The 57,671-nt window shown below is 36.6% G+C and carries 57 protein-coding genes (1 of these 57 running past the window's edge); 21 read left to right on the forward strand and 36 right to left on the reverse strand.

The annotated features are described in order from the left end of the window. Positions 1-167 precede the first annotated feature (167 nt). A complete protein-coding gene (locus C9E89_RS05565; RefSeq protein ID WP_107007279.1) occupies positions 168-605 on the reverse strand; it encodes a hypothetical protein in 438 nt (145 codons plus the stop codon). Positions 606-1,051: 446 nt separating this feature from the next. Between C9E89_RS05565 and C9E89_RS05570 the strand changes: the two genes are divergently transcribed. Continuing rightward, positions 1,052-1,294: a hypothetical protein gene (locus C9E89_RS05570; RefSeq protein ID WP_107007280.1), complete on the forward strand. Its 243-nt coding sequence runs from the start codon at positions 1,052-1,054 to the stop codon at positions 1,292-1,294. 152 nt (positions 1,295-1,446) lie between these two features. Here the strand turns inward: C9E89_RS05570 and C9E89_RS05575 are convergent, their stop codons facing one another. Together C9E89_RS05575 and yaaA are read right to left on the reverse strand one after the other, a co-directional pair. Next, the gene (locus C9E89_RS05575) at positions 1,447-2,079 is read right to left on the reverse strand and encodes an HD domain-containing protein (protein ID WP_107007281.1); all 633 of its coding nucleotides are present in this window, start codon (positions 2,077-2,079) and stop codon (positions 1,447-1,449) included. A 38-nt stretch (positions 2,080-2,117) separates the two neighbouring features. Beyond that, on the reverse strand, positions 2,118-2,897 hold the full coding sequence (gene yaaA, locus C9E89_RS05580; RefSeq protein WP_107007282.1) for a peroxide stress protein YaaA: 780 nt from the start codon (positions 2,895-2,897) through the stop codon (positions 2,118-2,120). Positions 2,898-3,016: 119 nt separating this feature from the next. On the opposite strand from yaaA, the gene C9E89_RS05585 reads away from it, so the two are divergent. Together C9E89_RS05585 and C9E89_RS05590 are read left to right on the forward strand one after the other, a co-directional pair. After that, positions 3,017-3,649, forward strand: a complete 633-nt coding sequence (locus C9E89_RS05585; RefSeq protein ID WP_107007283.1) for an alpha/beta hydrolase — start codon at positions 3,017-3,019, stop codon at positions 3,647-3,649. A gap of 206 nt (positions 3,650-3,855) precedes the next feature. After that, positions 3,856-5,097, forward strand: coding sequence for a TerD family protein (locus tag C9E89_RS05590; protein WP_228198986.1), 1,242 nt, complete (start codon positions 3,856-3,858; stop codon positions 5,095-5,097). A gap of 48 nt (positions 5,098-5,145) precedes the next feature. Here C9E89_RS05590 and C9E89_RS05595 read toward each other — a convergent pair whose 3' ends face one another. The 4 genes from C9E89_RS05595 to C9E89_RS05610 all read right to left on the reverse strand — a co-directional run bounded on the left by C9E89_RS05595 (position 5,146) and on the right by C9E89_RS05610 (position 9,376). Then, positions 5,146-5,691, reverse strand: coding sequence for a hemerythrin domain-containing protein (locus C9E89_RS05595; RefSeq protein WP_107007284.1), 546 nt, complete (start codon positions 5,689-5,691; stop codon positions 5,146-5,148). Between the two features lie 184 nt (positions 5,692-5,875). After that, positions 5,876-7,477: an RNA repair transcriptional activator RtcR gene (gene rtcR, locus C9E89_RS05600; protein ID WP_107007285.1), complete on the reverse strand. Its 1,602-nt coding sequence runs from the start codon at positions 7,475-7,477 to the stop codon at positions 5,876-5,878. Between the two features lie 39 nt (positions 7,478-7,516). Continuing rightward, positions 7,517-7,807: a hypothetical protein gene (locus tag C9E89_RS05605; RefSeq protein WP_107007286.1), complete on the reverse strand. Its 291-nt coding sequence runs from the start codon at positions 7,805-7,807 to the stop codon at positions 7,517-7,519. A gap of 33 nt (positions 7,808-7,840) precedes the next feature. Further along, positions 7,841-9,376, reverse strand: a complete 1,536-nt coding sequence (locus C9E89_RS05610) for a hypothetical protein (protein ID WP_107007287.1) — start codon at positions 9,374-9,376, stop codon at positions 7,841-7,843. Positions 9,377-9,578: 202 nt separating this feature from the next. Between C9E89_RS05610 and C9E89_RS05615 the strand changes: the two genes are divergently transcribed. Beyond that, positions 9,579-10,532 carry a ribonuclease Z gene (locus C9E89_RS05615; RefSeq protein ID WP_107007288.1) on the forward strand — a complete coding sequence of 318 codons (954 nt, stop codon included), beginning with the start codon at positions 9,579-9,581 and terminating at the stop codon, positions 10,530-10,532. A 256-nt stretch (positions 10,533-10,788) separates the two neighbouring features. Next, positions 10,789-12,417, forward strand: coding sequence for a TROVE domain-containing protein (locus tag C9E89_RS05620; RefSeq protein ID WP_107007289.1), 1,629 nt, complete (start codon positions 10,789-10,791; stop codon positions 12,415-12,417). Between the two features lie 39 nt (positions 12,418-12,456). Here C9E89_RS05620 and C9E89_RS23250 read toward each other — a convergent pair whose 3' ends face one another. Then, positions 12,457-12,615: a hypothetical protein gene (locus C9E89_RS23250; protein WP_171405080.1), complete on the reverse strand. Its 159-nt coding sequence runs from the start codon at positions 12,613-12,615 to the stop codon at positions 12,457-12,459. A 794-nt stretch (positions 12,616-13,409) separates the two neighbouring features. On the opposite strand from C9E89_RS23250, the gene C9E89_RS05625 reads away from it, so the two are divergent. The 9 genes from C9E89_RS05625 (at position 13,410) to C9E89_RS05665 (ending at position 20,371) form a co-directional block, all read left to right on the forward strand. After that, positions 13,410-13,700, forward strand: coding sequence for a hypothetical protein (locus C9E89_RS05625; protein WP_107007290.1), 291 nt, complete (start codon positions 13,410-13,412; stop codon positions 13,698-13,700). Between the two features lie 63 nt (positions 13,701-13,763). Next, positions 13,764-14,024, forward strand: coding sequence for a hypothetical protein (locus C9E89_RS05630; RefSeq protein WP_107007291.1), 261 nt, complete (start codon positions 13,764-13,766; stop codon positions 14,022-14,024). A gap of 323 nt (positions 14,025-14,347) precedes the next feature. Further along, a complete protein-coding gene (locus C9E89_RS05635; RefSeq protein WP_107007422.1) occupies positions 14,348-15,607 on the forward strand; it encodes an RtcB family protein in 1,260 nt (419 codons plus the stop codon). A 4-nt stretch (positions 15,608-15,611) separates the two neighbouring features. Further along, positions 15,612-16,007, forward strand: a complete 396-nt coding sequence (locus C9E89_RS05640; RefSeq protein ID WP_107007423.1) for a DUF7684 family protein — start codon at positions 15,612-15,614, stop codon at positions 16,005-16,007. A 13-nt stretch (positions 16,008-16,020) separates the two neighbouring features. After that, the gene (locus C9E89_RS05645; RefSeq protein ID WP_107007292.1) at positions 16,021-16,755 is read left to right on the forward strand and encodes a hypothetical protein; all 735 of its coding nucleotides are present in this window, start codon (positions 16,021-16,023) and stop codon (positions 16,753-16,755) included. A gap of 12 nt (positions 16,756-16,767) precedes the next feature. Continuing rightward, on the forward strand, positions 16,768-17,229 hold the full coding sequence (locus C9E89_RS05650; RefSeq protein WP_107007293.1) for a DIP1984 family protein: 462 nt from the start codon (positions 16,768-16,770) through the stop codon (positions 17,227-17,229). A gap of 781 nt (positions 17,230-18,010) precedes the next feature. After that, positions 18,011-18,517 (forward strand): DIP1984 family protein, encoded by a 507-nt coding sequence (locus tag C9E89_RS05655; RefSeq protein ID WP_107007294.1) that lies wholly within the window; start codon positions 18,011-18,013, stop codon positions 18,515-18,517. A gap of 232 nt (positions 18,518-18,749) precedes the next feature. Next, positions 18,750-19,781 (forward strand): RNA 3'-terminal phosphate cyclase, encoded by a 1,032-nt coding sequence (gene rtcA / locus C9E89_RS05660; protein ID WP_107007295.1) that lies wholly within the window; start codon positions 18,750-18,752, stop codon positions 19,779-19,781. A gap of 29 nt (positions 19,782-19,810) precedes the next feature. Beyond that, the gene (locus tag C9E89_RS05665; protein ID WP_107007296.1) at positions 19,811-20,371 is read left to right on the forward strand and encodes an ankyrin repeat domain-containing protein; all 561 of its coding nucleotides are present in this window, start codon (positions 19,811-19,813) and stop codon (positions 20,369-20,371) included. Between the two features lie 23 nt (positions 20,372-20,394). Here the strand turns inward: C9E89_RS05665 and C9E89_RS05670 are convergent, their stop codons facing one another. The 3 genes from C9E89_RS05670 to pheA all read right to left on the reverse strand — a co-directional run bounded on the left by C9E89_RS05670 (position 20,395) and on the right by pheA (position 24,313). Then, on the reverse strand, positions 20,395-20,775 hold the full coding sequence (locus C9E89_RS05670) for a hypothetical protein (protein WP_107007297.1): 381 nt from the start codon (positions 20,773-20,775) through the stop codon (positions 20,395-20,397). A gap of 157 nt (positions 20,776-20,932) precedes the next feature. Then, a complete protein-coding gene (locus C9E89_RS05675) occupies positions 20,933-23,179 on the reverse strand; it encodes a bifunctional prephenate dehydrogenase/3-phosphoshikimate 1-carboxyvinyltransferase (protein WP_107007298.1) in 2,247 nt (748 codons plus the stop codon). 27 nt (positions 23,180-23,206) lie between these two features. Next, positions 23,207-24,313: a prephenate dehydratase gene (pheA, locus tag C9E89_RS05680; RefSeq protein ID WP_107007424.1), complete on the reverse strand. Its 1,107-nt coding sequence runs from the start codon at positions 24,311-24,313 to the stop codon at positions 23,207-23,209. A gap of 242 nt (positions 24,314-24,555) precedes the next feature. Between pheA and C9E89_RS05685 the strand changes: the two genes are divergently transcribed. Beyond that, a complete protein-coding gene (locus tag C9E89_RS05685) occupies positions 24,556-25,074 on the forward strand; it encodes a DJ-1/PfpI/YhbO family deglycase/protease (RefSeq protein ID WP_107007299.1) in 519 nt (172 codons plus the stop codon). A gap of 424 nt (positions 25,075-25,498) precedes the next feature. Here the strand turns inward: C9E89_RS05685 and C9E89_RS05690 are convergent, their stop codons facing one another. Then, the gene (locus C9E89_RS05690) at positions 25,499-26,641 is read right to left on the reverse strand and encodes an acyl-CoA dehydrogenase family protein (RefSeq protein WP_107007300.1); all 1,143 of its coding nucleotides are present in this window, start codon (positions 26,639-26,641) and stop codon (positions 25,499-25,501) included. A 492-nt stretch (positions 26,642-27,133) separates the two neighbouring features. Next, positions 27,134-28,480 carry a dicarboxylate/amino acid:cation symporter gene (locus C9E89_RS05695; RefSeq protein WP_107007301.1) on the reverse strand — a complete coding sequence of 449 codons (1,347 nt, stop codon included), beginning with the start codon at positions 28,478-28,480 and terminating at the stop codon, positions 27,134-27,136. 421 nt (positions 28,481-28,901) lie between these two features. Here C9E89_RS05695 and C9E89_RS05700 point away from each other — a divergent pair, with 421 nt between their 5' ends. Beyond that, positions 28,902-29,894 (forward strand): glycosyl transferase family protein, encoded by a 993-nt coding sequence (locus C9E89_RS05700; protein WP_107007302.1) that lies wholly within the window; start codon positions 28,902-28,904, stop codon positions 29,892-29,894. Between the two features lie 82 nt (positions 29,895-29,976). On the opposite strand, the gene C9E89_RS05705 is transcribed toward C9E89_RS05700, so the two are convergent. The 3 genes from C9E89_RS05705 to C9E89_RS05715 all read right to left on the reverse strand — a co-directional run bounded on the left by C9E89_RS05705 (position 29,977) and on the right by C9E89_RS05715 (position 34,863). Beyond that, positions 29,977-31,479, reverse strand: a complete 1,503-nt coding sequence (locus C9E89_RS05705; RefSeq protein WP_107007303.1) for a succinate CoA transferase — start codon at positions 31,477-31,479, stop codon at positions 29,977-29,979. Positions 31,480-31,592: 113 nt separating this feature from the next. After that, positions 31,593-32,768, reverse strand: coding sequence for a thiolase family protein (locus C9E89_RS05710; protein WP_171405081.1), 1,176 nt, complete (start codon positions 32,766-32,768; stop codon positions 31,593-31,595). A 313-nt stretch (positions 32,769-33,081) separates the two neighbouring features. Further along, positions 33,082-34,863 carry an acyl-CoA dehydrogenase C-terminal domain-containing protein gene (locus C9E89_RS05715; RefSeq protein ID WP_107007305.1) on the reverse strand — a complete coding sequence of 594 codons (1,782 nt, stop codon included), beginning with the start codon at positions 34,861-34,863 and terminating at the stop codon, positions 33,082-33,084. A 350-nt stretch (positions 34,864-35,213) separates the two neighbouring features. On the opposite strand from C9E89_RS05715, the gene C9E89_RS05720 reads away from it, so the two are divergent. Beyond that, positions 35,214-35,834 (forward strand): TetR/AcrR family transcriptional regulator, encoded by a 621-nt coding sequence (locus tag C9E89_RS05720; protein ID WP_107007306.1) that lies wholly within the window; start codon positions 35,214-35,216, stop codon positions 35,832-35,834. Positions 35,835-35,838: 4 nt separating this feature from the next. Here C9E89_RS05720 and C9E89_RS05725 read toward each other — a convergent pair whose 3' ends face one another. The 4 genes from C9E89_RS05725 to cgtA form a co-directional block, all read right to left on the reverse strand. Then, positions 35,839-36,783: a LysR substrate-binding domain-containing protein gene (locus C9E89_RS05725; RefSeq protein WP_107007307.1), complete on the reverse strand. Its 945-nt coding sequence runs from the start codon at positions 36,781-36,783 to the stop codon at positions 35,839-35,841. Between the two features lie 231 nt (positions 36,784-37,014). Next, the gene (locus C9E89_RS05730; protein ID WP_107007308.1) at positions 37,015-37,842 is read right to left on the reverse strand and encodes an SDR family oxidoreductase; all 828 of its coding nucleotides are present in this window, start codon (positions 37,840-37,842) and stop codon (positions 37,015-37,017) included. A 578-nt stretch (positions 37,843-38,420) separates the two neighbouring features. Further along, positions 38,421-39,554, reverse strand: coding sequence for a glutamate 5-kinase (proB, locus tag C9E89_RS05735; RefSeq protein ID WP_107007309.1), 1,134 nt, complete (start codon positions 39,552-39,554; stop codon positions 38,421-38,423). Positions 39,555-39,611: 57 nt separating this feature from the next. Further along, a complete protein-coding gene (gene cgtA / locus C9E89_RS05740; RefSeq protein WP_107007310.1) occupies positions 39,612-40,829 on the reverse strand; it encodes an Obg family GTPase CgtA in 1,218 nt (405 codons plus the stop codon). Positions 40,830-41,130: 301 nt separating this feature from the next. Between cgtA and prfH the strand changes: the two genes are divergently transcribed. Then, entirely contained in the window at positions 41,131-41,721 is a 591-nt protein-coding gene (gene prfH / locus C9E89_RS05745) for a peptide chain release factor H (RefSeq protein WP_107007311.1), read from the forward strand. A 20-nt stretch (positions 41,722-41,741) separates the two neighbouring features. Next, on the forward strand, positions 41,742-41,927 hold the full coding sequence (locus C9E89_RS05750) for a hypothetical protein (protein WP_107007312.1): 186 nt from the start codon (positions 41,742-41,744) through the stop codon (positions 41,925-41,927). Positions 41,928-42,163: 236 nt separating this feature from the next. Here C9E89_RS05750 and C9E89_RS05755 read toward each other — a convergent pair whose 3' ends face one another. From C9E89_RS05755 to tsaD, 4 genes are all read right to left on the reverse strand, one after another. Beyond that, positions 42,164-42,541 (reverse strand): winged helix-turn-helix transcriptional regulator, encoded by a 378-nt coding sequence (locus C9E89_RS05755; RefSeq protein WP_107007313.1) that lies wholly within the window; start codon positions 42,539-42,541, stop codon positions 42,164-42,166. 200 nt (positions 42,542-42,741) lie between these two features. After that, positions 42,742-43,416 (reverse strand): hypothetical protein, encoded by a 675-nt coding sequence (locus tag C9E89_RS05760; RefSeq protein ID WP_171405082.1) that lies wholly within the window; start codon positions 43,414-43,416, stop codon positions 42,742-42,744. A gap of 6 nt (positions 43,417-43,422) precedes the next feature. Further along, positions 43,423-44,166 carry an MFS transporter gene (locus C9E89_RS05765; RefSeq protein WP_107007315.1) on the reverse strand — a complete coding sequence of 248 codons (744 nt, stop codon included), beginning with the start codon at positions 44,164-44,166 and terminating at the stop codon, positions 43,423-43,425. Between the two features lie 206 nt (positions 44,167-44,372). After that, the gene (tsaD, locus tag C9E89_RS05770; protein ID WP_107007316.1) at positions 44,373-45,398 is read right to left on the reverse strand and encodes a tRNA (adenosine(37)-N6)-threonylcarbamoyltransferase complex transferase subunit TsaD; all 1,026 of its coding nucleotides are present in this window, start codon (positions 45,396-45,398) and stop codon (positions 44,373-44,375) included. Positions 45,399-45,544: 146 nt separating this feature from the next. On the opposite strand from tsaD, the gene rpsU reads away from it, so the two are divergent. Continuing rightward, positions 45,545-45,760, forward strand: coding sequence for a 30S ribosomal protein S21 (gene rpsU / locus C9E89_RS05775; protein WP_001136722.1), 216 nt, complete (start codon positions 45,545-45,547; stop codon positions 45,758-45,760). Between the two features lie 38 nt (positions 45,761-45,798). Then, entirely contained in the window at positions 45,799-46,245 is a 447-nt protein-coding gene (locus tag C9E89_RS05780) for a GatB/YqeY domain-containing protein (RefSeq protein ID WP_107007317.1), read from the forward strand. A 121-nt stretch (positions 46,246-46,366) separates the two neighbouring features. On the opposite strand, the gene C9E89_RS05785 is transcribed toward C9E89_RS05780, so the two are convergent. The 12 genes from C9E89_RS05785 to C9E89_RS05840 all read right to left on the reverse strand — a co-directional run. Next, a complete protein-coding gene (locus tag C9E89_RS05785) occupies positions 46,367-46,726 on the reverse strand; it encodes a hypothetical protein (RefSeq protein WP_107007318.1) in 360 nt (119 codons plus the stop codon). 111 nt (positions 46,727-46,837) lie between these two features. Further along, on the reverse strand, positions 46,838-48,277 hold the full coding sequence (locus C9E89_RS05790) for a M48 family metalloprotease (protein ID WP_228198988.1): 1,440 nt from the start codon (positions 48,275-48,277) through the stop codon (positions 46,838-46,840). An 88-nt stretch (positions 48,278-48,365) separates the two neighbouring features. Further along, positions 48,366-49,337: a 2-hydroxyacid dehydrogenase gene (locus C9E89_RS05795; protein ID WP_107007320.1), complete on the reverse strand. Its 972-nt coding sequence runs from the start codon at positions 49,335-49,337 to the stop codon at positions 48,366-48,368. 15 nt (positions 49,338-49,352) lie between these two features. Beyond that, positions 49,353-50,036, reverse strand: coding sequence for a hypothetical protein (locus C9E89_RS05800; protein WP_107007321.1), 684 nt, complete (start codon positions 50,034-50,036; stop codon positions 49,353-49,355). 169 nt (positions 50,037-50,205) lie between these two features. After that, the gene (locus C9E89_RS05805) at positions 50,206-52,095 is read right to left on the reverse strand and encodes a M48 family metalloprotease (RefSeq protein ID WP_107007425.1); all 1,890 of its coding nucleotides are present in this window, start codon (positions 52,093-52,095) and stop codon (positions 50,206-50,208) included. Between the two features lie 130 nt (positions 52,096-52,225). Beyond that, on the reverse strand, positions 52,226-53,770 hold the full coding sequence (gene purF, locus C9E89_RS05810) for an amidophosphoribosyltransferase (protein WP_107007322.1): 1,545 nt from the start codon (positions 53,768-53,770) through the stop codon (positions 52,226-52,228). 24 nt (positions 53,771-53,794) lie between these two features. Next, entirely contained in the window at positions 53,795-54,385 is a 591-nt protein-coding gene (locus tag C9E89_RS05815; RefSeq protein ID WP_107007323.1) for a CvpA family protein, read from the reverse strand. A 1-nt stretch (position 54,386) separates the two neighbouring features. Further along, positions 54,387-55,391: a quinone-dependent dihydroorotate dehydrogenase gene (locus C9E89_RS05820; protein ID WP_107007324.1), complete on the reverse strand. Its 1,005-nt coding sequence runs from the start codon at positions 55,389-55,391 to the stop codon at positions 54,387-54,389. Between the two features lie 90 nt (positions 55,392-55,481). Further along, complete coding sequence (gene gspM / locus C9E89_RS05825) at positions 55,482-55,961, reverse strand: type II secretion system protein GspM (RefSeq protein WP_107007325.1); 480 nt, start codon at positions 55,959-55,961, stop codon at positions 55,482-55,484. After that, positions 55,961-57,103 (reverse strand): type II secretion system protein GspL, encoded by a 1,143-nt coding sequence (gspL, locus tag C9E89_RS05830; protein WP_107007326.1) that lies wholly within the window; start codon positions 57,101-57,103, stop codon positions 55,961-55,963. Before gspL ends, gspM begins: the two co-directional genes overlap by 1 nt. Positions 57,104-57,141: 38 nt before the next feature. Further along, positions 57,142-57,597: a SixA phosphatase family protein gene (locus C9E89_RS05835; protein ID WP_107007327.1), complete on the reverse strand. Its 456-nt coding sequence runs from the start codon at positions 57,595-57,597 to the stop codon at positions 57,142-57,144. Between the two features lie 72 nt (positions 57,598-57,669). Beyond that, on the reverse strand, positions 57,670-57,671 hold a 2-nt sliver of the coding sequence (locus tag C9E89_RS05840; protein ID WP_107007328.1) for an NAD(P)H-dependent glycerol-3-phosphate dehydrogenase. 1,072 nt of this gene lie beyond the right edge of the window; a 2-nt sliver of its 1,074-nt coding sequence is all that appears in the window; its start codon lies off the right edge, out of view; its stop codon straddles the right edge of the window (only 2 of its three bases are visible, at positions 57,670-57,671).

A 57,671-nucleotide genomic window follows, 5' to 3' on the forward strand; every position in this document is an offset into this window, starting at 1 on the left:
TGAGCAAGTCAAAGTATACTTTAACGAAGCGCAAGACGCAGTGGCTAATCCCAAATTTAAACTTTAGATGTAAGACCCCGCCATGTAAATTTAGCTTTTGCTTTTTTCAGCTATTTAATTTAAATCCAATGTGTAACATCAGTAATTAACATCATTTGAATATGAAACTAGTGCGTATCACGACTGACATAAATCGTTATTTTGTCAGGCGTGGTGACTTTGACAAAATTATTTTGTGCACTGGTTCCATATTCAATCATTTTTGCCTTATTTGGCAATAATGGTCGTTTATCAGCTTGATGTTGATAAGCGTCTGTTTCTTTTTTCTGTTGTTCATGATCACTGAGTACAACATAAGTTAAATGATCCTTTTTAATTTCATCAGCTTGTTTGCCTGCCAACTGATTGTTTTTTTGATTTTGCTGTTCAATTGACTCTTGCACATCCCTCTTCACAGCAGTAATTACAACGGGTGTTATTGTGCCAACATAATTTACATTTTCAGATAAAAGATCATCCTTTATAGGGGAAATAGCAAATATTGTTGTAGAAAAACAACTAACGACTATCATCCAAAAAGCTTTTTGACATTTTTGACCATTCATTTTCATTCCTGTCCCTAAATTTTTTATTATCTTATTCAAGTTAACAATTTTTGTTGCAAGCAACAACCTAAAAGCAAAAATTCCCGACAACCAACAGATGTTTTTTATTTTTTAATATTTATTTCAAACACTTAAAAAACAAATCCTGAGCTATCTTATATTCATACCTCTATGTACACCTTCTGCATTATTTTATATTTACTAACAGCTTAATTTTTAAATGAATATTCAAGTATATTTTCAATATATTAAAAGTATATAAACATTCTTTTTTGTCGGTTATTGTTATCTAGGTCTATAAAATATTTCGGATAAGATCAAACTTCTCTTGAAAAATAATGACAAAATTATCATTTTTATTTCATATTTAGACACATTTAACAATTGATAAGTTTTGAGTTTGATTTTAAAGTAGTCCTTGATTTTTAAATCAATCTGGGGAAATCATGCGTTTTAAAATTATTGATGTTTATCGTCATCACAATACACAACACTATATTGCAAAGTGTCTAAAAGAAAACTCACCTCAATTTATTACATTAGCAACTGACCGTACTTTATGCAAAGAACTTGATATTATTGATGTTGACTTACAAACAGGAAAAGCCACTTGGGCAACAGGAGAAAAAATTTCACTTCAAATATTAAATCAATTTGACTATTTAGAAAAAGTTTATGAATTAAGCTAGAGGCTTTAAATTCAAACTTTATAATTCAACTCACCATAACACAACTTAAAAATAATAAATCAACAAATATCAATGAGGCAAAAAATAATATTAACTGAATTTAGAGTTGATTTAATATTCTTATGAATGAGAACTCAATTCTATCTTCAAAATCATAGACCAATATCATTTTTTATACTATTCATCAGATTATTTTTTGCAGATAACTCTAATTTTTCTTGAAAATATGCCGTCTGATATAAGGGCGTCATATGATAAAAATGCGTTAATACTTCCTTTCGTTTCATTTGATATTGTTGTGTTTCAACCCAATCATACTCTTTTTGGATTTGTTGTTCATATTCGGCAAAACGTTGTGTTGAACTTCCCAAAATTGCCAAATCAATATCCAATAAATATTTTAAATCATGCTCTTTTGTAGGTAGATGCTTTTTGGTTGCAATAATCCACCTTGCAACTTTTTCAAGTTCAGTTTTCTTTAAAATGCCCACACAATGTTTTTGCATTAATTTAGCACTTTGTTCTTCATTATCTGATGCTTGTGGATCATAAATAATATCATGAAACCAAATTGCTAACTCAACCGCGACTGGATCTTCAAGTTGATGCTTGATTTCATTAAATAATTCTAAGCATTCTATAATATGTTGGTGCGTATGATAATAATTACCAACATAGAAGTGAAAAAGAATCGAAAATAATGATTCTGATTGCATAGATCTTAAATTTATAGAATCAGAAAACTGTGCCCAATACTGTTGAAATTTATCATAATAATTTAGCATTAGACACATTCCTCTTATAACATCAGACAGACTATTAATTAAGCCGCCTGTTCATCTCTTTTAAAGACAAGCTCTCCTGCTAAACTACTTTCAGCATCAAAATAATAACCATCTACATTAAATCCTTTTAAATCTTCAATCTTTTCAATTTTATTTTGAATAATATATCGAGCCATTAAACCACGGGCTTTTTTAGCGTAAAAACTAATCACTTTATATTGACCATTTTTTTGATCCAGAAAAACAGGTTTAATAATTTCTGCATTAATCTGACTTTCTTTAACCGATTTATAATATTCGTCAGAAGCTAAATTAACTAAAATTTTTGAGCCTGCTTGCTCTAAATCTTGCTGAATTAAACTTGTAATCTTATTTCCCCAGAATGTATATAAATTCTGACCTACTGGATTTTTTAGCTTTGTTCCCATTTCTAAACGATAAGGCATCATTAAATCTAAAGGACGCAATAAACCATATAGACCTGACAACATACGTAATTTTTCTTGTGAATATTCAATATCTTCTACAGATAAATTATAAGCATCTAAACCTGTATAAACATCTCCTTTAAATGCAAAAATAGCTTGTCGAGCATTTGCAAAGTTAAAGTCTGGTGTCCAATCACGGAAACGCTCTACATTTAGTGTTGCAATTTTCTCGCTTACACTCATTAAGCTCGCAACTTCAGAGGCAGATAACTCACGACAAACTTGGATCAATTCTTCTGAATGATTTAACACTCTTGGCATTGTATACTGATCTATAGGTAAATCTGTTTCATAATCCAATGTTTTTGCAGGAGAAATTAAAAAAAGCATATCTATTCCGCATTAATAATTCATCACAGCAATATAACAGTTACACTGCTTTTTTGCGAATCATGTTTTTCCTCTACAATAATCGTTAAAATAAATCATTTAAATAATATTCACGTTTTATGTCTGATACTATACACATACAAGGTCTGGTAGGTAACATCGAAATTTTAGTCGATTATCCAGAGAATGAAGCTAAAGCTTTTGCTGTAGTATGCCATCCTCATCCACTACAAGGGGGTACGCCCCAACATAAAGTCCCAACCTTATTAACAAAAATTTTCACTCAAAATGATTGTATTGTTTATCGTCCTTATTTTCGTGGTTTAGGTCAAACTGCTGGCTTACATGATGATGGTTTTGGTGAAACAGATGATATCTTAACGCTTATTTCTCATCTGCAAACATTACACCCTCAACTCCCTTTTTATGCGGCTGGTTTTAGTTTTGGTGCACATGTTTTGGCTAAGTGTTTTGTTCAGCTTGATGAAAAAAATAAACCTAAACAAATGATTTTATGTGGTTTACCAACAGCAAAAGTACGTGGTATCCGAGAGTATCAAACACCTTTTCTACAAGGAGATTTATTATTTATTCATGGAGAAAATGATGAAATTACACAGCTTTCTGATGTATTAAATTGGGCTAGACCGCAAAAACATCTCATCACTGTATTACCTGGCGCAAATCATTTTTTTACAGGCTATTTAAAACAATTACATCATGCGATTGAGCGGTTTTTATCTATAAAATAGTTTTTTATTCATATTCCTAGTATTGTTTTATGTTTGAATAACAACAAATTTGAGCATAAAACAACTTTCAAAATCATAATAAATATTCTATTGTTCAGTCATAAAATTGAACATTGATTTAATTTATCTCTATCAATTTAAAAATATTAAGCTTTATAGAATCTATTTTTCTCACAGATTTTTACACAAATAAATGGATATTTTTTATGATGCAATTACAACAAGGTCAGAAATTACAACTACAACAGTTAAACATTCAACAAGAGTTTAGTATTGATATTCAAATTCAAGCTTCATTTGCAATAGATCTCTCTTGTTTTGGTTTAGATGCTCACCAAAAGCTCAATGACGAAGCATTTATGGTTTTTTATAATCAGCCCACTACACCTGATGGTGCTGTAAATTGGCAAGCGCAACCCCAACAAAATTTTAAGTTTAAACTGAATTTAGTGAATTTAACTCAAATTCAACGTTTTAGTATTTGTGCTGCTATTGATGACCCACAGGCAACTATGCAACAGATCCAAGGCGGTACTATTACAATCAAAAATCCTCAAGGTCAAGCTGTTGCAAACTTTGTACTTGAACCGCAGCGCTTTAACCAAGAAAAAGCCATTATGTTAATAGACATTTACTTTAAAGATGTTTGGCGTTTAGGTGTTGTTGCACAAGGTTTTAATGGTGGCTTGGCTGCTTTAGTTGAACACTTTGGTGGTGAAGTTGCAAAAGATGAAGTTGCTCAGCCCACTTCTTCAACACCTCAGCTTCCAGTCTCAACACCACCCAATAATACAAAAAGCACTCTAAATTTGAATAAGATTCAACTTGATAAAACAGGTCAATCACATCGCATTAATCTCAACAAAAACAGTCACGAATATCTGAAAATTGAAGCAATTTGGGTGGATAATGGTGATGGTCGTAGTGATAATGATGACTTAGATTTACGTGTTGGCTTTATGCTACAACAAAATAATAAAATGGAATATGTCTGGTGCCCATCACAACAAGGTGCTATCGAGAGCTATCCATACATCCATCATCAAGGTGATATTACAGGAGCATCAAGTGCCCAACCTGGCAAAGAGACTGTTTTAGTACATCCTGATATTGCAAAAAAACTGGGTGGAAAAGTTGCCTTAGTTTTTTCGGTTTATTCTGCTGTGAGTAATGGCGTTGTTTCTATTGCTTCATTACAACCCAAAATGCGTATGCAATACGCTGATCAACTCGTTGAGTGTGTTTTTAATGCCAATGTTTCAGCAAAAGCAAAAAGTCGTTTTGTTTATACTTATGTGATCGGTATTGCTATTATTGATGAACAAGGAATCACTTTACAACATTCAGGTATGACCAGCGGACGTTTTAGTGAAGATACGCCACGAATTATTTGGAAAAAAGACGATACTGTTGAGATTAAAGTAGATGGTCAACCTATGTTTAAATAAGTCAGTTAAATGATAAAATTGCCCTAAATTCACAAGGGCAATTTACATCTAAGTGAAAGAAAGTGGATGATATAAAGTATATAAATGCTGCTCTTCATCTGTAATTCTTTGCACTAAGGCAGCACCAATACTTTCATATTCTTGCAAAAAATCATCAGCAGTCACTGGGTTTAATGATGATTGAGCTGTCCATTTTTTTAAAAATTTTACAACAACATGTGCGATTTGATTCATATCTTTACGATAAGTTTTAATCGTTTGTAATTGCACACTTTCTGGCTCTAAATTACTTTCTAGATAAGCATAAAACTTTACATTCTCTTCTATTAAGTGCAATGAAAATTCTTCTTTAAAATACAGTAATTGCTCAACAACTTGTTGATATTTTTTACTTTCAAATAAACTCTGAATTCCCACATAAATTTCAACCAGTTTTTTATGTTCACTTTTAAGTTGTGGAATCAATGCCATAGAATAAGTATGAGTGGCTTGTTCTAATGGTTGCTTTTCAATATTTTTAAGCGATATTTTTTTATCTTGTTTCCCCAAAAAACTAAACCATTGTTGCAATACTATGAGTATTTTTTTAAACATATTAATCCTGAATAAACACCAAAAGTTATAACAAATTTTAAAACTTACTCGATATAACTTTATTTATTAATTAAGATTTGTACACACATTATCAATGTGTACTTAAAAAATATGCAAAACAATATACATTAATTAAAAATATTGTGAATAACAATTTTAATATGACTACATTTTAACCAACAAATTAATTGACTACATCGCCCCAATTCAAGCCAAACTTGGCTAAATACTTTTTCACTCGATCACTGTCATTGGTACTTTGTCTTTGCTCACGAGACACTGAAAATAAACGTCGCCCTGCATCAGCCATGGACTTGGATTTACGACAAATTTCAATCACACCTTCAAGTTGAATCCGATCAAACTCATCAATTTGAGCAAGCTGTTCAGCCGTTAAAATATCCCTCAAAGATGAGGGCTGTATTGAATCTGCATGTTCTTTGATAGACCAAATTTTTTGTAAACGTTGAATTTCTGCTTCAACTTCTTTTAAACCAATGCGTGAGCCTTCCGCCAATGTTGCCATACGGGTTACACTTGCAGTTAAATCACGGAAATTTCCCTGCCACGTTGCTTCATAAGACTGTGCAAATTTTAAATATTTTTCCAAAGCATCACTATGAAAACGTAACTGAGACTGGTGTTGAGTGGCAAAACGTTGTAATTCAAACTCGATATTCGGTGCAATATCTTCCACTCGATCTTTTAAGCTCGGTAAAAAGAAAGTCCATGTATTTAAACGCGCCCACAAATCTTCCCGAAAACGCCCTGCCTGCACTTCTTCACGTAAATCTTTATTTGTTCCTGCAATCAGTTGAAAATCTGCTGAAACTTCCTTATCACTCCCCACAGGGAAAAATGATTTATCTTCCAAAGCTTTGAGCAACATAGCTTGTTCATCAAGCCCAAGTTCACCAATTTCATCTAAAAATAAAATACCACCATCGGCACTTTTTAAATAACCTGTGCGGGCATTGGCTGCACCTGTAAATGAACCTTTGATATGTCCAAAGAGTGTCGACATTGCCCCATCACCACATAAAGTGGCACAGTTAACATCTATAAATCGTCCATCCAAGTGAAATTTTTCTTTTTTAAGTTGATAAATCTGTTTGGCTAAATGTGATTTTCCGACACCTGTTGCCCCCATAATTAAAATTGGTGCTTTGGAACGGGTCGCCACCAACTCTACTTCTTGAATCAATTGGTTAAAATCTTGGTTTTTAGTGGCGATATTGGCTTTAAGTTGTTGCCAATTTTCAGTTTTTTCATTTTCAAAGCGTTGGTTTAGCGCGGCATAACGTGACAAATCCAAATCAATGATGCGATATTCGCCTTCAGGTTGTTGCTTACCTGTGGGCGAACTTTGGATCAATTTTGCAGGTAAATAATGTGCATCAACCAATAAATACCAACAAATTTGAGCAACGTGCGTTCCTGTGGTGATATGTAGCAGATAATGATTATTTTCAGTATCAAAAGGATAGGATTTTACAAAGTCATACAAAGCCCCATACATATCGGAAAAATCCCACGGATCTCGGATATTGACCTGATGACCTGAAATATGGGTATTTGGGGAGATTTGTTGTGCATCTTGTTGTAAATGTTCAATTAAGCCTTTATTTCGTCGGTCATGCAATAAGACCAATTCATCAATCAATAAGTCTTCATGCATGAGTAAGCTCATGGTCGGACGCCAACGTTGCCAACGCTCTTCTTTTTTTCCCTGATCAAGTGTTGAACCCACAAAACCAATCACGACTGTTTTTTTAGATTTTTGCATTTTCTATAAAATTTTATAGTTTCAATCAAAAGACTATAATTAACCTTGCGTTTTAAAGCTATCCATATATTTTGTATCTACGACATTTTCTAAAAAATTGATGATGTTTGCCCGATTCACCACGTTTAAGATCACTATATTTTCGTCAAAAAAGTACTGTGAATGTGCAAGTGTATCTAAGATCTCTTGATTTAATCTCACCTGATCATAAAAGTTAAATCGGTAGGTCTTTTGATTGATGTATATCTCTATTTCCAAACAGCCTTTTGCTTCAATCAACCATTCTTCATCATCAAAATATGCCATAAAATTAATTTGATATCTCATCATTCAATGCTCCATGATTTAGCAAGCTATTACTTTTTAGCTCTCTTCATCGATATTGTCTGCTTGATTTTCTTTATCTTTTTCAACACACCATTGCTGTACAGCCTGAATCTGTATGTTATCAAGTGCAAATTCCTGAGCTAATAATTGAAAATATGGCGCTCTGTCCTCAGGACTTAAATATTCAAGTAACGCATGTAAAACCACTTCCATGCTGTGCCATTGCTGCGGATTTGGTTGCCATTTTAAGCTTTTGCAAAGCTTGGCAAAAGTCTGAAAAATCCGTCCTTCAATCCAACATTCATCCTGAGATTTTTGGCTTAAATCCTCAATCCAATGCCAAAGCAAAGGCTGAAAATGCACTGCCAATGATGGATCAGCATCCGTATATACAATTAGACTCATGATGCTGTCCTGATCATTTTCCTGAATCGCCTGCTTTAACAGTTGAATGACCTTGTCTGTGGCATATAAACCTTCCTTCCCCCAACTTGTTAATATTTCGATACTTGTGCCTTGTGGCGTTTCACCATCACAGCCATAGCCCTGCTCCAACACTGTGAGCAAATGTTGTTTAAACCATAAATCCCGAATACCCAAAGCATTCAATGTCCGCATAGCCACCATGGGCAGATCCCATATTTCATCTTCATGTAAAAAAGACCGTACTTTATCCATGACCGTGTGCGGAATTTGAATCTGCTGACATTTTGCCAAAGCATGTAATGCAGCATCGATCAGTGTTTGCTTATTTTGTTGTACCGACTGCATAAACTGCTGCAAAATAAACTGTTGTAATATTTCACTTAAATCAGCTTTACGATCAGCCAAACACAGCAATAATTTTGCTTTTAATGGCAAGACATTGCTTTGCAGATAGCGTTGTGGAATTTGTTGTAATAATTCAGGAAATTGATCATAAAAATACTGAATAAAATGAGTCGGGCGTTGCCCATCATGGGCAAAGTCTAATGCCTGCTGTGCAAATAAATCATAAAATATTTCAATATCTTGTGCTTTTAGTGCTGTGACAGGAATATTCAACACCAATGGAAAAAACTCAAAAGGATAGGCTTGGAAAGCTTTCCAAAGTAAGGGAATATCATCAGCCGCCAAAGGTGTAAAAGCCTGTAGCCAATAGTTCAGATAGAGCAATTCCTGTTGAGTGCTTAGCTCAGGTTGTGCATCATTTTGTTGTAAAAGGTCATCCAAATCCTGCCAATGTTCGGACAGATTTTCTGATGTAATCTCGATTTCCTTTAAATGTTGTTGATAAAATTGCTCGACAACGTGCAGTTGTTTTTGCATTTGCTGATCCATTTTTTTCTGAATTTCTGGATAATTTTGCAAATAAAAATTTAAAAAATCTGAAAAATAACAACGCTGATGATGGATTGATTTTAATAATTGCTGCCATGTCTCAAGTTCAAAATAATGGATGTGACCCACTACAAGCATTTGGATTTCATTCATTTTCTGCTCATTTAAATAAGCATGTTCAGCCAATACATCTGAGAGTAACTGCTGTGCATGTTGAATATGCTGCGTTTGGATCGGCTTGAGTTGTTGCATATGACCTACCTTATTTTTATTGATCTGAATTTTTATTTTGCACTCAAATTAACACTCCATGATCTGCAATGCTATACTTAGATGGCAAAACCGCCCTCCTCCTTACACCATCAGCGTCTGACTCGACCTTTTTTTGATGGAATCACTTTGGTTTTCGCTTAAAACAATCAAATTTTTAAAATAGTTTCAGGTTTTATTTCCCATGTTACAGTTTACATTTTTAGGCACATCTTCAGGTGCTCCTTCGCTGACCCGCAATGTGTCAGGTTTAGCCGTGCGCCACAGTAAAAGCAAAGATTGGATTTTGATTGATGCAGGTGAAGGTACACAGCATCAAATTCAACGTGCAAAATTATCCTTACAACATTTACAAGCCATTTGCATTACTCATGTGCATGGTGATCATTGTTATGGTCTGATGGGTTTGCTTGCGAGCGCAGGCATGAATGGGCGTAAAGAACAGCTCACCATCATTGCGCCAAAAAATATTCAGCTTTGGTTTGAAGCTACCCAACAATTGACCGATTTACACCTGCCCTATCCGCTTGAATTTATAGATGTTAATACGCTTCAGCAAGCCATACAGATCAATGAATCAATTCAACTTTCAGCCATTGCATTGCATCATCGGGTGGAAAGTTATGCCTTTGCCATTGAAGTGATTCAACAACAGAAAAAACTCAATGTTGATGCTTTAAATGCATTATCCATCCCCAAAGGTAAATTGTGGGGCGATTTACAACAAGGTAAAGATGTTGAATATGATGGAAAATTATTGATGTCCAATCAATATGTTGAGATTCAACAACATCGGGTCAAAGCTATTATTGGCGGTGATAATGATCAACCTGAATTACTCAGCTCAGCTTGTCAGGATGCCGATGTCTTGATTCATGAAAGTACCTATACCCAAGCAACATTGGACAAAGTCGGCACTGCACCAATGCACAGTTCTGCAAAAATGGTGGCTGAATTTGCTGAACAAGTACAATTACCTAACTTGGTTTTGACACACTTTAGCGCACGTTATCATGATCATGAAGGCTTAAATATGTTGAAGAATGAAGCGCAACAGTTTTATTCAGGGCAATTATTTCTGGCTGAAGACTTGGCAAGTTATGAATTCAACGCAGATCATGTTCTTGTCAAAATTTAATCGCTTTAAATCGTCATCTTTAATCGATGACGATTTAACCCTAAATAAAACTATCTTTTTTTATATTTCAATATTTATTTTTATAGATAAAATCGAGTATTTTTAATTCATATTTTTATAAAATGATTCACATTAAAATATTTAATTATTTATTTTCATATACTTAAAAAAATAAAATCATGCTAAAAATAAAAGTTGGCACGCTCTTCGCAATATATCTTTCAAGAAATTAAAAATTAAACTTGAGGATGCTGTCATGGCGAACAAGACAATTTTTGCCTCTCGCACTGCGAAGGCAAAACCACCATTAGGACTAAATGAAGCAGGCGGTCATGCTTATCCATTAAAATCACGTGCAGCTTTGGCACAGTTGGCGGCAACAGGAACCCTGAACCATACTTTTTATCAGGATGCCCAAGTCCAATTGGATCAAATTCTCACTTTGGCATTGGAAGTTGAACCTGAATTTGTTGCCAAAACAGCGATTTATGCACGTCAACATGCACATATGAAAGATACGCCTGTGGTGTTATTGGCATTGCTTTCAGAACTCGATGCCGATTTATTTAAACAACTTTTCCCGATCATTATTGATAACGGAAAACAATTGCGTAACTTTGTACAGATTATGCGTGCAGGAATGATCGGACGTAAGTCTTTGGGTTCATTGCCAAAACGTATGGTCAATGATTGGATTTTAACAGCAAATGATCAACAACTGATGGCGGCGAATATTGGAAACAGCCCATCCCTTGCAGATGTGTTGAAAATAACCCATCCAAAACCAAAGACTGAGCAACATGATGCCTTCTTTGCCTACGTATTAGGAAAAGATTATGCCATTGAACAATTGCCATCTCAGATTCAGGCATTGGAACAATTTCGTTTAGGTCAGACAACTGAAGTGCCAAAAGTACCAATGCAGTTGTTAACCAATCTGAATTTAACAGCGGCACAATGGGCGGAAATTGCTAAAAATGGTTCTTGGCAAATGCTCAGAATGAATCTGAATACTTTTTTGCGTCACGGTGTATTTGAGATTAAAGGCATGACCAAAATCATTGCGGATAAATTGATGGATGAAACGGCGATTGCCAAAAGTCGGGTTTTGCCTTATCAGCTCATGATGGCATGGTCTGCGCTTGCCGATGGAATGCCGCATGAAATTGCCAATGCATTAAAATTTGCCATGCAGCGTGCCATTGCTCATGTACCAAAATTATCAGGTAATGTGGTGATTGCGATTGATGTTTCAGGTTCAATGGGAAGCCCTGTAACGGGTTATCGTAAAGGGGCAACTTCACAGTTACGTTGTGTTGATGCGGCGGCTTTATTTGCAAGTGCATTTAAATATGTCAATCCAAACATACGTTTAATGCCCTTTGATACCCAAGTACGTGAATTGTCTAACCTGACCAAAGTACAGCAATATTTACGTAAAAAGGCATTAGGAGATCGACAGGAAGAAATTGATATTTTCGCCTTAGCCAAAAAATTTGCCAATATGTGTGGTGGTGGAACAGCTTGTTCTAAACCATTAGAACTGTTGGTAAAAGAAAATGCCGAGGTCGATTTGGTGATTTATTTTTCGGATAATGAGTCATGGCTTGATCAAATACGAGGACTAAAACACTCAACAGGAATGATGATTTATTGGAATAAGTTAAAACAGCAAAATCCAAATGCAAAACTTGTCTGTGTCGATTTACAGCCTTATGCGACTGCGCAAATGCCTGAGCAAAAAGATGTGATGAATATTGGTGGATTTTCCGATACCGTGTTTAAACTGATTGAAAGTTTTGCCAACAATGAAATGCATGCAGATCATTGGGTTGGCGAAATTGAAAAAATAGAAATTCCACAGTCTCAGCTTCACGCAAGCTGATTCTGTGAAACAAATTTGACATTGTCATTGTGAGATATTTCATCTAAAAAATGTGATATCCATATTGACCATGTTAGATAAACGCACAAATGCGCTAGGAACTACATTTTTCCAATGAGACGTTTCTAAAATAATTTGTTGTGCGCGTTGTAACAGATTGCCAAATGCCGATAGAACTACATTCTTTCCAAATGACATGTTTTATCAACACTTTGTTGGCGATCAAAAATAGTAAAAATGCATAAAATGCGTTGAGGACTACATCTTTAATGCGTAGGTCGGTGGTTCGAGTCCATCCTGTATGACAGACATACAGTAGCTCAGCTGGATAGAGCAACGAAACGTCTTCAATATTTTGTTTATGCAAATGTGGTAAAAGTAAATCAAATGCTTCAAGGACTACATCTTCAATTGACGTAATCGGTGGTTCGAATCCACCCCATTATTTCGGTAATGGTAGCCAAGTGGCAAGGCGCGAACGTCTTTGATATTTTGTTGATTTATGCGTAAGACAGTGTATGAAAATATACTGAGGTCTTTGATTCATCAAATGCCGATAGGACTACATAGGGACTTAGAGATCAGCGGTTAGACTCCGCTGCGGTATGTACATACTGTCGCTTAAAGCAAAAGCGCTAAGATAAATGTCTTATCATTCAACTTGTTGATGGATGATTGATCTGTTGTAAAAATAACAGGATATAAAATGCCTTGAGGACTACATTATCCGTTTGTCGGTGGTTCGATTCCACCCTGTTTCACTTTTAAATAAATGAAACAGTAGCTCAGTAGGTAGAGCCACGATTGTCTTCGCAACTTTGTTTATATCCTGTTGTTTATCTTCGCAATTAAAAATAATAATTTTAAAATATCAAATAAAATGATCATAAAAGCAATTTCAAAAATTAAACCTTGTTAAAAAATAAACAATTTGTTAACTTAATATCTCAAATCAAAAACAAAGACAGGTGTCAGTCTTTAAAACGCAAATCATGTCTATACAAGTTATTGTTGAAGATAACAATATTGAACTCGCGCTACATCAGTTACAGCAAAAACAATATCTCTTACAAGCCACCCGTCGGTATAAAAAGCGCCAAGGCTTTTATGAGCAAGCTGCCATTTTAAAGCGCAAAAAACGTAAAATGAAACGCCTGATCAGTCAGGCACAAAGCCATTTTGCACTATGTACACCGCCTATAACTCATCCTAATTTTTGGTATAAAATTGATTTAAAGCAACAACATCAACGCACAGGCAATACTTTTGCCGTAGGTCGATAAACCTATTCTTTTCTTTTTTTATTTCATCACAAGAGACAGGTGTCAGTCTGTAAAACACGATTTATGAGCATCAAAGTCCACGTTAAAGATGACGATCTCGATCTTGCTTTAGAGCAACTTCGCATCAAAAGTTATTATTTAACCACGCATCATTGGTATAAAAAATGCCATGCCTATCATGAAAAACCACCAAGTAAAAAGCGCAAAACAACCGATATGAAATTGCTGATTGGGCATTGTCAGGTTTTAGAGGATGACCCTTTGGCAGAGCGTTTGGATATTCATCTTGAACAGCACTATCTCAAGATAAATCAAAAACCTTAGCGACAATATTTTCCTATCACTTAAATCCATGCCAAATTTGGCATGGATTTTTTATGCAGTGGTTAATTTTTAAATATCCATTTTTATATTTAACTATATATTTTTATATATTACAAAAGAAAATAAAAGCACAATAAAAACTCTAAAAATAAAATAAATATTTTAAATTATTAAATATCAATTATTTAAAAATTAAATCTCAAATAAAATCAAACTTGGCACACTCTTCGCAATATATACAGCACATCATCATGATGTATGAAATTTTCACCTGCCTGCAACCGCTTGGCAGGCAGGTTTAGAGAAGGAATAAAGCAATGACTATGTCAGTAATTGAACAAATCGAAAAACAAGCCTCAAATGAGCGTGCCTATAACATTATTCAGGACGCAAAAGGCGTTCCAATTAAAATGTGGACTAAAGGTGTCCCTGTTGATGAGAAATCTAAAGATCAATTGTTAAAAACCGCGCAAATGCCGTTTATTTATAAATGGATGGCGGTAATGCCTGATGTCCATGTCGGGATCGGTGCGACGATTGGTAGCGTGATTCCAACCAAAGGTGCGATTATCCCTGCTGCGGTGGGTGTGGATATTGGTTGTGGAATGATGGCAGCGCGTACTTCACTGACTGCATCTGATCTGCCTGATAATTTACATACCTTACGTACCGAGCTTGAACGTTTAATTCCGCACGGAATGACCAAAACTCGTGGTCATCGTGACCGAGGTTCTTGGAATACACCACCTGAACGTGTAGATCAAGTTTGGGCTGAATTGGTGACTGATTTTGAATATATTTGTGCCAAACATCCACGTTTAAAGAATACCAATAACCGCACTCAACTTGGAACTTTGGGAACGGGAAATCACTTTGTTGAAATCTGTTTAGATGAGCATCAACAGGTTTGGATTATGTTGCATTCGGGTTCTCGTGGGGTTGGAAATGCGATAGGAAACCACTTTATCGAGCTTGCTCGTAAAGATATGCAGAAGCATTTCATTAACCTGCCTGATAAAGACTTAGCTTATTTGGTTGAAGGAACTGAACATTTTGATGATTATTGGTTTGCTGTGGGTTGGGCGCAACGTTTTGCCATGAAAAACCGTGAGTTAATGATGGAAGCCGCAGTTCAGGCTTTACGAATTATTATTAACAAACCATTTAATGCCAAAGTTGAAGCGGTGAATTGTCATCATAATTATGTGGATAAGGAAGAACATTTCGGACAGGAAGTTCTTGTTACTCGTAAAGGTGCAGTTCGTGCGCGTTTGGGTGAGTATGGAATTATTCCAGGTTCGATGGGTGCGAAGTCTTTTATTGTGAAAGGTAAGGGAAATCAGGAATCTTTCTGTTATTGTTCGCATGGTGCAGGTCGTGTGCATAGCCGTACTGCTGCGAAGAAGTTGTTTACTGTGCAAGATCAGATTGAGCAAACTCAAGGTGTAGAATGCCGTAAGGATGAAGCCGTGATTGATGAGATTCCGTCTGCTTATAAGCCGATTGAAGATGTGATGAAAGCGCAAAGTGATTTGGTGGAAGTGGTTTATACACTGAATCAGGTTGTTTGTGTGAAGGGATAATATGATGAATGCTACAATTGTGATGACTAATATAGAACTACTAGCAAATCAAAAGATTTCATATGATTTGCCAAAACATCCTTATATTGCAATTTTAGCAATCTACAGCCAATCAGTAACATCTGAATGGCAAAGTATATGTTCTGATTGGATTGTAAAATCAGAGCAATGTTATTGGGCTTTAGCTTGGGGTCATGAATGTTCAATTTGGGATGATGCACTAGATTATGCTTATTTAGAATTTTGTAATTACGATCTACCTGAAGATGATGATTATAACTTCATGACCACTTGGCATGAAGACCAAACTTTGGATGAGGTTATAGAGTTTGCTAAAACTTATATAGCATCTCCTTTAGAAGACTCAACTCTAGAAATCATTTTAATTAATATTCAATAATAAGGAAAATCTAATGAATTATGAAACTGAATTAAAAGCCTTAGTTGAGGAAGCGTATTCATTATTTTCCTCTTATTCGATTGGTGAAAAAATCGAAGCGTGCTGTGGACATTGCATGACAATGGAAGATTGTGAATTACTACTTACTTTACCATTAGCACAGCTTGATCAGCGTTTAATTTCGCAATATTTATTTGCAGCAGAATCGACTGATGTATATGCAATCTCACAACAAATGAAATATTTATTGCCTCGAATTTTAGAGTCGTTGATAAATAATGAATATATCCATCATTGTCACGAAGACACGTTAACTAAATGTCATTTTTATTTAGATATTTGGACAGATATTGAATTTGAATTTATGCAACGTTTCGCACTTTGCTATTTTCAAATGCAATTAATGAAGTTTACAAAAACTACATCAGTCACTCAACACGTTCTCATGTTCCATTTGGCTGGTTTAAATATTCGACCTTTATTAATAATTTGGGAAGAAAATTTGAATGTCCCAACACCCATGTTGAATTTGATTCAAACATTACATTATGATTTTGAAGAATATAGTTATAATTCAGCATTTTCTGATAAAAAAATGATTAAAATCATGAATAAATGGCTCGAAAAGTTACGAACAAATGAATTGTTAATAAATGCCTTAGTCGAAGTTGTGGGACGAAATAATGTTCCACCTGAATATCAATATATGTACGACTCGGCATTTGACCAATTACAGATTACAAATTAAAAGGAAAACAATATGAAACTCGCAGAAGCATTACTCTTACGAAGCGATCAACAAAAGAAACTCGCTTCACTGAAACAACGTATCCATGCAAATGTATTGGTACAAGATGGTGATGAACCATCTGAAGATCCAAACGAACTGTTAAAGCAAGTCTTTGCTTTAACGCAGGAATCACAAAAATTGGTATTCGCTATTCATCAAACCAATGCTTTGGCAAAATTAACTGATGGTCGTTCGCTATTGGCTTTATTGACACAGCGTGATGAACTTGTGGAACGTCATAAAATCTTAACCTCTGCAATCAGCAACACGCATCGTGAGCCTGATCGTTACAGCACACGTGAGATTAAATGGCATAAAGTAATTCCTGTATCTTCCTTGCAAAAACAAGCCGATGATATCAGTGCCAAACTCCGTGATTTAAATGTGTTGATTCAAGCAACCAATTGGCAAGTGGATTTGCTTGAATCTTAGACTACATTTTAAAAGTTTTGTTGTGATTCGTCATGACAAAATCCGAAATATATTGGGCGAGTACAAGATCCTCTACTTTCACAACATAGGATTGAAAATAATGTGTAGTGGCTCAGAAAAGCGAACGGGTTAGCTTACAACTTTATGTACACTTCAACCCATTACTTTTCATACGTCAACCCAATACATACCAAGTATGGTGACAACTGACTTTGCATCACCATGTACTGACAATATATTTCACCTATTTCTAAAGCAATTGATTGTTTTAGAATAAACCCGAACATACTGGGCGAGTGCAGGATCCGATAACAACTTTACTCCCTCAGCGCAGGATTGAAAAGAAGTTGCGTAGAGGCTGCCAAGCGAATGAGCTAGCTTACCTTTTTATAAATCAGCTCATCACTTAGCACACATTAACACTTTGCTCACAAGGCATTGTTACAACTGACTTAGCATAACCATGTACTGACAGTATGTTCACCTAATCTATCAACTTAGAGGAATGTGTATGAATTTTTAGCAAAATAATTTGAAAATTAACTACTTGGTAAAATATGAACCAATTCTCCCATTTATCCGATAGAACAACTTACAACTCAATTGGAATTAAAATATAATGCAAATTTGCTGAATCAATACCAAAAAGTAAGTATTGCAAAAACACCTAAATATTAAGTATTTTTACACAATATAAATACTTAAACTTAAAAATAATGTATTTAGGAATATTTTAATTCAATCATCTCATTGATGAGTTTGCTAGTTCTGGGGAAATAATATGAAAGTTGCTGAGGCTTTATTAATAAAAAGTGATCATCAAAAAAAACTCACTTCATTAAAACAACGGATTAATATCAATGTTTTAGTCAAAGATGGTGAAGAACCAAGTGAAGATCCAAATGAGTTAATTAAACAAGCATTTTCTATTTCTCAAGACTTACAAGGCATTATCAGTAATATTTATCTGACCTATGCTCGTACCAAACTATCGGATGGACGTTCATTTATTAATGTAATCAATCAACGTGATGATTTAATTGAGAAACAAACTATTTTAATGCAAGCTATTGAAAATAGTGAACAATTTAACCGTTGCAATATCAGTGAAGTAAAGTGGAAAAAAATTATTTCTGTTGCTCGTTTACAAAAACAAGCAGATGAAATCAGTATGAAAATTCGTGAATTAAATATGAAAATTCAGGAAGCAAATTGGCAAATTGAAATGTATGATCCACAAAAAAGTCTTGTGACCATTGTGCCACCTTGTATTGAAAAAGTAGGATAATGATTTATTCTGTTCTTTTTTCCACATACTTTACTATTTTTAAACGATACAGTTAAACATCAGATCATTAAAATTTGATGTTTTAGAATCACCTTTTATACTTTATATATGCTGAACGATTTATTTTGATCGCTCAATAAAATCAGTACTAGATTCATTATTTTTTATCTCTTACTTGAATCATACAACGATTTAAATCAGCATATTTAATCAAAAAAAAGTTTAGGAAAAAATGAACATAGCGATTAAAAACCAAACGATCCAAATTGATGGTTCTCAAGGCGAGGGCGGCGGACAAATTTTGCGTACCGCCCTTTCGCTTTCTATGCTAACAGGCATTCCATTTGAACTGTTCAATATCCGAGCAGGGCGTAAAAAACCGGGCTTAATGCGTCAACATCTAGTTTGCGTACAGGCTTCACAGCGCATCAGTAATGCCACCGTTGAAGGTGCAGAATTACATTCACAAAAGCTTTATTTTCAGCCACAACAAGTCCAAGCTGGACATTACGATTTTCAAATTGGTTCAGCAGGCAGCACTATTTTAGTTTTACAAACTTTACTTCCTGCCCTGATGATGCAAGATCGAGTCAGTCAAATCAGCATACACGGTGGAACCCATAACCCAATGGCACCTACAGCGGATTTTATTGAGCATTGTTTTTTACCAACAATTCATAAAATGGGCATTACAGTGGATTTTTTCTGTGAACACGCAGGTTTTTTTCCGATTGGTGCAGGTCAGATCAATGCCACTATTCACCCGTGGACAAAACAAACTAAATATACTGCTCAGGACAAAGGTAAGCTTTTGGACATGGTTGCATATGCATCAACCTTAAATATTCCTACGAGTATTGCAGATCGTGAACTTGAAGTTTTGAATAACAAATTAGATTTAACACAACGCAAACGACTCAACTTTCGAGGTATTAGTCAGGGAAATACTGCTTTTGTGGTATTAAATTATGAGTATCATCAACAAGTTTTTTCTGCTTTAGGTGAAATGAAAAAAAGTGCAGAAAAAGTTGCCAATGATTTAGCCAAAGAAGTAAAAGCTTATTTGCATGCCGATGCCATTGCCGATGAATATCTGGCAGATCAGTTGCTCTTGCCTTTAGCTTTAGGCAAAGGTGGAGAATTTACAGCGCAAGTGATTAGTGAACACACCAAAACCCAAGCTGCAATGATCCAAAAGTTTTTAGATTGTGAAATCAGTTTTGAAAATATTGGAAATATCTATAAAGTGAGTGTGAAAGTTTAGCACTCACAAAATCAAAAGGATGCTGTAAAATGAAACCTACATTTGATGATATTATCAATGCAACCTTTTTAGGTAATTCAGAACAACTTATTCAATATAAACAAAAAAATGCAGATTTCCTTGAAATCAATCATCATGGTGATAGCTTACTCGATTCAATCGTTGGGGAATTAGTGATGAATAAAAAACCTTATCGCTATCAAATTATAAAACTTCTGATTGAATTAGGAGCAAACCCCAATCAAGTGAGTAATGATGGCTTTCATGCAATATTAGCGCCTATTTTTCAAGAAGATCATGAAATGATAAAAGTCTTTTTAGAAGGTGGGTTTAATCCCAATATCCTTATCGAGGATGAATATGACACTCCACTAGGTATTGCTATAGCTGAATATTGCTACAACACTTTTTATTGGATTGAGAAATTAGTACCACCTATTTCAGAACTCGAACACAACAATACAGATTCACTGATAGCTTATTTAGATTATCATGCAAATCAAAATAATATCGCACGACCTAAACATATTATCCTTCTTAGAGAATATGGCGCTAAGACATTGAAAGATTTAAATAAAACTTCATCTTAACCTATTTAACTCTTCTTAATATTCTACCCTTTCCACTCAAAACCACTAAAGGCAGCATCTTTTTTTAAGGTGTTTTCCACCGCGTTTGCTAACTGTTTAATCATGCTTTGTGTTTCTATTTTTTTAAACCACACTTGTTCTTCATCTGCATGCGCTGAGATTTGACAAGTTAATAACCCTGCTTCATTTAAACGACAATGCACACCTAAACCAATCGGGTGATTTTCCACACTCACCGCTAAATTTTCTTCGCAATGTGTTGTTTCTGCTTTAAAGCCATATTGAGAAAGCTGTGTTGCCAATAAATCTGTTACATATTCCTGAGTCACAACGCATGCATTCCCGTCCTGTGCATTACTTTGAGCATGTTTTTCGCAGTTCGCTGTAAATTGTAGTGTTCTCATTGCTTCATCCCAAAGGCTTTATAGTTCTATGCTTTGAGCATAAGCAATAAATACAAAACAGCCAAGCTTTTGCTTGGCTGTTGTCGAACAAATATACAAATTTTAGACTATTGATTTAACATTTAAATTTCGCTTGACCGAACTTAGCCAAGAAAAATTATTCAGTAACTTGAATCTCAAGCCCTGCTTGTGTAGTCAATTGGGTAAAAGTCGGGAAACTGGTTGCTACAGTTTCAGTGCCCATAATCTTAATTTTACCTGAAGTCCGTAGTCCCGCCATTGAGAAACTCATGGCAATACGGTGGTCATGATGCGATTCAATTTCACCACCTGTGAAAATTGCACCCCACTCACCAGATTTACCTTTTCCTTCAATGATAATGCCATCATCTGTTGGTGTGCAGTCAATGCCCATGGTTTGCAAGCCATCTGCCATTACCTGAATACGGTCAGATTCTTTGACACGCAGTTCAGCCGCACCCGTTAAAATGGTTTGCCCTTCTGCACATGCAGCAGCAATAAACAATGCAGGGAATTCATCAATTGCCAAAGGTACCTGATCTTCAGGCATATGAATGCCTTTTAAAGTACGAGTACCACGAATGCGTACATCTGCAATCGGTTCACCGCCTGCAATGCGTTCATTTTCAACGCTAATGTCCGCACCCATTTGTTTTAAAATTTCAATCACACCTGTACGGGTCGGGTTAATGCCTACCGCTTCAAGGGTCACATCCGAACCTTCGGTAATTGCCGCACCGACCATAAAGAATGCCGCAGAAGAAATATCTGAAGGCACCTGAATTTCAGTACCGACCAGCTTTCCACCACCTTGCAGGGAAATACGATTGCCCTCAGTTTTCACTTCATAACCAAATGCACGCAACATACGCTCAGTATGGTCACGGGTTGGTTCAGGTTCAGTCACCGATGTTTCGCCTTCTGCCCACAAACCTGCTAAAAGAATGCCTGATTTCACCTGTGCAGATGCCATTGGCAAATCATAATGAATGCCTTTTAACGCTTGCGCACCGGTAATTGAAATCGGTGGCGTACCACGTTCACCTGTAGATTGAATCTGTGCACCCATTTCACGTAAAGGCTTGGCAATACGTTCCATTGGACGTTTCGACAATGATGCATCGCCTGTCATCACAGAGTCAAAAGCTTGCGCAGACAACATGCCTGAAAGCAAACGCATAGATGTACCTGAGTTACCCATGTACAACGCTGTTTTTGGTGCTTTCAGACCATTGATTCCGACACCATGAATGGTCACTTCACCATTTTTTGGTCCTTCAATACTGACGCCCATATCTCGGAAGGCTTGCAAGGTTGCAAGTGCATCTTCACCCTCAAGGAAACCTGTTACATGAGTCGTGCCTTCTGCAATCGCCCCAAACATGATGGAGCGATGTGACACAGATTTGTCACCTGGCACGGTAAATTTACCTTTAAATGTCTTCTCACCTGGCAAAATGGTAAATTGTTGTGTCACCTTATTTTTCTCCATCAAAGGTTTATTGGCGAGCATATGATTGAAATGCTGGCGTGCAGCTTGTGCATGTCCAAGCAATCCCATCAAGGCTTGTGAATCTTCATTTTCAATCAGTTGGCGTAATGTTTTCAGTTGTGCTTCAAAACCATCCACTGCATTCAAAATTGCTTTTTTATTGGCAAAGAAAATATCATGCCACATCTGCGGATCACTTGCCGCAATACGTGAAAAATCACGAAAACCTCCCGCTGCATAGCGGAAAATATCGAGATTATCTTCACGGTTGGCAAGTTGTTCCACAAGATTGAATGCCATCAGATGCGGTAAATGACTGGTATGTGCAAGCACTTCATCATGCTTATCGACATCCATACAAATGACTTCAGCTTTGGCTGCCTGCCAAAGTGTAATCAGCTTTTCGACAGCCCAATCTGCACTGCTTGGTAAAGGCGTCAAAATCACTTTATGATTGGCAAATAAATCAACCTTACCTGCATGTACACCTGTATGTTCAGCCCCTGCAATCGGATGCCCAGGTACAAAACCAACAGGCAGGCTTTCACCATAAACGGCTTTGGCTGCATCGACCACATTGCCTTTGGTACTGCCGACATCGGTAATAATGGCATTTTCCGCCAAATACGGTTTGATACTTTCCAATGCTTTTTGCGTTGCCCGTACAGGCAAAGCCAATACCACCAGATCTGCATCTTTCACCGCTTCGGCAGGATCACTGAATCCCTCTGCAATAATGCCCAATGCCTTGGCATCTTGCAGTGTTTTTTTAGAACGTGTAGAAGCGACAATGGTTTCAGCAAGTTGTTCAGCAACCATCACCCGTGCCAGACTTGAACCAATCAGTCCAAGTCCAATAAATGCAACTTTTTTAAACATAGGTTGAGTCATGACGATATTTTAAAGACCTTCAACCCATTAAATAACAGCTGCTGGGTATGAACCCAAAACACGGACTTCTTTGACCAATGGACGAATATCTTCAATGGCTGCTTTTACATTGTCTTGTTCTACATGACCTTCAAGATCAATAAAGAACACATAGGCCCATTTTTCAGGCAATGCAGGACGGGTTTCAATACTGGTCAAGCTGATATTGTGTTTGGCAAATGGTGCAAGAATTTCCAATAATGCCCCTGCACGGTCATGTGCAGAAATGAGTAAAGAGGTTTTATCATTACCACTTTGTGGCACTTTTTCACGCCCAATCACAAGGAAACGTGTGGTATTTTCAGGATTATCTTCAATGTTGCCATGTAGAATTTCAAGTTCATAAATACTTGCTGCAACGTCAGAAGCAATCGCAGCCGAATGCCATTCATTACGAATACGACGCGCTGCTTCTGCATTTGAGCTCAGTGCCACACGCTCTACACCCGGATAATGTACATCGAGCCATTTACGGCACTGCGCCAAAGTCTGCTGATGTGCATAAATCTGTTTGATACTGTCTTTACGGGTATTTGCAGAAATCAGGAATTGATGATGAATACGCAATTCAACTTCACCAATCACATTTAAATGCGAAGCTTTGAAACAGTCTAAAGTATGGTTCACCACCCCTTCAGATGAGTTTTCAACAGGCACTAAACCATAGTGTGCGCTGCCTGCTTCCACTTCACGGAACACTTCGTCAATGGTTGGCAATGGGCGCACCACGGCATCCTGACCAAAATGCTTAAGCACAGCCGAATGAGTATAAGTCCCGACTGGACCTAAAAACGCAATACTTTGCGGTGCTTCAAGTGCCAAACACGCTGACATGATTTCACGGAACAAACGTGCCATGGTGGTATCTGACAATGGACCTTCATTACGTTCCATGACATTACGTAACACCTGTGCTTCACGCTCAGGACGATAAAACAACGGATTCTCTTCTGCTGCAAATTTTGCTTTGGCAACTGCTTCCGCCAGTCTTGCACGACGGTTAATGAGTTGCTGAATTTGCTGATCTACAGAATCAATATCTTCACGGATTTGTGCAAGATCGAGAGAAGTCGTGTTTTGATCATCGTTGATCATTGTTATATCGCCCTTTTGAAAGTCTAGAATTACAGGAGGCTTAAATTTTAAACCGCTGACAGTATAACAATAGTTCAGTTGATTTTGTTGCACAATACCGCTTTTATCTATGTTTTAGACCTAGATTGTTATGCGCAAAATGGTTTGAAATAAAATACACGACATTATTTACAAAGCATCTATAGAATTTTGCACGTCGAGATTTATGATAAATAAGCTAAGCGCAACTCGAGTAATAGAATATGAATAAGAAAATTGCTGTTCTGATTACCCATGATTTCGAAGATACTGAATATCATCATCCCGTCGAAGCTTTTCGTGCTGCAAGTCACTCTGTACGAAATATTGAAAAAGTTGCAGGAAATATCGTTTATAGTCAACAGCGTAAATCTTCTGTCAGTATAGATTTAGGTATTGATGAAATTTCAGTTCAAGACTTTGATGCGCTTATGATCCCCGGTGGAAACTCTCCGTATCTACTCAAACAAGATGCTCGATTTGTGGACTACCTGCGTGCCTTTGCCAATGCACAAAAGCCTATTTTTTTATGTTGTTATAGTCCACACTTGTTGATTGATGCACAGCTTGCTATCGGTCGTCGCCTGACTTCGATTGAGGCAATGATTCAGGAACTTAAAGCGGCTGGCGCAGTTATTTTTGATCGAGAAGTGGTGAATGACAATAATCTATATATTTCCTCACGTTCAACTGAGGAATTGCCTGTTTTTATTCATGAATGTTTAAATGTATTAAGGGCTTAAAACTATAGTTTTTAACAGTACCTTGAACTATTCTTAAATATGAACAGATTGACAAATTTACTAAATTTTCCTATTCATTATATTTTTTCGGTACAAAATACTTTTAAATTATGAGAAAGAGAATATGAATATTATGAAACTGACTTTATTGTCTTTTATTGCAATTACTAGCTCACTTCTGTCACCTTGCTCAACGTGGACTGGTGTTTTTGGTGTTTAGTTAAGATTGAAAATTCGCAAAAGAGTGAACTTATTTAAAAATTTTATACCTCTCCCTAACCCTCTCCTTGAAAAGGAGAGGGAATTTCCTTTGTGAATTAATTTTTATTACAAATCGACTTACCCATGAAGTCTAATATTGAAAGTCCCTTCTCCCTTTGGAATAAGGAGTATATTCCGCAAGAGGATGAGGGGATTTAAAAAATCAACGACCAATAATGCCACGTGCCACAATTTCTTTCATGATTTCATTGGTTCCGCCGTAAATACGTTGAATACGTGCATCGACAAAGAAACGTGAAATTGGGTATTCAGTCATATAACCATAACCACCAAACAGTTGCAGTAAACTGTCGATCACTTTCATTTGCATGTCTGAACTGAAGCTCTTTAAGGCTGCTGCTGTTTCTACATCCAGTTTCTTTTCTTTATATAATGCTAAGTTTTGGTTATAGAAAGCCGCTGTAGCAAGTTCATCAATTTTTGCCTGTGCCAAAACAAAACGTGTATTTTGGAAACTGCCAATTTTTTGACCAAATGCCTGACGCTCTTGCACATATTGGGTGGTTACATCAAGTGCACCACGAATTGCACCCAAAGCAGTCGCTGCAATTGCTGTACGCTCACGTGGAAGTTCTTGCATTAAATATGCAAAACCTTGACCTGCATTACCCAATAATTGGTTCGCAGGCACTTTGACATTGTCAAAGAAAAGCTCTGAAGTATCTTGTGAATGCAAACCAATTTTGTCGAGGTTAGTCCCTTTCTTAAAACCTTCCAAATGCGTATCAACCAAAAGTAATGACACACCTTTAGCACGTGCCTGCGGATCAGTTTTCGCAGCCAATACCACCAAGTCAGCATGTTGACCATTGGAAATAAAGGTTTTAGAACCATTTAATAGATAATGGTCACCATTTAAAATGGCTGATGAACGCATACCTTGTAAGTCCGATCCTGCACCCGGCTCAGTCATCCCAATCGCGCCAACAACCTCACCTGCCACCATTTTTGGCAACCAGTATTGTTTTTGTTCTTCATTGGCAATATTTAAAATATAAGGTGCGGCAATTTCTGAATGGCATGAAATCGCAGTCGATAATGCACCATAACCTGCACGTGCAGACTCTTCCACCAACATTAAAGAATACTCTGTCGGTACGCCATAACCACCGTATTCTTCAGGTACGTCTACGCAAAGGAAACCATTTTCGCCAAGTTGTGACCACACTGAACGTGGCATTAAGCCTTCTTTTTCCCATTGTTCATAATGAGGCGCAACATGTTCAGTCATAAAGCGTTTGAAGTTATCTCTGAATAGTTCTAAATCTGCATCGTACGCTAACATTTGGTTCTTCCTTTTGGGCTTATTATTGGGGATTATTCGCTCAGAATATTAACGAGTTCTTTCTGAAATGTCATGATCCTAAATGACCTAAGTACAGGACTCATTAAGTCAATACGACGCGTATTTTTTAGTCCTTATTTTAAGGAACAGCCCCCTATTAAGACATTTTTCATCTAAGCATTAAACGCTTTAAAAATCAGCATAAATATCAAAAAAATAATGAAAACCAATATTCAAAAATAAGCGTAAATTGTTAAGTAAATATTGAAAATATAAAAAATTTTATATAAAAAATCAAATAACGTTATAAGCCCTCAAACAATAAGTTCAAAATATTAAATATATAAATCAGATATTAAAAAACAAGGCATAAAATATCCAATCATAAAGCGAATAGTAAAACCAATAATATACACCCTGTTTTATATTCTAACTAAAATAAAAAAGGAAGCCGAAGCCTCCTTTATATCTTTTAAAAAAGAAAGTTAAATATTAAACATGCTTTTGAGCATTTTCTTCTAACATTTTACGATCTAATTCTTCAGGATTATTGAGTGCATATTGCAACTTATCTTGATCTAAATGCCCGACCCATTTTGCAACGACAATTGTTGCTAATGAATTCCCCACAAGATTGGTTAAAGCACGTGCTTCAGACATAAAGCGGTCAATACCTAAAATTAAAGCAAGACCAGCCACAGGAATATGCCCTACAGCAGATAATGTTGCTGCCATAACAATAAAACCTGAACCTGTTACCCCTGCTGCGCCTTTTGATGAAATTAATAACACCACAAGTAAAGTAATCTGATGAGAAAGATCAAGTTGAGTATTTGTCGCTTGAGCAATAAAAATTGCTGCCATCGTGAGATAAATCGATGTTCCATCCAAGTTAAATGAATAACCTGTTGGAATAACTAAACCAACAACTGACTTCTCACAACCTGCAATCTCAAGTTTTTTCAACATACGAGGCAATACTGATTCAGAAGAAGACGTACCCAGTACAATCAACAACTCTTCACGAATCATACGAATCATTTTTAAGATGCTAAAACCACAAACACGGCTGATTGTACCTAACACAATAAAGATAAATAACAAGCAAGTAAGATAGAAACAGATAATCAACTGTGCAAGTTGGGCAAGACTGCCTATGCCATATTTACCAATCGTGAATGCCATTGCACCAAATGCGCCAATTGGTGCAAGTTTCATGACCATGTTTACAATATTAAAGAAAACATGTGCAATTTGATCAATAAATTTCAATACTGGTTTACCAGTATCACCTAATTTATGAAGTGCAAATCCAAATAAAATTGCGAAAAGTAAAACTTGTAAAATTTCACCTTCAGCAAAAGCGCCAACAACCGTATTTGGAATAATATTCATCAAAAAATCAACTGTTGACTGGGATGCTCCAGACTCAACATATTTTGAAATACCTGATGTATCTAAAGATGCAGGATCAATATTCATGCCTACACCAGGCTTGGCAATATTAATGACCAATAGACCAATTAATAGTGCGATTGTAGAAACAATCTCGAAGTATAATAAAGCAATACCACCTGTTTTACCCACAGATTTCATACTTTCCATACCTGCGATACCACTAACCACAGTACAGAAAATAACAGGTGCAATAATCATCTTAATTAGACGAATAAATGCATCCCCAAGTGGTTTTAACTGCTCACCAATACCCGGAATATGTTTTTCAACACCATTAACTAATTGTGTGGTACTCGGGAAATAATGCCCCACAAGCACACCTGCAATAATGGCAACAATCACTTGAAAATAAAGTGATTTATACAAAGGTTTTTTAGCCATAATGATAACTTCTTTAGATATTTCCTATGACAGAAATATTTTATTTGTAGCATTTCTTAACAGAAACACAGCCAAGTTATTCTCATAAAACAGCAAAAGATCAATTTTTAAAAATAAAAAACCCCTCTGAAAATGGCATTTTCCAGAAAAGTCATATAATTAAAAATTTTATTGATCTTAATTAAGATTTAAAAGTGATAACAGAACAACCTTTAAATCTATGAGAACAGGAGATTAAAAAATTTAAACGATTTTATTCTAATAAAAAATAATCCATCGGACTTGCAAAAAATGTAATTTTTGTTTAATTAATAATCAATTTTATATTAGACCTTAGTCTTATCTTGATAAGCTTTACAGTTTCTGACTTTTTTATGTCATAGTATCTTTACTTATTTTTCTGTTCTTTCACGCTTATTTTATGAATACAAAACGCAATTTATATCAAGACTTTGAGCATCCTTTTGCCCAATATATTCGTATTATTGGTAAAGGAAAAAATGGCGCTCGCTCATTAACTTATGAAGAAGCTTATGCTGCCTTTTCTCTGATTTTAAAAAATGAAGTATTAGATGTACAACTTGGCGCTTTTCTCATGTTACTGCGTGTTAAAGAAGAGTCTGTAGATGAGTTAGCAGGATTTGTACAAGCCACCAAAGACCAATTGACTTTTAAACCATTAGAAATTGATTTAGATTGGTCATCTTATGCGGGTAAACGAAAACATTTCCCATGGTTTTTATTGTCTGCTTTAACTTTAGCGCGTCATGGTTATAAAGTTGTCATGCATGGTGCTTCAGGACATACAGTTAATCGTATTTATACGGAACAAGTTCTTGAATACTTAGGCTATTCCATCTGTCAAAATGAAGATGAAGTCGCAACCCAAGTTGCACAACATAATTTTGCCTTTTTACCCTTAAGTGTGATTTCACCATTGCTCAGTGACATGATTAATTTACGCAATGTCATGGGCTTACGTTCTCCAATTCACACTTTAGCGCGCTTAATTAACCCATTTAATGCACCTGCAACCATGCAAGCGATTTTTCACCCAGCCTATCGTAGCTCTCATCAACATGCAGCATTTAAATTGGGATACCCAAATAGTGCTGTGATTAAAGGAGAAGGTGGCGAATTTGAACGTAATCCTGATGCCAAAACTTTAATTTGCGGTATTCAGCATGGCGAATTATATGAATATGAATTGCCAAAACTGACTGATAATCGTAGCCCAAGTGAAGAACAACTCGACCTTGAAGTTTTTAAAGCGGTTTGGGAAGGTCGACAACACCACGAATATGGCGAAATTGCTGTCATTGAAACCATGGGAATTGCACTTTATACCATGGGTGTTGTATCTGACTATACAACTGCCATGACCCAAGCAAAACAGTTATGGGAAACGCGTTGAGCATAATCAACAACAGATTGAATGAAAAAATATTGCATTTTTTCATTCAATTTTTCAAAATCTAGCTCAATATCTACAAGATTTATCCGGCTTGTTTCATAGAACCCGTTTCTTCAAACTGAGCATGCCAAGACAAGGCTTCACGTAATACATGCGGTGTTTGCCCACCAAGCGCACACGCCTTTTTAAAGTATTTCAATAAATCTGCCTTGTAGCTTGGGTGTGCACAATGCTCAATAATTTTCAATGCACGTTCACGTGGTGCAAGCCCACGTAAATCTGCCAAGCCCTGCTCAGTCACCAAAATATCAATGTCATGCTCAGCATGGTCACAATGACTCACCATCGGTACAACTGAAGAAATCGCTCCATCTTTGGCAATAGACTTGGTCACAAAAATAGCCAGATGTGCATGACGAGTAAAATCACCTGAACCACCGATGCCATTCATCATTTTCGTCCCTGTGACATGGGTCGAGTTCACATTGCCATAAATATCAAATTCAAGCGCAGTATTGATGGCAATAATACCTAGACGGCGAATAATTTCAGGATTGTTTGATAATTCCTGAGGGCGCAACACAATTTTATCTTTATATTGTGCAAAGTTATTCATGACATGTTTGGCACATTCATCTGACAAAGTCATTGAACAGCCTGAAGCAAACTTCATTTTGCCTGAATCAATCAATTGAAATGTACAATCCTGCAAAACTTCCGAATACATTTCTAAATCATGAAAATTTGAATGCTCAAAGCCTGCAAAAACTGCATTAGCAATTGAACCTACGCCTGACTGTAATGGTCCTAAATTTTCAGGCAGACGCCCAATAGCAACTTCATCTTCAAAAAACTGAACCAAATGTTTTGCAATCGCCAAGGTTTCATCATCAGCTTCATCCATTTTGAACGAAGTATCTGGAATATCATTAAATACAATTGCAGAGATTTTGCTCGGATCTACATTGATTCCAACTGTACCAATACGATCACTGGGTTGGGTCAATGGAATAGGATCACGATGTGGACGTGCTTTAGGTACATAAATATCATGCGCACCTTCCAATACAGGGCTGATAGTATGGTCAATTTCAATAATGACATGATCCGCCATTTCAATAAAATTGGCAGAGTTACCGCATGAACCTGTGGGAATAATTTGACCATCTTCGGTAATTGCTGTTGCAGCAACCACAGCCACATTAATTTTTGGCAAATTTTTATGGCGAATATTATCAGCCAATTCTGATAAATGCTGATCGATATACATCACTTCGCCATTGTTAATGGCTTTACGTAATGATGGATCTGCCTGATAAGGATAACGTCGCGCCAAAACACCTGCTTCATTTAAACGCCCATCGATGCGATTACCTAAACTCGCCCCTGTTGCCAAGGTAATTTTAAGCGGATGGTTTTTTGCATAATCTGCCAATGCCAAAGGCACTGTTTTTGCTTCTCCTGCACCACCAAAACCACTCAAACCCACCACTGTACCATCTTGAATTAACGTAATCGCTTTTTCTACAGACATGACTTTTTCGTGCAAAGCTACACAACGAATACGCTCTAAACCGTTTATCATTCAAAAAATCTCAAAATACATCAAAAAATAAAAATTACAGCATGTAAAAACCCATCACCCTTGCGAACAAGGATGTTGGAAAATCTTGAGTTTTAAATTTTTCAGGAAAATAATTAGATTAATTCAATCGCAATAGCAGTTGCTTCACCGCCACCAATACACAAAGCTGCAATCCCTTTCTTGCCACCTGTACGTTTTAAAGCATGAATCAACGTGACAATAATACGTGAACCAGACGAACCTAACGGATGACCCAATGCACAAGCACCACCGTTGATATTGACTTTTTCACGGTCTAAATTGAAACCGTCAATTGCAAGCATCGCTACCATCGCAAAGGCTTCATTGACTTCCCAAAGATCAACCTCTTCAGCAGCCCAACCTGTTTGCTTTAATACTTTTTCAATTGCACCGACAGGAGCAATGGTAAATTCTGAAGGATGTTGCGAGTTGGTTGCATAAGCCACAACTTTTGCCAAAGGCTTTAGACCACGTTCAGCAGCAATATCTTCAGAAGTCACAAGTAATGCCGATGCACCATCAGAAATTGAACTCGCATTTGCTGCGGTAATGGTGCCATCTTTTTTAAATGCAGGACGTAAAGTTGGAATTTTATCAACTTTGGCATTTAAAGGTTGTTCATCTTGATCAACAACCACATCACCTTTGCGTGATGATACGGTGATTGGTGCGATTTCAGCTTTGAAATAGCCATTATTCACCGCTTCTACCGCTTTATTTAAAGAACTGATGGCATACGCATCTTGTTGTTCACGGGTATAGCCTTTTTTATCCGCCATTTCCTGAGCAAGAATACCCATTGATAAGCCTGTTTCAGCATCCTCCAAACCTTCTTGGAACATGTGATCAGTCACTTTGCCATGCCCCATGCGGTAACCTGCACGCGCCTTATCAAGTAAATAGGGTGCATTGGACATCGACTCCATACCACCGGCAACGACGATATTTGTAGAACCTGCTTTGATTGCATCCGCTGCTTGCATCACTGCTTTCATACCTGAACCACAAATTTTGTTAATCGTGGTCGCACCTGTGCTATCAAGAAGTCCTGCCTGACGCATCGCCTGACGTGCAGGTCCTTGTTTTAAACCTGCAGGCAGTACGCAACCAAAAATCACTTCATCAATATCATTTGGCTGTAAACCTGCACGTGCCACAACCTCTTTAATTGCCACTGCACCTAAATCAGGTGCTGTACATGCGGACAATGCACCTTGAAAACCGCCCATTGCGGTACGTACTGCTTCTACAATCACGATCATTGTTATCTACCTATTCCATCTATTTTCAATTTTGTTGTAAGGTTTGATTCAGCGTACTGATTCAAACCTGTCCACGAATAATATTTAAGCCTTGCAGTATTAAATGTCTTATATAAATTGATGTTGATTAATATTCAATTTGTAATGTTCATTCCCTCTCCTATTAGGAGAGGGTTAGGGAAAGGTCTGATAAAACTCCCTTATCCTAGCCTTCTCCCTGAGCCATATATGGCGCAAGATAAGGAATTTTCAATACTTATTTTATAACTGACCTATAATCATAATTAATTTACGCAAGCCTATTTTTACAAAAAACTTATCACGCCTGCGCTGTAAAATAATCTTCAGGCAACTGCATCACCAACTCAGCACCCGCCTGAATACGTTGCACACGTGCAGCCAAATCAGGCAGGACTTTGGCTACATAATACTGCGCCAATACTAATTTATTTTGATAGAACGCCTCAGGCTTACTTTGTGCCGCTTGTGCAATACGTGCAAACATATAGGTATAGCTGAGCAAGCCAACCGCATGTAAATAATCCACGGCAACTGCATTAGAGAAATCAGGATTTATTTGAGCTTGTTCAATAATAAACTGAGTCAACACTTCAACTTGCTGACACACATCTAAAGTTGACGTTTTAATGCTTAGGCTATTATCCATCGATACTGCAAACTCACGAATCTCAGCAATATATTCAGCAATAAATGCACCTTTCGATTTAATGGTTTTACGACCAATCAAATCAATCGCCTGTACACCATTGGTACCTTCATAAATCTGTGAAATACGTAAGTCACGGATACATTGCTCCATGCCCCATTCACGAATATAACCATGACCACCGAAACACATTTGTGCTTCCAAAGCTGAATCCAATGCTTTATCAGTTAAATAAGCTTTAGCAATCGGGGTTAATAAAGCAACACGATCATTGGCTTTACGTACCGCTTCGGCATCGGTTGAAAACTTGGTAATGTCCAACTGCTGACCCACATACACTGCAAATGCACGAGATGCCTCATTATTAGCACGTACATTTAACAACATACGGCGCACATCCCCATGTACCAAAATAGAATCCGCAGGTTTTTCAGGTGATTTCACCCCTGTCGCTGCACGCCCTTGTAGACGATCTGTCGCATATTGCGCTGCATTTTGGTAAGCATATTCGGAAGCACCGATGCCTTGAATCCCCATAGATAAACGCTCGTAGTTCATCATGATAAACATTGCAGCCAAGCCCTGATTTTCCTCACCAACAAGAAAACCTTTTGCCGCATCAAAATTCATCACGCACGTCGCTGAACCTTTGATTCCCATCTTATGTTCAATTGAACCTGCGCCCACTGTATTACGCTCACCCAATGAACCATCTGCATTGACTAAGAATTTCGGCACAATAAAGAGCGAAATACCACGTGAACCCGCAGGTGCATTCGGTGTTTTTGCTAATACAAGATGAATAATGTTTTCACACAGGTCATGCTCACCACTGGTAATAAAGATTTTGGTGCCTGTGATGTTATAAGAACCATCATTATTAGGTTCAGCTTTGGTTTTGATAATACCTAAATCTGTCCCAGAATGTGGCTCAGTCAGACACATCGTACCTGACCATTCGCCTGTATAAAATTTCGGTAAATAAGTGGCTTTTTGTTCTTCTGATGCAGCCTGATCAATCGCCATACCCGCACCCACCGTCAACAATGGATACAACATAAAGGATGGATTGGTACTCCAAATCATTTCATCGGCAAGGACAGTCAGCATTTTTGGCATGCCTTGACCGCCCCACGCTTCATTGGCACCTAAACCAATCCAACCACCATCTGCAAATTGTTGAAATGCTTCTTTAAAGCCTTTTGGTGTTGTCACCACACCTTGATTAAACTGCGCTCCCCCTTCTTCATCTGCTGTACGGTTTAAATCGAGGATCACATTTTTCGAAAATTTCGCCATTTCCTCTAAAATTGCATTGGCTGTTGCCATATCTAAATGGGCTAAATTTTCATTTCCCTGCCAAAATTGTTCAGCTTTAAACACATCATTTAAAATAAAATCCATGTCTTTTAGCGGTGCATTGTAAATCGGCATTGTGGCTATCCTTTCTTTCAACTTTCGAACAAATTCAGTTCTTGAAGCTTTTTAAAATTACAAATCTTTTTAATCACGTCCAACTAGATTACTGATATAGCATCGGTTTAGGCTGTTGATTAACTATAAAAACAATAAAATACTTCACTCTAAATAGAAATGTTTTTCAGATTTTTTGACCTCTAAGGTTCAGTTTCCTTGACTTTTTAGCTTTTTGCTTTACATGAAATATTTTGTGAATATTATTTTATTTATTTTTATGCATTTATACTGCTTTGGTTGACTAGAATTTTTTAAATAACTGATATACTTTAGCTACTCTTGTTTATAAATTTTAGGATAACCAATAAATGAGTTCAGTACGCCAACAAAATTTTCTTTTACGCAAAGAGAAAATTTTAACGATGGCAGAAGCATTGTTACTCGATAATAACCAAGATATTACGCTTGCAGAGTTGGCAGCCGAACTTGATATTGCCAAAGGCACCATCTATAAACATTTTAAAAGTAAAAACCAACTATATTTAGAGCTGATTATTTTAAATGAAAAGCGCTTATTAGAAATTTCTCAAGCTTATCATCATGATATTAAAGTTTATGTGTCACAGTACATGCTTTATAATATGCTCAATTCTAATCGCACGATTTTATTGCATGTGATTGAAGAACGTTTAACCAATAATGAACGTAAACTCAAAGAGTTATTTGAAGAACTTTATCATATTCGTGAACAACGTATTTTAGAATTAAAAGATCTCTTTGGCGCACACCTCAAAGCCTTAAACAGCACTATGTCTATTCGTGATTATTTATCATATATTTGGACTGTGACCTATGGTGCTTCACTACTGTTAAATTCAACCTATTACCAAAAGTCGATTGGCTCACGTGAGCGCCTAATTAAACTATATGTTAATCAAGCACTTATGACACCAGACAAATTAACAGATATAGAGCATCAGACTGAATAATTGATCAAACATCATGATCTGAATTTAGTAACTGACTGGGCAATGGCATTGAATTTACCTGACTAAAAATTTCATAACACATATGTCTTAACCATTGATGACTGGTTTTATGATGGCAAGACATATGCCAATACTGTTTAATCGAGTACGTTGGAAATGAAATTGGTGCAGGTAAAATTTGCAAATTACCACGTGATAATAGAACCTGACTCAAATAATAAGGCACTGTTGCGATAGAGTCTGTGTCTTGCACAACCAAACCCACACCTAAATAACTTGGAATTCGCATTAAAACATTACGTTTTAAATCTAAATTTAAGAGCTCATTGGCAATATGGTAATGCCCAACGCCTGCATCAATATCAATATGTGATTCACTCAAATATTGCTCAACTGTAATTTTTTGCTCACTTAAACGAGGATGATCTTTTGATGCAATCACAACATAAAACTGTTCAAAGAGTTTTTGTTGATAAAAACCATTTTCTAAATGAGGCAAAAAACCGATTGCTAAATCAATTTCACCATTTGCCATTTGATAACTGGTTTCAGAAGTAATGGCTCTAACATTCAGTTTGACATGTGGTGCATGTGCCTTTAAGTATTGTGAAATTTTAGGCAATAGTACTAAATGCGATACATCCGTCATGGCAATCGTAAATTGTTGTTGAGATGCAGATTGATCAAAATCAACACTAAAATTATTAATAATTTCAACTTTGCTCAGAGCTTCACTTACCAAAGGATAAAGTTGTTTAGACAACTCCGTTGGCACCATTTCATTACCAATACGCAAAAATAAAGGATCGTTATAATGCAAACGTATTTTATTCAGGATGTTACTCACCGTTGGCTGACTCATTTCTAAATGATCCGCAGCCAAAGAGACGCTTTTAAATTTATAAATATAATAAAAAATACTGAGTAACTTACAATCCAGTTCAAACACGAATTTCAATCTCACCTTTTATTTTGACTTAAGAAAAAACCTGCCACGACCATTTATGGGCAAGTCTATGATCTACTTTTTTTCGTCACTTTCCAATGCTAAAACGTATTCTTCATCTTTTAAAATATTTTTTGCGTGTATTTGTTCATTTTTATTTCAAAATAAAAAGGGTACACCTAGCACTGTACCCTTCATCTGTACGCTAATTTATACACCAACGATCATTTCAGCTTATTCAGCAACAAATAAATCCACCATTAATTCATCTTCTGAATCTGCATAACGATAATTTGAAAAATCACAGACACCTGACTCACGTAAAATTTCTTCATCAATCATTAAACGCCCCGTAATACTACGTTGTTGACTGATTAAAATTTGATAAGCTGCATCTGCCATAATATTTGGTTTACGCGCTCGACTAAATAGCGCCTTTCCACCCAAAGAAAATTCAACTGCCGCAGTCGAGATTATCGTTCTTGGCCATAAAGAATTTACACTAATACCATAATGAGCAAATTCTTGATTCATTCCCACAGTTAACATACTCATGCCGTATTTGGTAATGGTATAAGGCGCATAACTCGCAAACCATTTTTCATCTAAATTTAAAGGAGGTGATAAATTTAAAATATGAGGATTTTCACTTTTCTTCAAATAAGGTAAAGCAGCTTGACTACAAACCAATACTGCACGTGTATTAATTTGATACATCAAATCAAACCGATTAGGGTCTAACATTTCTACGCCAGATAGCTTAATCGCACCTGCATTATTAATCACAATGTCAATACCACCAAAATGTTCAGCAGCTTGTTTCATTGCTTGTGCAACATTATTTTGATCACGTACATCGACTTGTATCGCTAAAGCTTTTCCGCCTATCGCCTCTACTTCTTTTGCTACTGTATAAATTGAGCCACCAAGTTTTGGATGTTCTTCTGTTGATTTAGCAGCAATCACAACATTTGCACCATCTTGTGCAACACGTAATGCAATTTCTCGCCCAATTCCACGACTTGCACCTGTAATAAATACTGTTTTTCCTTGTAATGACATAATTTTCCTCAATTCATTATTTTTTTACCTCTTGAATGTACTGTATAAAAATGATCATCCATAGGATCAAATCTGCCAAAGTGATTTTTTCCTTAACAAAATGACCAATTTAATGAAACTCAAGAGTCAGTTAAATAAATTGTATAATTCACAAAAAAATGTCTTTTTATTTTTCTATTCATACAGCCAAGCTCAAAAGGATTGTTTTTATACCAATCTGTTAAATTAACTTTATATAATATATAAGTTAGTCGCTTTTCTTTTCTGCATAAATTGATTTAAACGTGGTGATGTTATCGTGAGGCGACATGGATGTCGCCGTTGAGCACAGGTAAAGGGACTTAGCTTGTACTCAACAAAGGATTTTTGTCACTTTTCATCCTTGAAAAGTGAGCATTGACTACGCAAAGCAATTTAAACCTTTCAAAGTATGTTGTGTCTGTGCAAACCCATAATTTATATTATCTAACTTTAATCAAATGGTATTATTTCACATAATAAATTTAACGAACGAATATTACAGTTAAAAAAAACCTCGCCAAAGCGAGGTTTTCAGTTATCTATTGGATCTTGGATAATTAATAAATTGCCATGTGGTTGCGGTGAATCATTTCCAAAGAACGAGCTTCACCTAGTACTTGATGCACTTTATCAGAGGCTAGACCTTTGACAATTTCGGCAGAACGCGAACTGAAATTGACGCGTCCAACTGCAATTCGATGTCCTTGCGTATCCACACATTCAACCACATCGCCACGATCAAAATGCCCTTCAACTGCTTTCACACCCACAGGCAACAAACTACGGTGGTTGTCTTTGATGGCTTTTACTGCACCATCATCAATCACTAAACGCCCTGCTGTTTGTAAATGCGCTGCCAACCACTGCTGATGTGCAGTAACACGATCATCATCAGTAATAAACAATGTACCTAAAAGCTCACCTGACATTAAACGAGCCAAAACATTGTCACTTTCACCGCTTGCAATGAGTGTTGGGCAACCTGATTTCGCAGCTAAGCGAGCAGCACGCACCTTGGTCAACATACCACCACGACCAAACTTACCACCACCGCCAGCCATATCAAATAATGACTCATCCATTGCGCGAACAGTATCGAACAGTTTTGCATTTGGATTTGAGCGAGGGTCTGAGTCAAACATACCTTGCTGATCAGTCAAAATAATCAATAAGTCAGCATGTACCTGCCCTGCAACCATTGCCGCAAGCGTGTCATTATCACCAAAACGAATTTCATCGGTAGAAACCGTATCATTTTCATTAATAACTGGAATCACACGCCAATCAATCAAATTTTGCAAAGCATCACACGAGTTTAGATAACGACGACGATCCGCCAAGTCATCATGAGTCAATAACACTTGTGCTGTTTGAATGGAATGATTTTCCAAAACACTTGACCATGTTTGGATCAAGCCCATTTGACCAATGGCAGCACAAGCTTGCAGACTGGGTAGATCGGTGGGTCGGTTCTCTAGCTTCATACGAACCATACCTTCAGCCACAGCACCTGATGACACCAAAATAATTTCGTGCCCAGCATTGTGTAGATCTGCAATTTGTTTCGCCCAATGCGAAATTGCATTCAAATCTAAACCTTGCCCATTTGCTGTGAGTAATGATGATCCGATTTTAACAACTATCCGTTTTAAAGCCTTGAGCTGACGTTGCCCATCTACCACTTCTATCATCTTGTCCTCAGTCTTGATGTTCTAAGCAGATATTGCCCTCAATATCTTTTTTAGAAATTAGCGTACGTAGTACACTTCCATTTCCCCATCATCACCATCATCGTCTTCTTCGTCATCCTCTTCCAACATACCCGCTAGGCGTTGTTGACGACGCATTTCACGATAAGCTTCTTTTGCTGCGATGGTTTGTTCACGTGTTTCAGCTTCAAGCTGATCACGGAATGCTTTAACTTCTGCTGCGTACTCTGGATCTTCAAGTTCACGCTCACGTTGTTGCTCAATCTGATCCATGAGGTAATACACAACAGGTTTTGTGCCTTCAGACATTAAGCCCGAAGTTCTAAATACAGGACCATCCCACTTAAGCTCATCCAGAATATGTTGACACCATTCTTCACGAGTTTCTTCTGCAAGTTGGTCAATTTTATTGAGCACTAACACGATTGGTAATTTTGCTAAAGTTGGTGAGAATTTTTTTAATTCTTCCAAAATTGCTTTAGCATTATATGCTGGGTCAGACCCATCAATTGGTTGTACATCAACAATATGTAAAAGAATACGAGTACGTGCTAAATGTTTTAAGAAACGAATTCCTAAACCTGCACCTTCTGCTGCACCTTCAATTAATCCTGGAATATCTGCCATGACAAATGAACGGTGACTGTCAGCATCTACCACACCCAGATTTGGCACCATCGTGGTAAATGGATAATCTGCAACTTTTGGTTTTGCCGCTGAAACAGCACGAATAAAGGTTGATTTACCCGCATTTGGCATACCCAGTAAGCCAACATCAGCAAGCACTTTAAGCTCTAAACGAATTTCACGAAATTCGCCTTTGATGCCATGTGTGCATTTACGTGGAGAGCGGTTCGTTGATGATTTGAAATGTGTATTTCCTAAACCACCATCACCACCTTGAGCAACAAGGACTTTTTGACCACTTTCAATAAGGTCACCAATAATATCGCCTGACTCGGTATCTACAATTGTGGTACCTACAGGAACTTTTAAAATAACGGTTTCACCGCCACGACCAGCACAGTTTGCGCCAGCACCATTTTTACCACGCTCAGCACGAAATTTACGGGTATAACGGTAATCTACTAAGGTACTGGTATTGTCGTCGGCTTCGATTAATACACTACCACCACGACCACCATCACCACCGTCTGGACCACCAAAGGGTACAAACTTTTCACGGCGAAAACTGGCTACGCCATTGCCACCGTCGCCAGCCTCTACGGTAATGACTGCTTCATCAACAAAGCGCATGCTGCCAATCCTCTAAATACTTTAAAACCGCATATTCTGCCATATTTTGAAAAAATTCTCGAATAGTATTCTTCAGCATTACATGAAATTTGCTTTATTTTGTTGATTTTCTAAAAACCATGCATAAATTTTCATGAAAAATAAGACTTTTATATCAATCTAAAATCAGGCTAGGCAAATTTTACCGATTATTTCTTTTCATCAACATTTTGTTTCATTCCATCATTTGTAGTTTATAAAGTTAAATTATAAAATCTGCAAAACTTTAACAATGAATATGCTATTTCAAAGGAACTCTCTATTGTCTATTGTCCAAATCAGTGCTGCGCTTGGACCCGCAGAATGTGAACTCGCAGTAAAATACACCCTGCAAGAAATGCAAAAAGAATCGAAAAATCAGAATATTAAGTTTGAAATTATTGAATCCAATGAAACCAAACATGGTTACTCTTCCGTATTAATCAATATTGATGACAGTACACAACCTTGGCTTAACATGTGGTTAGGAACGATTCAATGGACGTTTCAGAGTAAAATTCGTCCCAATCATAAACGTAAAAACTGGTTTGTTGGCATTAGCCAATTTGCCACACCACAACAACTTCCTGCTGATGATACGATTATTTTCCAAGCTTGCCGTGCTTCTGGTGCAGGCGGACAACATGTGAATACAACAGATTCTGCCATTCATGCCACACATATTGCCTCAGGTATCAGTGTCAAAGTTATGTCTGAACGCAGTCAACACGCCAATAAACGCTTAGCAAAAGAATTAATTGCCTTAAAGTTACAGCAACAATTAGAAAATCAACAAGCAAATCATAAACAAGCACAGCATTTACAACACGCTTTAGTAGAACGAGGAAATGCCGTTCGAAGCTTTAAAAAGTAAAATACTCATTTAGGAAATACATGCAACAAAAACAATATTATCTTGAAAGTTTAGAGAGTGAAATTTTAGCCATTGCACCTATTCAAAGCTTAGATGACATTTTAATTTTAACCCAACTTGGAATTCTTTATAGATTTTCTCTTATCAAACAAAGCTTAACTAAAATTTCCCATATCCAACTTCCACCGCTCAATAAAAGCAATTAAGCAATTCCCTAATACTTTGCCACAAAAACATTATCTGAAACGACGGAGTCTATGCACTTTTCAAAGTAAAATAGTCATTGAAACACATTATTGAAAAATTCATCCTTGAAGTATTTTGACTTTAAACAAAGTAATTTTTTGCTTTCATACATTAAAATTGCGTTGATTAATAGCTTCAATAAGTTCTACACCTAATTCAAATACCTTATTTTCTAAATGATTGATTATTGTTGTAATTAAGACTTATCTAGAGCTTGTTTATTGGCTAAAATTTCAGGTAAATTTCTCTCAATCCAGTCCAATAGGTAATTTAATTTTTCTGCTGCTTGTGCCCCTAAAAAAGTCAGTTGATATTCCACTCTGGGCGGTACTTCAGGATAAACCGTTCTTAAAATAAAACCATCTCGCTCTAACGTTTTCAAAGTTTGAGCGAGCATTTTCTCACTGATTCCTTCAATTTTTTTTCGAATCTCACTAAAACGATGGACACCTGTACTTAAGCAACGCAGCACTAAAACCGACCATTTACTTGTCAAATGTTCCAAAATTTCACGTGAAGGACATTCACTTGATAAAACGTGACCAATCAGATGCGTGAGTGCATAAGTGCTCATTGAATTTTCTCTTTATCGTAAATAGCTTACTTTTATGCATCTACTTACATTAAGTAAGTTTAATCATAATAATAGTAGCATCAAGTTTAAAAAATCACCATGATTAAACATATTATCTTTTGAGTATGTCATCTTAAAAAACAAAAAAGCCATCATCAAAATATTAAAATCTACGCTTTTAATGATGACTTTTCTAATATTTAAGGATGAATATTTTTTATTGGTAAATCAATTTGCAAGTCTAAATCAGCCAATGACTGACGCTTATCGTTATACATCGTGGCATTAAACTTCGCAATTTTCTTCATTGTCATCGGATCATTGATATTTAATACAGGCTTAAACTTATGTTTTACATATAAATTTAACATTTCATTAAACTCAAAGATAACCGTACCACTAAACATAATTTTGATAGGCAATTGATAGGTTCTTTTGAGTTGAAATGGCACCTCTAAAGACACAGGAATATCAACTTTTATCGGAAATTTGGGCAACAATTTACTTTGATACACTAAATCTGTACTTGTATCTAAAGGCATCACCGTATTAATTTTTACCACGGTATCATAATCAATATCTACAGAAATTGGTGTTTCCACCACAAAACTTAAATCTGCCAAATAACGCCCTTCTAAAGGCAAATTAAGCTGACGATCAATATTTAACTCTGTATCCAACCTCCCTATTGCTTGAGTTTCTAAATAATTCCCGACATGAATTTGTGTTGGCAATGAATCAGATAACTGAATTTCGGCATTGTGTGCTGAAACTTGCAAAGAAGCTTGAACATTCAAATATAACCAAAACAATACTGCAACCAACAATACAACCAGAATAAAGCTCAAGATCAGTGTACGTACAGAATTAAAAATCATACATTACTCCTGCGCCTGTGATGCAGGTTTAGAAGCGTCTGAATGCAGTTCAGGGGTCTGTTCATTTTTAGATAAACGAATGCTATTTAAAGGAATTTTCAAATCACCTTTTTGAATTTTAACAGGTAAAGTGTTTTTTACATCTACTGTTGCATCCAAAGTCGATTTAATTGGTACATTTAAATGACCTTGGATTGGAATATTCGTTTTCAATGTTGCATTTAAAGGGATATTTAAATTTTGTTTTAAAACTGTGCGTACAGGCGCATCAAATTTCAAATGAACTCTTTGATTTAACGGTACTTGCAAATCAATCGGAACATCTATTTTTATTGGAATAATCCCCTTTAATGGCAAAGTAATATCTTTCCCTAAGACCCTCACCTGTACTTTCGTATCGATTGGCATATTTTGGTCGACTTTTAACACTTCTTTTACAGGAATAACCGTTTGAATAGGGACTTGGTTATCAAAATAAACATGTGGTGTTAAAGTTTGAGTGACAGGTAAATTTAGTTTTTCATTGATTGGAATTTCAGCATTTACACGACCAGAAACATCCACATTTAAAGCATCATGGATTTTAACTTTTGCTTGCAAAGGTTCTTTTAAATCAATATTTACAGATTGATTTTCAAGTGGAATATAGATATTAAAATGCTTAAATACCCAAATCGCAATCAATACACCACATAACGCAGCAAAAATAATAAAGAGTAATCCACCCAATACATGTTTCGTTTGCAAAATTCTTCCTTAAACTTAATATTTGTTTTCCAACATTCTAGCGTTTATGTGATGTTTTTAACGTTTTTTTATGTGTGGTAAATGTCCATTTGTTCACAAATCATGCTATTTTTCATCATTTTAATTCAGCAATAATAAAAATACCGTTGTTATTTCGATCACACATAAAAAAAAGAGGCAAAAGCCTCTTCTTTATCAATCTGAATTTATTCAGGTTTTGTCAATTCTGTCATCGGCCAACGAGGTGTTGTCGTCACAGACAATCCATCTTTTTGCCCTGCTTTTAAACGCTGATAACCTGCAAATGCAATCATTGCGCCATTATCAGTACATAAAGCAGGTTCAGCATAATAAACTGTAGCTTTAATTTTCGCCAAATCAGCTTCTAAACGCTCGCGTAAACGCTTATTTGCACTTACACCACCTGCAATGACAAGTGTCTTCAAACCAGTTTGCTTTAATGCTTTGACTGATTTTTTCACTAAAGTATCTACTAATGCTTCTTGAAATGAAGCTGCGATATCAGCATCGCGGTTTTCACCTTGCTCAAGCTCCGTTTCTAATTTTTTTAACTGCACAGATACTGCTGTTTTTAAACCGCTAAAAGAAAATTCTAAACCTTGATGCAACATGGGACGCGGAAATGCAAAAGCATCTTTATTTCCCTGTTCTGCCAATTTAGAAATATTTGGACCGCCTGGATAAGGAAGTTTCAACATTTTTGCAACTTTATCAAAAGCTTCACCAGCTGCATCATCAATAGACTCGCCTAAAATTTCATACTCACCAATGCTATGCGCAGCCATGAGTTGGGTATGACCACCTGAAACCAACAAAGCGACGAAAGGAAATTTTGGTGGCTGTGCTGATAATAATGGCGCCAACATATGACCTTCCATGTGATGCACACCAATTGCAGGTTTATTTAAAGCAAAAGCTAAAGTTCGCCCAAATAAAGCCCCTGTCATCAGCGCACCCATTAGACCTGGACCACGTGTATATGCGATTGCATCAATCTCAGACTTTTTCACATCGCTTTGTTCAAGCAATTGATTAATCAATGGAATGAGTTTACGTACATGATCACGTGAAGCAAGTTCAGGTACAACACCGCCATATTCTGCATGCAGTTTAATTTGACTATAAAGTACCTGTCCTCTTAAGCCAACTTCACTGTCATACAGCGCCAATCCTGTTTCATCACAGGAAGTTTCTAAGCCAAGAACGATCATTAAACTGCCTTTTACCCGTATCAAAATATTGCTGAAGCTATTATAGACTTGTGATATGAGATGTAAATGAGTAAAATACTGACCTTCACTTGTGATCAAGGGTAATTTAGCCCTAGATCTTATCCATAAACCAATGAGGATTCTTCATGCCACAAGTTAAATTGAAAGAAGGCGAACCAGTAGACGTAGCTATCCGTCGTTTCAAACGTTCATGCGAAAAAGCAGGTGTTCTTGCTGACGTTCGTAAACGTGAATTCTACGAAAAACCTACTCAAGAACGTAAACGTAAAAAAGCTGCTGCTGTTAAGCGTTACCAAAAGAAATTGGCGCGTGAATCAGTACGTACTACTCGCCTTTACTAAGATTTATTTGTGAATGATTGACTGACTGGACAAAATTAATGACTACTTTAAAAAACCAAATCACTGACGTTTTAAAAGCCGCTATGCGCGCTAAAGAAATGGATAAGTTAACGGTAATTCGTGGTCTACAGGCAGCAATCAAGCAAATCGAAGTCGATGAGCGCATTGAGCTTGATGATACTCAGGTTCTTGCGGTCATTGAAAAGCAAATCAAACAACGCAAAGAGTCGATTAAAGCCTTTTTGGGCGCTAATCGCGAAGATTTAGCTAGTAAAGAACAAGCCGAAATTGAGGTTTTATCTCAGTTTCTACCTGAAGCTATGTCAGAGGACGAGCTTGATTCTCTCATTGCGCAAACAATTGAAGCGCAAGGTGCTACTAGCATGAAAGATATGGGTAAGGTGATGAATTCTCTACGTCCGATCATAGCCGGACGTGCCGATCCTGCACAGGTTTCTGCAAAAATTAAAGCGAAACTGGCTTAAGTACTTATATTTAAAAATCTTTTTTGTTTGATTTGGTCTATTTAATTCACTTCAAAATCGTTATTTTGCAATGAAATAATATTAGCAATTAAATAGCCCAAAACCTTCTAGCAATCATTTTCTATTTTAAATCACACTGAATATTATACTTTTTCACAATTTGCATTTCTGGTGAAGTATTTACCTTAGAAATAATATCTTGTTTTGTGATAGACATATATGATGGTGGTAAATTCGCACGGTTTTCATCTGTTGTTTTATACATATCGTCTACATATTGTTTAACTATAGCGCAATACTGAACTTGTTGTTGTGCATTAAATGCGGTAATTTGCGGATCTAAACTTCTTAAAAAAGACTTCATTTGACTCGTATATTGTGTTGATATTTTTTCCACATCTCGTACATAACGGTCTGTTGCAGCTGCAACTGCATTTTGTATACAACCTAGCAATACAATTACAGTCATTATTTTTTTCATAAACATACTTCAAAAATTGAAAAATTACATTAGTGCTAAGCCTAACTTTTTCTATTGAAAATAGATATTTATATTTGTTACAAAGTGAATATTCAATAAAATTATATAGCATTATATACGCATTTTTTGCTCATCCTGCATGACTTTTAAACGCGCTTCAATACGTGAACTCATCGCATTATTTTCTTTAGCCAAACGCTGTGCATGCAAAAGAGATTTAATCGCATTTTCCTCATCACCTGACCAATATTGCGCTTCAGAACGGTAACGTAAAACATTGACTGTGCGCATTGGATTATTTTTATCAAGATTTGCGGCTTGTTGTAAAAGTTGCCAACCTAAAACATCCATTTTATTTTTACTGACAAAACGATTGATCAAGCTTTCTGCCTCTTTACCTTTGTTCTGGCGAATATACACTTCAGCAAGTTTATAACCCAAAGCACGGTTTTCAGGCATGATCCGTTGTTTGCTAATAACAGCATTATATGCATCTTCTAATTTATTTTGACCTAAATAAATATCTGCTTGAAGTAAATGTAATAAGCTATGATCAGCATCTATAGCGCTTGCCGCATTTAAATAATTTTGCGACTTTCCATAATCTCCTTGTTTTAAATGATAGGCGCTCGCAGCCAATAAGCCTGCATAACTTTTTTGCTGTACTAAACTATCAAGTTGTTGCTGTGTGGCTTGATCTGAAATTGCTGCGGTATACCATTTAATAATCTCAAAGTCCTGTTGATGCTGATTAAATGGTACACGTGGAAATTGTTGGGCACGTAAACGGGCTTCGCTCATACGTTCAGTTGTGAGTGGATGCGTAAACCAAAAATCTGGTAGAAAACTTAAACGACTTGTTGAACGATGCATTGTTTCAAAAAAGTCAGCCATACTCTCAGGATTATAGCCAGCACCATACATAAATTGCATTCCTATACGGTCTGCTTCACGTTCTTGATTTCGGCTATAACTGAGTTGCTTGTCAAGTAATGCAGCTTGTGTACCTAACATCACCGCCGTACCAACATCACCATCAGCCTGAGATGCAATTGCTGCACCCACAATAATGCCTGCTAGAGCCAGTAAACCTTGCCCCTTAAAAGCCTCTTGAGAACGACTATAATGACGTTGTGTCACATGTGCAATCTCATGTGCCATGACACCAACAACCTCATCCATACTTTTTGAGGATGTTACCATTCCTGTATTCAGTGCAAATAACCCACCAGGTACAGCAAACGCATTAATTTGCGGATCTTTAACAATGACAAGCCCTATAGGCGTTCCTACTTGTGTTTGGCTTAAAATTTTAGAAAATACCAACATAAATTGGTCTTCAAGCCATGGATCTTGCACGATTGGCATTTGATGTTGAACTTGGCGATAAACTTTCTCACCAATCATCTTTTCTTTTTGTTGATCAATTAAGCCCACACCACTACCAATTTCAGGAACTTCAAACTTTGGCGCAGTGGTGGGATAAAAGTTTTCAGTCGCCTGTACAAGACAACTGATACTTATCCCTAATATCAACAAAATCTTTTTCAATACCATGCTCTAATCAATACTTTTCATCACTATAGCATTGGATCTTGAACAAATTCGAGACAAAATGTAGCAGTTTTTAAACTACTTTCTAAAGTCCAAATTTCTCATTAACAACATAATGTGGTACTCGCCCCTCTAAAGCCTCAACTAGATTTTGATAGGCTAAATAAACCATTTTTTGACGGGTTTCTTCTGTTGCCGATCCAACATGTGGCATTGTCACAACATTATCTAATTCAAATAATTCAGAGCTTTGTAAAGGTTCTTTTTGATAAACATCTAAACCTGCTGCAAAAATTTTCTGTTGCTTTAAGGCTATGATCAAAGCATTTTCATCTACAACTGAACCACGTGAAATATTGACAAATACAGCATGTTTTTGCATTAAATCAAACTCTTCTGCACCAATAAGCGCTTTTGATTGTGCATTTAAATCCACAGCAACGATCACAAAATCAGATTGTTGCAATAAATCTTTTAAACTGCTGTATTGTGCATTTAACGGCTGAGCCAATTCTAGTTTTTCACGGCGATTATGGTATAAAATATTCATATTAAAACCATAAAAACCACGACGAGCAATTGCCGCACCAATATTCCCTAAGCCAATAATCCCCAGTGTTTTACCAAAAATATCCTGTCCAAATTGAGCTGAGCCCACTGTACGTGTCCACTGACCTTGTTTTGTCCATTGATCTAAACTAGGCACTTTACGTGCTGCACTCATTAATAATGTAAATGCCAAATCTGCTGTTGTTTCTGTTAACACATGGGGTGTATTACTCAGCCAAATTTTCTTTTGATTTAAATAGTTAAGGTCATAATTATCATATCCCACACTGACCGATGAAATAATTTTTAATTGTTGTGCAGGTGCTAAATTGCTTTCATTTAACAAACGCCCTGCACCAATCATTGCATCGGCATCCACGACATGTTGACGAATTTGCTCATTGACATCGCCCATCTTAGGATTAATGACAAAAACTTGATATTGCGCTTCTAACTTACTTAAAATATCTGCATCAATTTTACTAAATACCACAACTTTTTTTTGCATCGTACTTCCCTGCGCCTAGTCAATATTATTCATCTTTGCCTTACTTTGCATAAAACCCCACAAACGGCGTTTTAGCAAAGGTTGTGCTAACATTTCCGCTAAACTGGCTAATTGGATACTCTCATCATTCTGTAAATAGCCAATAGAGCCAAGTGTTAAAATCACTTTATCTTGTTTCAAAGCAGCTAAAAAACCTTGTATATAAATTTGAGCGCCGCGTCCATCTTGAAATTGTGTCAGTGGAAATGGCCATTTTAATTCAAAGTATTCCCCACTCATCGCATTTTGAATATTCATCCAAAGTTGCTGTTGTTCTGCTTGTATATGAGTAGCATCTACGACAATTACACAGCTTTCTAAACAAAAAGCTTGTAACTGGAAAGGCTCAACTTTACTTTCTACAATCGTGTCTTGTTGTGGTACAAGCACAGGCTCAGCGACTTCAGGTGTAATCGCTCGTGAAACGCTATGTTCTGGAACATTTAAAATTTTATTTTGAACTGGCTCTTTTTGCTTAACTTGCTCAATGTGCTCTGGCTCAACTTTAAACTGCACATCTGAAATGATTTCTTTTGCAGCAGTGTCTCGATATAAAGTCTTTGGATATTGGCGCACAGGCACACCGTGCTTTGGAATCCACAGATCTATTCCAAGAGCAGCTAAAATATTTCGCTGATGTTCCTGCACGTTTACATTCATCACATTATTCAATCTTTAATTCAGCACATATTCTACCGAGCTTTGCATATTTTTGCTGTGATTTCTCTTCGTCCGCTCATTAAAACAACAAAGCATTTTACCCATAGAATTCAATGTATTATTAAGTGAAAATAAACCATATCAAATCTAGATTGATTTTAGATACATTCTAAATAATCATGATGCTATTTTTCTTTTGCATTTGATCCACAATTTCTTCAGTTTCAAAACCTAAACGCCAATACAATAATTCTAAAACATCTAACTCATCTTGAGTAATAATGCGATCATGCCACAAACAAACTTCTGCAACACCCAAAATACTCAAACGATCTCTTAATAATAAGCCTGCAATATCATTTAAAATTTCACTTAAATCAATTGGCTCATCTGAAATTTCACGAAATAATTCCAATTCTTCCCGAGTTAAAACACGTTGTAAAATGTCATATCGAACTTCTAATTGATTTTCACTATTAATTTGCTGCACATGTAGTAAAGCATCAATTAAACGCACAATTTGCGGCTTTACTGTTTCTAAAGAAGATGGCGTATGCATCGGCAATAAATGCAATTCAGCTTTTACACGCTCAATCAGCAAAGCATCTAGCAAACCTATTTCACCATCTTCTTGAATAATTTTAGCCAATTTAGTGACAAACTGACGTGCGCTTGTGGCAGGCATATTGCCCAAATTTGCACAAGCATCGTGAAAAATTTGAATATGAACACGACCATCTAAGTTCAATAATGAATCTACAATCGCGCGACTCACCTCTGCCGTTGAAGGAATAAACTCTCGATATTGGCGAATCATGAGAATCGCAACCATGACCTCACGAGACCCTGTCGAAGTTTGCATCGCTCGCTGTAATAAATCAGGACGTTGCATTTGTCGCCTAACTTCTGAATTTAGTGGCTTGATTGCGTCGTTTAATGCAAAACTAATCGGTGATAAACGCATCAAAGGTAAAGGTTGCGGCGAAATCCACGGTGTATAACTTTCTGCGCTCAACTCCTCTAAAGGGCGCATTAATACAAAAAGAGGTTGACTGCGTAATTTTTTTAAATTTTCTATTTGTAAATCTTGCAATAATGTTGGATTTAACTCATAAATACGATCTTCAATACTTGGATGAATATTCAACCAACTTTGTGGGCTTAATGAGTTAGCAAAACACATATGAGCAATGGACTCAGAATATTCACTATGAATCTGAGAACCCGCATGATGCACATAAATCCGCAATAAAGTTTGTATATTGGCATTATTTAACATCAAACGTTTTGCTTTATAATCATTATAAAAAGTACGTCCGCCCAGCGTAAAATATTTAATTAAACGAGAAATTAAAATCCCCATACTGCCAATCAGCCAAATCACACCGCCAATCGCAACGAAACTGGTCTCAAATTTATGACGTCGTCCTTTTTCGTAAACACTAAACCCTTGCTTCGCAATTTTACTTCCTAATTGACTAAAAGAAGTTAAACCACTATACAAAATTTTCAAACGGGTATTTTCCTTCGCTTCACCCGATAAAATTTGATTAAATTCATGCCCTAACAAGCCATAAAGCTCTAGCTCATCTAAGTTTTGTAAAGCTCCCCACGTTAAAATAATCACCGTATCTCGTGGATGCAAACCTGCTGTTAAAGCATTGACTCCCACCTCATCAGGTAAGACATAAATACTGGGCAAATCAATATCAAAATTTTGTGCTAATTTTTCTGTAATTTTTAACGCCACATTTTCTTCAGGCGTACTTTCAATCAAACTTAAACGGCGTGCTTTTAATTGTTTAGCAAGAGAATGTCCACCTTCTCGAAACACATAAAATTCATAAATAATTGACCCTAAAATAACAACCAATAAAGCCCCAACACACAATGGACTAAATGTATGCCAAAAAATAGACTCTAAAGGGTTAATATAATGAACCAATAAACCGAGTACAGTATTTAAAATAAAAATTGTAATCAGTACAGCAACTGAACAAATACTGGCAGACCACAGTATATTTTTGTTTTTTATTAAATAATGACTGACATCTTTCAATGTAAACATCCTCATTACATTGTTAGGCTATGGATCTCAATAAGCATCACACTAAGCTGATTGCTCAAACATCATAAAGTAAAAAAGCGGGAATTACCCGCTTTTTAAAAGTTTAACGCTAGATTCAGCATTAAGCCCCTTCTTTAATTCCACTTAGATCAACAGATGCTGCATCGATATTAACATCGATATAACCATCTTTTTGCTTTTTCGCCATATCACTACGGCTATTTTCTAAGTCAGTCAGATATTGCTCATCAATATCACCTGTCACATAAATACCATCAAATACTGAACAATCAAACTCTTGAACTTCAGGAACTTTATGGGTTTTTACTGCTGCTTTAAGATCATCCAAATCTTGGAAAATCAAACGGTCAGCACCAATGATTTCTTGAATTTCCTCAACAGTACGATGTGATGCAATCAATTCAGCTTTAGCAGGCATATCAATACCATACACATTTGGATATTTCACCATCGGTGCTGCTGAAGCAAAATAAACCTTACTTGCACCTGCATCACGTGCCATTTGAATAATTTCATTACACGTTGTACCACGCACAATAGAATCATCAACCAGCAAAACGTTTTTGCCTTTAAATTCAAGCTCTACAGGGTTTAATTTTTGACGAACAGACTTTTTGCGTTGCTGTTGACCTGGCATAATGAAGGTACGACCGATATAACGGTTTTTCATAAAACCTTCACGGAATTTCACACCTAAAGCATTTGCCAATTCAAGCGCAGACGTACGACTAGTATCTGGAATTGGGATCACCACATCAATATCGTGCTCCTCACCCCAATCACGCAAAATTTTCTTCGCTAAGGTTTCACCCATTTTTAAACGTGCTTTATACACAGAAATGCCATCAATGATCGCATCTGGACGTGCAAAATAAACATATTCAAAAATACATGGGCGATAGCGAGAATCTTCAGCACATTGTTGTGAGAAAAATTCACCTTGCGAATTGATAAAAACTGCTTCGCCTGGTGCAATATCACGCTCAACTTTAAAGCCGAGCGCAGTAATCGCAACAGATTCAGAAGCAATAATATATTCTTTTTCGCCATTTTCAGTTAAACGTGAACCGTAAATTAATGGACGAATACCATTTGGATCACGGAAACCAACAATACCATGCCCTGTGATCATCGCGACAACACCATAAGCACCTTTACAACGCTCATGGACACGTTTAACAGTATGGAAAATATCTTCCGCTTTTGGCTCTAAAGTGCCACATTTTTGCAATTCGTGTGCAAAAACGTTTAACAATACCTCTGAATCTGAATCAGTATTCATATGACGTAAGTCAGTTTTGAATAAATCATCATGAATATCAGCAGCATTGGTTAAGTTACCATTGTGTGCAAGCGTAATACCATAAGGTGAGTTTACATAAAATGGTTGTGCTTCTGCACTGCTTGAAGAACCAGCAGTTGGGTAACGGACATGACCAATCCCGTAATTACCTAACAACGCACGCATGTGACGAGTATGGAAAACATCGCGTACCATACCGTTATCTTTTCTTAAAAATAATCGACCGTTATGACAAGTTACAATCCCAGCTGCATCCTGTCCCCGATGTTGTAACATCGTTAACGCATCAAATAACATTTGGTTAACAGGTGATTTACCGGCTATACCAACGACTCCACACATAGCTACCTCGCAGACCAGCTAGGATTAATAAAATGGGTTCTTAGTTGAGTGTGCTGAACGATCTTCTTGTGCTGAAGATCCATTCTTAGACTCAGTTTTTGAAGCATCATCAGAATGTGCCTCAGAATGAATATGGCTAAGTGCTTCATTTGCTGCTTCTTTAGAAAGCTCTGTTGCTAAAGGTGCATAAGGCAAAAGAAATTGAATCATTTTGGATTGTTTCCATAGGGGTGAAATTTCCACCCATGGTCCCACGCCTTGCATAGTTATGAGGACGATGAACAAACCTTTCAAGCTGCCCAGTGTCCCACCTGCTAAACGATTGAGCGGTCCAAGCTTAAAAGTCTTTAAAATTCGGTTGAGTAGCGCTGTTACAATCCATGTAAGAACAACAATAATTAATACAACAAAAGCAAAGGCAGCAATTTTTTGCACCACAGGATCTTGACTTAATATCGCCATGGAGGGAGCGAAAATAGCTGAATATTTTGCTGCAATAATCAGTGCAAAAACCCAACCCACTAAGTTCGCAAAGGCATTTACAAATCCTTTTCGCAAACCGTTTAGCCCTCCAATGAGCAGTAGTATAAGTATAACAATATCTATGGTGTTCATTTTAGATCATAGCGTCAACACAGTCCTTAATTAAAGTCGGACCTGTGTAAATCATACCACTATAAATTTGTACTAAACTTGCACCTGCTTGTTGCTTTGCTACTGCTTGATCACCAGATAAGATCCCACCCACACCAATCAGTGGAATTTCATCTTTTAATAATTTTGAAAAAGCCGCCAAACATGCTGTACTTTTTTCAAAAACTGGGGCACCAGATAAACCACCTGCTTCATCACCAAAAGCTAAGCCTTCAACACCTTCACGTGACAAGGTCGTATTGGTCACAATCAAGCCATCAATTTTAAATTCTAATAACTGTGAAGCAATAAACTGAATATCACTTTGCTCTAAATCTGGTGCAACTTTTAATACTAAAGGTACATAATGCTGATATTCTTCAGCAAGTTCAAGTTGACGTTTCTTTAAAGTTTCAAGTAATTCAGTTAAGGCATGCCCACTTTGCAATGAGCGCAAATTTTGAGTGTTAGGTGATGAAATATTTACCGTAATGTATGATGCATAAGCATATACTTTTTCAAGGCAAATCAAATAATCTGAAACCGCATCTTCAACAGGTGTTGTGGCATTTTTACCGATATTAATCCCTAAAACACCTTTAAATTTTGCAGCTTTTACATTTTCAACGAGCTGATCAACGCCATCATTATTAAATCCCATACGGTTAATAATGGCTTTTGCTTCTGGAATACGGAATAAACGAGGTTTTGGATTACCTGCTTGAGGCTTAGGCGTAATTGTACCAATTTCAATAAAACCAAAGCCGAGCGCAGCTAAGGCATCAATATACGCACCATTTTTATCTAAACCTGCCGCTAAACCAACGGGGTTAGGAAATTGAATTCCCATGCATGTAACAGGTTTAGGCGCAATCTTTTGACGCATTGCTCCGACTTTATGCGCTGATTTTAACAGCGATAATGTCAGTTCATGTGCACGCTCCGGTGCTAAAGAAAACAACAATGGGCGAGCAAGTGAATACATCATAGCTAGAAAAGTCTACTGCTTTTTAAGTTGCCGTATTATAGGCACAGTATGGCAAAAAGGCTATGCTTACTACTGCTTTATTTTCACCGCTTAATGCACTGTCGCTGTTAATTTAATCTGTGAATCGACTTTTATGAGTTCCATTTTTTCAATACTTACACCCATTTGTGCAATTTGTGTTAAAAAGTTTGCCAATACAGCATAATTTTCATGTTGCCCAACAATTTGAAACTGCTCACCCACTTGTTGACTTGCAATTGATAAACCTTGTTGTTGTGCCACACGTTGAATTTTATCAGGCACGGTCAAAGATAAATCATCAGCAGGTTTCATTGTCACGACATTACTCTGCATCCACACAACAAGATCTTTAAGTTCATTCAGCCGCTTTTGTTGATTTTCTGCTGCTTTATGAGTTGACCATAATGCTGAACCCACGATAGCAACCACCACAAAAATCGTGGTAAAAATAACCATTACTCGTTCACGCATTGACATTTTATCAAGCTGATCTGTAATTTTTTCTGCCCAAGCATCAAAGCGATGTTGAATATTGTCTATTGCTTTCATTATTGTATTTTCACCAGTCCTAAAACAGAAGCACCTTGTGTCTGTATCGTTCCAAGTTCTGCTTTAAAACCTTGCTGATTAAGCTGTTGTACTAGCGTCTGTAATTTATCTGAACTCGTCGCAATCAAATCCATATTCAAAATCGTATTATCATAATTGACTTTATTTGCCACAATTTGATGCTGCATTAAAATAGGTCCGACTCGACTCAAAAGTTGCAATGCTTGTGTATTCGCACTTTGGCTCAAACGCAAGTTACTTTCAAATTGGCTTTTAATATTTTGCTCAGTTACTCGACTATTTGTACCAAACCAAGATTTGTATTGATCAATCGCAATCAATGCTGTTTGATCTGCAACTTTTCGTAGTTTCACCCAACGTAACGCATCAAAACTTAACTGTACTAAAATTAAAGCCAAACATAATACTGCACAAGCTTTCCAATACCCAGAAACCGAACCACTTTGCTCTTTGGCTTTAGGCAGCACATTAAAGGGATGATTTTTTAATTTTTTCGCTGCTAAGAATTGATAATTAAACTGCTCAAGATATTCAGTTGTCGTTATAGCAAAAAGACTATCTAGTTGTTCAGCAGTTAATTGAGCATATTTATATCGTCGCTCTTTTTCAGAAAACTCAAGATATAAAGCTAAATCATCAACAGAATTTCCCATCCACTCATTTTCACGAACCAACAAATGCCCATTCAAACTAGCAAGCACGGTTTGTTTCGCCTCAGGCACAGGCAAAATAAGAAAATCGGGTAATAAAGAAACCACTTTTACAGGCAATAAAGACAATGAATGCTGCATCGTGGTTACAGCATATTGATGTATACCTAAAATTGTTACCTGATCTGGAGCTTGAAAGTGTGAAAATACTTTCATCTGATCAATAGGTAAAATGACATATTCTTCAAGTAAGTATTTTAGTCCATCTGGACCCAGTTTTTTATATTGTTCTTTCGTCAAGCTTTGTTGCAAAATTTGCACTTCACGACTTGGAAAATAAACAACGGCTTCTGCACCTTGATGAAGTTTCAACTCTTGAATCAATTGCTCAAGACTTACAGCACTATGCCATGCATCACCCTGAGACCACTGCCAAACCCCATCGGCTTCTGGCATCCATAAATACAACATTAATTTTGTTCTGCCGTGTTATTTGTTCTAAAATGCTTTTACGCTGTTGGAATAAAGGCTTTTTGTTGTGTCGATAAACCTTGAGCAATCACACTTTGCTCATAAATACGAGCTTCTGCAAGCGCAAAAGGATGAAAATTCTCACCTGTTAATTGTTCAGCAATATGTGCAACAACATTCATGTGACAAACCACAATAATATTTTCAAATGGCAATTGTGACAACCAATCTATTGCATCTTTTGTATCGTCATCAGGTTTAATTTTATCGCAAATCAACACACTGACATCTGAAAAATAGTGTTGTAGATGCGCTAATGTTTCTTGAGCACGTAATAATGGACTCACAATAAACACATCTGGTTTATCCAAATCTTTTAAATACTGTGCTGTTTGTTCTGCCTGCTCATGACCACGTGCTGTTAATGGGCGCTTATGGTCATTTCCATTGACAGCAGGAACTGCCTCACCATGACGAACTAAAGTCAGTTGCATAAAATTTCCTTATTGATTTGTTTTGAATTATACCGATTCTTTATGACAACACTATCTCAGTTTGACAAAAATTT

Source organism: Acinetobacter sichuanensis (assembly GCF_003024515.2).
Classification (GTDB): Bacteria; Pseudomonadota; Gammaproteobacteria; order Pseudomonadales; family Moraxellaceae; genus Acinetobacter; species Acinetobacter sichuanensis.

Excerpts from the sequence above, each read along its gene's own strand:
- C9E89_RS05565 (WP_107007279.1), bottom strand. The coding sequence starts at position 605 with ATGAATGGTCAAAAATGTCAAAAAGCTTTTTGGATGATAGTCGTTAGT.
- C9E89_RS05570 (WP_107007280.1), top strand. The coding sequence starts at position 1,052 with ATGCGTTTTAAAATTATTGATGTTTATCGTCATCACAATACACAACAC.
- C9E89_RS05575 (WP_107007281.1), bottom strand. The coding sequence starts at position 2,079 with ATGCTAAATTATTATGATAAATTTCAACAGTATTGGGCACAGTTTTCT.
- yaaA (WP_107007282.1), bottom strand. The coding sequence starts at position 2,897 with ATGCTTTTTTTAATTTCTCCTGCAAAAACATTGGATTATGAAACAGAT.
- C9E89_RS05585 (WP_107007283.1), top strand. The coding sequence starts at position 3,017 with ATGTCTGATACTATACACATACAAGGTCTGGTAGGTAACATCGAAATT.
- C9E89_RS05590 (WP_228198986.1), top strand. The coding sequence starts at position 3,856 with ATGATGCAATTACAACAAGGTCAGAAATTACAACTACAACAGTTAAAC.
- C9E89_RS05595 (WP_107007284.1), bottom strand. The coding sequence starts at position 5,691 with ATGTTTAAAAAAATACTCATAGTATTGCAACAATGGTTTAGTTTTTTG.
- rtcR (WP_107007285.1), bottom strand. The coding sequence starts at position 7,477 with ATGCAAAAATCTAAAAAAACAGTCGTGATTGGTTTTGTGGGTTCAACA.
- C9E89_RS05605 (WP_107007286.1), bottom strand. The coding sequence starts at position 7,807 with ATGATGAGATATCAAATTAATTTTATGGCATATTTTGATGATGAAGAA.
- C9E89_RS05610 (WP_107007287.1), bottom strand. The coding sequence starts at position 9,376 with ATGCAACAACTCAAGCCGATCCAAACGCAGCATATTCAACATGCACAG.
- C9E89_RS05615 (WP_107007288.1), top strand. The coding sequence starts at position 9,579 with ATGTTACAGTTTACATTTTTAGGCACATCTTCAGGTGCTCCTTCGCTG.
- C9E89_RS05620 (WP_107007289.1), top strand. The coding sequence starts at position 10,789 with ATGGCGAACAAGACAATTTTTGCCTCTCGCACTGCGAAGGCAAAACCA.
- C9E89_RS23250 (WP_171405080.1), bottom strand. The coding sequence starts at position 12,615 with ATGTCATTTGGAAAGAATGTAGTTCTATCGGCATTTGGCAATCTGTTA.
- C9E89_RS05625 (WP_107007290.1), top strand. The coding sequence starts at position 13,410 with ATGTCTATACAAGTTATTGTTGAAGATAACAATATTGAACTCGCGCTA.
- C9E89_RS05630 (WP_107007291.1), top strand. The coding sequence starts at position 13,764 with ATGAGCATCAAAGTCCACGTTAAAGATGACGATCTCGATCTTGCTTTA.
- C9E89_RS05635 (WP_107007422.1), top strand. The coding sequence starts at position 14,348 with ATGTCAGTAATTGAACAAATCGAAAAACAAGCCTCAAATGAGCGTGCC.
- C9E89_RS05640 (WP_107007423.1), top strand. The coding sequence starts at position 15,612 with ATGAATGCTACAATTGTGATGACTAATATAGAACTACTAGCAAATCAA.
- C9E89_RS05645 (WP_107007292.1), top strand. The coding sequence starts at position 16,021 with ATGAATTATGAAACTGAATTAAAAGCCTTAGTTGAGGAAGCGTATTCA.
- C9E89_RS05650 (WP_107007293.1), top strand. The coding sequence starts at position 16,768 with ATGAAACTCGCAGAAGCATTACTCTTACGAAGCGATCAACAAAAGAAA.
- C9E89_RS05655 (WP_107007294.1), top strand. The coding sequence starts at position 18,011 with ATGAAAGTTGCTGAGGCTTTATTAATAAAAAGTGATCATCAAAAAAAA.
- rtcA (WP_107007295.1), top strand. The coding sequence starts at position 18,750 with ATGAACATAGCGATTAAAAACCAAACGATCCAAATTGATGGTTCTCAA.
- C9E89_RS05665 (WP_107007296.1), top strand. The coding sequence starts at position 19,811 with ATGAAACCTACATTTGATGATATTATCAATGCAACCTTTTTAGGTAAT.
- C9E89_RS05670 (WP_107007297.1), bottom strand. The coding sequence starts at position 20,775 with ATGAGAACACTACAATTTACAGCGAACTGCGAAAAACATGCTCAAAGT.
- C9E89_RS05675 (WP_107007298.1), bottom strand. The coding sequence starts at position 23,179 with ATGACTCAACCTATGTTTAAAAAAGTTGCATTTATTGGACTTGGACTG.
- pheA (WP_107007424.1), bottom strand. The coding sequence starts at position 24,313 with ATGATCAACGATGATCAAAACACGACTTCTCTCGATCTTGCACAAATC.
- C9E89_RS05685 (WP_107007299.1), top strand. The coding sequence starts at position 24,556 with ATGAATAAGAAAATTGCTGTTCTGATTACCCATGATTTCGAAGATACT.
- C9E89_RS05690 (WP_107007300.1), bottom strand. The coding sequence starts at position 26,641 with ATGTTAGCGTACGATGCAGATTTAGAACTATTCAGAGATAACTTCAAA.
- C9E89_RS05695 (WP_107007301.1), bottom strand. The coding sequence starts at position 28,480 with ATGGCTAAAAAACCTTTGTATAAATCACTTTATTTTCAAGTGATTGTT.
- C9E89_RS05700 (WP_107007302.1), top strand. The coding sequence starts at position 28,902 with ATGAATACAAAACGCAATTTATATCAAGACTTTGAGCATCCTTTTGCC.
- C9E89_RS05705 (WP_107007303.1), bottom strand. The coding sequence starts at position 31,479 with ATGATAAACGGTTTAGAGCGTATTCGTTGTGTAGCTTTGCACGAAAAA.
- C9E89_RS05715 (WP_107007305.1), bottom strand. The coding sequence starts at position 34,863 with ATGCCGATTTACAATGCACCGCTAAAAGACATGGATTTTATTTTAAAT.
- C9E89_RS05720 (WP_107007306.1), top strand. The coding sequence starts at position 35,214 with ATGAGTTCAGTACGCCAACAAAATTTTCTTTTACGCAAAGAGAAAATT.
- C9E89_RS05730 (WP_107007308.1), bottom strand. The coding sequence starts at position 37,842 with ATGTCATTACAAGGAAAAACAGTATTTATTACAGGTGCAAGTCGTGGA.
- proB (WP_107007309.1), bottom strand. The coding sequence starts at position 39,554 with ATGATAGAAGTGGTAGATGGGCAACGTCAGCTCAAGGCTTTAAAACGG.
- cgtA (WP_107007310.1), bottom strand. The coding sequence starts at position 40,829 with ATGCGCTTTGTTGATGAAGCAGTCATTACCGTAGAGGCTGGCGACGGT.
- C9E89_RS05750 (WP_107007312.1), top strand. The coding sequence starts at position 41,742 with ATGCAACAAAAACAATATTATCTTGAAAGTTTAGAGAGTGAAATTTTA.
- C9E89_RS05755 (WP_107007313.1), bottom strand. The coding sequence starts at position 42,541 with ATGAGCACTTATGCACTCACGCATCTGATTGGTCACGTTTTATCAAGT.
- tsaD (WP_107007316.1), bottom strand. The coding sequence starts at position 45,398 with ATGATCGTTCTTGGCTTAGAAACTTCCTGTGATGAAACAGGATTGGCG.
- rpsU (WP_001136722.1), top strand. The coding sequence starts at position 45,545 with ATGCCACAAGTTAAATTGAAAGAAGGCGAACCAGTAGACGTAGCTATC.
- C9E89_RS05780 (WP_107007317.1), top strand. The coding sequence starts at position 45,799 with ATGACTACTTTAAAAAACCAAATCACTGACGTTTTAAAAGCCGCTATG.
- C9E89_RS05785 (WP_107007318.1), bottom strand. The coding sequence starts at position 46,726 with ATGAAAAAAATAATGACTGTAATTGTATTGCTAGGTTGTATACAAAAT.
- C9E89_RS05795 (WP_107007320.1), bottom strand. The coding sequence starts at position 49,337 with ATGCAAAAAAAAGTTGTGGTATTTAGTAAAATTGATGCAGATATTTTA.
- C9E89_RS05800 (WP_107007321.1), bottom strand. The coding sequence starts at position 50,036 with ATGAATGTAAACGTGCAGGAACATCAGCGAAATATTTTAGCTGCTCTT.
- purF (WP_107007322.1), bottom strand. The coding sequence starts at position 53,770 with ATGTGTGGAGTCGTTGGTATAGCCGGTAAATCACCTGTTAACCAAATG.
- C9E89_RS05815 (WP_107007323.1), bottom strand. The coding sequence starts at position 54,385 with ATGAACACCATAGATATTGTTATACTTATACTACTGCTCATTGGAGGG.
- C9E89_RS05820 (WP_107007324.1), bottom strand. The coding sequence starts at position 55,391 with ATGATGTATTCACTTGCTCGCCCATTGTTGTTTTCTTTAGCACCGGAG.
- gspM (WP_107007325.1), bottom strand. The coding sequence starts at position 55,961 with ATGAAAGCAATAGACAATATTCAACATCGCTTTGATGCTTGGGCAGAA.
- gspL (WP_107007326.1), bottom strand. The coding sequence starts at position 57,103 with ATGTTGTATTTATGGATGCCAGAAGCCGATGGGGTTTGGCAGTGGTCT.
- C9E89_RS05835 (WP_107007327.1), bottom strand. The coding sequence starts at position 57,597 with ATGCAACTGACTTTAGTTCGTCATGGTGAGGCAGTTCCTGCTGTCAAT.